This is a genomic window from Parasediminibacterium sp. HNIBRBA5674, from assembly GCF_056745525.1.
Genome location: NZ_JBQWIE010000027.1, coordinates 1 through 57671, shown reverse-complemented (window position 1 = coordinate 57671; position 57671 = coordinate 1). Strand labels below are relative to the sequence as shown.

Genomic DNA, 57671 nt, shown 5'->3' with positions numbered 1-57671 from the left:
TCTCTATACCTTTTCTTACTTTTATACTATCTGCATTGTACAATGCCAGCAATTCAGATGGGGCATCGTAAGTGTAATGCGATTTACCATCTGTACCTACTGCTTTGCCCATATCATGAGGTGGATGCCAAGCAACGACCATAAAAAATGGCTTATCAGTTTGCTTTCTACTATCTAAAAAATCATTTACTTGATCTGTTTGTCCATAAGGTTGCCATTTTGTATAAATCCGCTTCTTATCATTTTCATCCCAATAGTAGGCTTTACCAGCTTCAAATTGAGTGCTGCAATTATCTGTATAAAAAGTTTGATCGAATCCATAACGCATTTCGCCCCTTGGTATAGGTCTGTTTCTATTGCCACCCAATAAATGCCATTTACCAATATAAGCAGTTGAATAACCATTGTCTCTAAACACTTCGCCTATTTTTTTACCATTATCTGGTATCATAGGCACGTCATTGGTATAGCAGCCATTTTTAAGTGAGTGCTGACCCGACATTAATAGTCCTCTAAAAGGTGTACAAATAGGTTCGTTTGAAAAGCATTGGTTTAACCTCACCCCTTGCGTAGCAAACTTGTCAAGATTTGGTGTAATTACTTGCTTATTGCCATAGCAACCTAAATCATCGTAAGACTGCTGATCCGAGAGTATGATAATAACATTTGGTTTCTGTATTACTTTTTGAGCAATACAGTAATTAGAAAGTAAAATAATGCCAACTGAAAAACAACAGATGAACTTTAGCATGGTGTTTTAATTGAAAACTTATTTGAGGATATGATTTATGTTTTTTTCACAGAACCATTAAACCACTTAATTGCATATCATTTAAACAACATAAAATCAAGTAATGGCAATTAAAAAATTAATTACCAATCTTTTTTACATGTGTATTAAAAAAACCTTCATCTGCTCTATTTGCTGCCCTTGGCAAGCTTGGTGATGGCAATGTGCTGTTCCAATTAAGTAATTTGGTTTCTAGTTCTGCACCAACTTTTGGTAAGGCAGTTAATAGGTTTTTTACTTCGCCTTCTGGTGTAGACACGTCAAACAAATATTTTTCATCTGGTCCTACCATAATAAACTTGTATTTACCTGAAAGCACCGCACCTTGCGATCTCCAACGCCAAAATAAATCTTGGTGAGGCACACCTTTTTGTTTGCCTAATACAAATGGAATAATGTTTACACCATCTAATTCTTTGGCCTGCGGCAATCCTGCAATGGATACTGCGGTGGCAGCTACATCTAAGCTAGAAACTGGTGTATCGTACACTTTACCTGCTGGCAAAGTACCGGGCCAAGTAGCTACAAAAGGTGTTCTAATGCCCCCATCTGTAAGCATTCCTTTTTCGCCAACTAACGGCAAATTCAACGAGCCATTCCAAGCAGTTGATCTAAGTGGTGCACCATTATCGCCAATAAAAAATATCAAGGTATTTTTATCAATGCCTTGCTCGGCCAATAGCTTTCGAATGTTACCAATACCTTCATCCATAGCAGCTATCATGGCCAATGCTTGCCTGCGTTGCAATGGCAATGTGGTAGGCGTTTTTGAAAACCAAGGTTCAGGCGACTCTAACGGCACATGTGGTGTAAAAAATGCTAAGTATAAAAAGAAAGGATCTTTATTGGCATGGCGTTTTATAAACTGCATACCTGCATCGGCCTGCCAAACACAACGAAAACGATTATCTGTAATTCTATTATTTTCTGGCTCTAATTTATTTCCATTAAAATCATGAGACGCTTGAATACTATTCATTTGTCCGTTATAATATTCATCAAAACCTTGATCTTTCGGTTGATACGCTGCTACTGCTTTTGGATTTTCTCCACCTTTTTGCTTTGCAATTCTACCTTCGGGATTATCCAAATGCCACTTGCCTACTTGACAAGAAACATAGCCTGCTTCTTTTAATCTTTCAGGAATAGTTACCACCGATAAAGCCATTGATGGGTCGCCATTTTGTTCTACCCCAAATTTTTGTTGGTATTGCCCAGTTAACACACCAGCCCTTGATGGCACACACTGTGGGGCAGATACATAACCACGACTAAAACGTACCCCATCTTTTACCATAGCATCTAAATTGGGGGTTTTAATATCATTGTTTACGCCCTGTGCACCAAGGTCGGCCCAGCCATGATCATCGCTATAAATAAGTATGATATTCGGTTTTTTTTGTGCCGCCACCATGTTAGATGTTGCTACTAAAAAAATAGCCATTGATAATGCCAAAATTGAACGTTTCATTGTATTGTTTTTATTATAACAAATAGTGCAAAAAAAATTATTTTATAGAATGATCAGCCGTAATATCAATACCGTTCCACACTTTTTTAGAAGTCCAATCGGCTGATGGTGCTGACCAAAATACATCGGTTGCAGGCAAGCCTAAAGGCAACATGCCTACTGAGCATAAATACAAACTACCGGTTGAAATATAGCCTTCGCCAATACTTGGTTGATGACCTGCCAAACCAATTTGCAGCCAACCATTTTTATCAAACGTGTTTGTTGCTGTAATGGAACGATTGATAACAGCCGACAAAGCACTGCGTACCTGATTGGGGTTTATATCGGCAGGTAAGTGTTTTTGTAAAGCAATTTGTGCCAGCATTTGAAACGCACCAAACCGATAAGCTAACGAACGACCAATTGGCGGATAAGTACCTTCTGGCGAAATAAAACGCTCTTGAATTACGGCATATCGTGTGGCTCTTTCCAGAAGAATTTTATATCTAGCTTCGGTTATTTTACCATTGTCGAGCAATAGTTTTGTAATATCCAGCATCATGGGTTGTATTACAAAACTGTTGTAATAATCCCAGTGAAAATTAGCACCATCACCATAAGCACCGTCGCCCTTGTACCACTTTTCATGATCTATAAATGCAGTATCAATTGTTTCAAATTTGCAAGTACCTTCTGCCTTTAAAATAAATGCTTCAACCATAGCACTAAATAATTCCCAATTGTTGCCACGTTGCACAATAATACGGGTTGATTTTAAGGCACGAATGGTTTGTGCTTTGGTAGAATCGCTTAATGGCAACCAAAGTTGATGATAACCACGTAATAAACCGTGAGCCAAAAAAGCAGCATCTACAAGCGGCTGTCGATCATTTGTAAAGTTCATAAAATCGGGCGACGAAGGATTTACGGCAACTGCAATAGATTGCTTGGTTAATGCAATATATTTTTTTCGAAGCTTGCCTTCAGGGGTATTATCCTCACCAAGCTCTAGCCATGGTGCCAAGCCTGCTAGCAAGCGGCCAAATGCTTCTAAATGTGTTACAGATTTACGGTCTATTTTGCCATTTTCAACGGGCATATTGGCTCGAAGTTTTTGTTGGCTTAAATTGATTAGTACAGGGTCTGCAATTTTTGTAAGCACTGAAACCCAATATTCTCGGGTATCTGTGTTGATAGTTTTACTAGTTTGTGCAGCTACCTTAGAAAAGTTTACTACAAAAAAAGTAACTATTAATAGTACAAAAACTGAACGTTTCATTGTAGCATTCTTTAAACTGAGCTGATATTTATTGATTGTTATTTCCATTTGTATTCAAATACATAATTACCAGCACCAGCTTCAATTACCAATCCTTTTTCTGTTGCTTTGATTGCTTTAAAACCCAATGCTGCTATTGGTTTGCCACTTTCGGTAGCTAATTTTGTGGCTTGCGGTAAGGTGATAGTCGCAGATGAGTTGACAGGTATGGTAACCGTAAGTTTAATAGTTCCATTATTTAATTGCCAGCCAGATTTTATAACTCCATACGGACTATTTAATGTGGCAGAAGCATGGCCTAATTTATTGCTTGGCTGCGGTTGAATATAGAAATGTTTATAACCTGGAAATGATGGATCTATTTCTATACCAGCCACTACTCTATACATCCAATCGCCAATGGCACCATAGGCATAATGGTTAAACGAATTCATAGTAATAGTTTGAAAACTACCATCAGTTTTTTGGCCATCCCAACGTTCCCAAATGGTGGTAGCCCCCATAGTTACAGGAAATAACCACGATGGATATGTTTTTTGTAACAGCAAATCATAAGCAACATCAGTGTAGCCATAACTAGATAAAATATGGCATAAATAAGGCGTACCCAAAAAGCCAGTAGATAAATGATTGCCTCTGCTTTTAATATCTGCTACCAAATAAGCAGCAGCTTTTGGTTGTAAATTTTCGGGTAATAAATTAAACATCAAGGCTAGAACATAACCTGTTTGTGAATCGCTTTTTTTGCCATCAATTGGCTTAATTTTTCCATCAACATCAATGAATTGCTGGTTAAAAGCGGTCCTAATTTTTTCAAATAAATCACCATACTTTTTTGCATCATCGTCTTTACTTAAAGCTATTGCAGCCGTTTTTAGCAAACTAGTGGCATAGGCGAAAAAGGCGGTGTTTATGTAACGTTTATCGGTAAAGCCATCTTTAAAACCTGCTTTTCTACTAAGGCTATCTGGTACATAAAACAGCCAATCACCAAAGCCGTCGGCCTTTTGAGAAATATAACTATCGCCAATTTTTGTACGGGTATAATCTACCCATGCCTTCATACTTGGATATTGGTTTTGTAACAATTGTTTGTCACCATAGGTTAAATACATGGTCCACGGTGCAATTACAGCCACATCACCCCAGCCAGCACTATTACCTGCTGTGGGTGAGTTTAAAGGGTTTAAAACATCTGGTACTACGTTAGGTACAGAGCCGTCTTTTCGTTGCTCGGCAGCTACATCTTTTAACCATTTTGTAAAAAAAGAAGAGACATCGTAGTTGTAGGCAGCTGTACGCACAAATGCTTGTGCATCACCCGTCCAACCAAGTCTTTCATCACGTTGTGGACAGTCGGTAGGCACATCTACAAAATTGCCTTTTTGCCCCCATTGAATATTGTGTTGCAATTGATTTATTAATGGATTGGAACACTCAAAAGTTCCTGTTGGCTGCATGTTAGAATGTACTACCACACCTGTAATATTTTCGGCTTTTAAATCCATACCTTCAATAGAAATATACCTAAAACCAAAAAATGTAAATCTTGGTTCATACACTTCTACCCCATCGCCTTTTAGTGTGTAAGTCATAGTGGCTTTGGCTTTTCGAAGATTATCGGTATAAAAATTACCATCCTTATCCAATACTTCTGCATGACGAATAGTAATAGTTGTACCACGTTTGCCAGTTACATTAAGCCTCACCCAGCCCACCATATTTTGTCCCATATCGGCCACTAACAGACCCTTTGGCGTACGAAATATTTTTACAGGTTTTAGTTCTTGAATTTTCTCTACTTTAGCACCCTCAGCGGCTACTAAAACGCTATTATCAAAAGTGGTTTCAGCTACATTTTTCCAAGCAGCATCGTTAAAATTTGGCTTGTTCCAATTGGTTATTTCTCTTGTAGCGTTATAGGTTTCGCCATCATAAATTTCGTTCATAGTTATGGGGCCATCACTGGTGTATTTCCAACTACCATCGCTAATGATCCACTCGGTTTTACCATTGGTATATTGCACAAAAATTTGACAAAGCAAACCCAATTTGTCCCCATGAAGAGGTATCGGTGAACGCTTCCAGCCAATATGACTTCTGTACCAACCTTCGCCTAAAAAAGCACCAACTGCATTGGCACCTTCGGCCAACATATTAGTAACATTATAGGTTTGATATTGCAAGCGTTTCTGATAAACTGTCCAGCCTGGTGTTAATTGCTCGGTACCTACTTTTTTGCCATTTATACTTAACTCATAATAACCGTGGCTTGTTACATAAGCCCTTGCAAATGCTACTTTACCTTTTACTGAAAATGTTTTACGCAGCATAAAAGCTGGCGAGGTATCGGTAACTGGTAAAAATTGTACAGCAGGTTCTATCCATTTTGCTTGCCACTCGCTAAGCGATAACAATGCCATTTCCCAAGTGGCTGTTTTGCTAAAACTAGATACTCTATTTTTATTGTCCCATACTTTTACTTGCCAATAATACACTTGCTTGCTTTGCAAACTTCTGCCTTGATAAGGCTGCAAAATTGAAATATTTGATATCACTTTTTTAGAATCCCACACCATTGTATTTGCAGTAAAATTGGGCGATGTAGCTACACGAATTTGATAAGCTGTTTGACTCACATTTCTTTCGGGTGAACTAAGCTTCCAACTAAGCCTTGGGTTTGTAACACTTATACCTACTGGATTTTGCTTATGCTCGCAAGTAGTTTCAATAATTTGTACTTGGGCAAAAATGGGTAAATAAATGAATAGTAAAATGGCACAAATAATTTGTTTCATAATTGCAATTTGTTTCCTTGTTATATTTATAATTGTTATTGCCATTTATATTGAAATACATAGTTACCAGCACCTGCTTCTATTACCAACCCTTTCTCACTTTGCGATATTGCGTTAAAACCCAATACCGATAAGGGTTTACCACCTTCGGTTACAGATTTATTAGCATGCGGCAATGTAATTCTGGCCGATGAGTTGGGAGGAACAGTTACCATTACTTTAATACTGCCGTTTATAATTTCCCAACCAGATTGTATAACACCGTAAGGGCTGTTTAATGTGGCCTTAGCATAACTTAATTTATTGTTGGGTTGTGGTTGTATGTAAAAATGTTTATAGCCTGGCATGGTAGTATCTACTTCAATACCAGCCACCACACGGTACATCCAATCGCCAATGGCACCGTAGGCATAATGGTTAAAAGAGTTCATGGTGCTAGCTTGAAAAGTGCCATCGGTTTTTTGGCCATCCCAACGTTCCCAAATTGTGGTAGCACCCAAGGTTACAGGATACAGCCACGACGGATAGGTAGTTTGTAACAACAAATCGTACGCTACATCTGTATAGCCATAATTAGATAAAATATGGCACAAATAAGGCGTGCCCAAAAAGCCCGTAGATAAATGATTACCTCTACTTTTTATATCCGCCACCAAATAAGCAGCAGCTTTTGGCTGTAAATTATCGGGCAACAATTTAAACATCAACGCTAAAACATAACCTGTTTGCGAGTCGCTGGGCTTGCCATCGATTGGTTTTATTTTGCCATCAACATCAATGAATTGTTTATTAAACGCTTCCTTTATTTTTTCAAATAAATCACTATATATTTTCACATCTTCTTCTTTATTTAAAGCTATTGCAGCACTTTTTAGCAAGGTAGTAGCATAAGCAAAAAAGGCGGTGTATATGTATCTTTTATCAGTAAACCCATCTTTATAACCAGCCATTTTGCTTATACTATCTGGCACATAAAACAACCAATCGCCTGGGCCGCTTGTTTGTTGCGAAATATAGGTATCGCCAATTTTTTTACGGGTATAATCTACCCAAGCCTTCATACTAGGGTACTGACTTTCTAATAACTGCTTATCGCCATAACTTAAATACATAGTCCATGGGGCAATAACGGCTACATCGCCCCAGCCAGCATTGTTACCAGTAGTTGAGCCATTTAAGCCATTTAATATATCGGGTATAACTGGTGGTACCGAACCATCTTTCTTTTGGTCGGCAGCTAAATCTTTTAGCCATTTTGTAAAGAAACCAGACACATCAAAATTATAAGCAGCAGTACGGGCAAATGCCTGTGCATCGCCTGTCCAACCAAGTCGTTCATCACGTTGTGGGCAGTCGGTGGGCACATCTACAAAATTGCCTTTTTGCCCCCATTGAATATTGTGTTGTAATTGATTAATAAGCGGATTAGAACACTCAAAAGTTCCTGTTGGCGGCATGTTAGAATGTACTACCACACCTGTAATATTTTCGGCTTTTAAATCCATACCTTCAATAGAAATATACCTAAACCCAAAAAAAGTAAATCTTGGTTCATACACTTCTAGGCCATCACCTTTCAGCGTGTAAGTCATAGTAGCTTTGGCTTTGCGAAGATTATCGGTATAAAAATTTCCATGCTTATCTAAAATTTCTGCATGGCGAATGGTAACGGTAGTACCTCTTTTTCCAGTTAATTTTAAACGTATCCAACCCACCATATTTTGCCCCATATCAGCTACTAATAACCCTTTTGGAGTTCTAAAAATTTTTATAGGTTTTAATTCTTGAATATTTTCTACTTTAGGTCCATCCGGGGTAACCAAAACACTGTTATCATAACTAGCTTCGTTTACACTTTTCCAATCGGTAGCTGTAAAACTTGGCATATCCCAGTTGGGTATTTCACGGGTAGCATCGTAGGTTTCGCCATCATATATTTGGTTCATGGTTATAGGGCCATTGCTGGTGTATCTCCAAGTACCATCTGTTATTATCCATTCATTTGTACCATCAGTATATTGTACAAAAATTTGGCATAACAAAGCTAGTTTGCTACTATGAATCGGTTTTTTTAAACGCATTAAAGCTATACTGCCTCTATACCAGCCTTCGCCTAGCAAAGCACCAACTGCATTGTTTCCAGGTGCCAACATATTGGTTACATCGTAGGTTTGGTATTGTAAGCGTTTATGAAAAGTTGTCCATCCTGGGGTTAATAATTCTGTTCCTACTTTTTTACCATTTAAACTTAGCTCGTAAAACCCATGGCTTGTTACATAAGCCCTTGCAGATGCCACTTTTCCTTTTAGTGCAAATGTTTTACGCAGCATGTAGGCGGGTGAGTTATCGCCAATGGGTATAGGTTGTACATCAGGTTCTATCCATTTTGCTTGCCACTCGCTAAGCGATAACAATGCCATTTCCCAAGTAGCTGTTTTACTAAAACTGGATGCTCTATTTTTGTTATCCCATACTTTTACTTGCCAATAATACACTTGCTTGCTTTGTAAATTTTTACCTTGATAAGGCCGCAAAATTGAAATATTTGATACCACTTTTTTAGAATCCCACACCAATGTATTTGCAGTAAAATTGGGTGATGTAGCTACACGAATTTGATAAGCCATTTGGCTGGCGTTTCTTTCAGTTGAACTAAGTTTCCAACTAAGCTTTGGGTGTAAAGTACTTATGCCTATTGGGTTTTGCTTATACTCGCAAGTAGTTTCTACAACTTTTACTTGGGCAATTATGGGTAGATGGATAAGTAATAAACTGATAATAATAAATAGTTTCATAATTGCAATTTGTTCGTTACAGTTTCAAGCGTATAAATTAATTTTTTTATAGTAGTTACATTCAATTTATAAGAGCTACTACCAAATGACTATACAGAAAAATCACCTTCTGTTTTTTGATATTTTGCCCCATTTAAGGCTGGTTAATTTTACCATTTCAAAGTGTGGTTGCGGCTTCAGTTATAATACTATTTTTATTTACTATAGATATGTAAAGTAACTTATTTATATTTATTAAAAAAAATAAAAATATTTAAACATTTTTTAATTATAGTCTGTAAGGATGCTATAGTTTAATCGTCATTTAATTTTTTTGGCTATCCTGATGATTTTTTACATTCCAATAAATCATATATCGGGCGTCGTGCAATTTATAGAATGGAATAAGTTCTAAATCTTTAAAATTACTAGGTGAAATAAGACTTTTAGCAGTAAAAGTTAGCGGTTTTCCTTTCACAGGTTTTAATTCCGAAGCGAAATTAGCGTCGGATGTAGTAATTACTGGAGCTTCATATGTTGGAATTAGCTTACCAATTGCCTTTTGCGTTCCATTTTCACCGTACAAATTGTCAAGATTGCTGTCGCTTGTTTTTGCAGCCAAAACAATTGGGCCATATAAAAAAGCAGCATATGGAGAGTTGTCTGGCAAATACTCTGCTGTAGTGTGCATTGGCATGTTTAAAGTAATTACATCGCCCATTTTCCATTCCCTTTTTAAAATTATATATGTACCCGGTTGAGCATTAATTTTTTGAGCTTTACCATTTACACGTACTACCATATTACCTGCTTTAACCCATTGTGGATAGCGAACCTGAACGGCAAATACAGATGGCTTAGTTAATTTAAGCTTTAAGGTTGATGTTTCGCTTTCCGGGAAATTAGTTTCCTGAGTTATGGTTATACCTTTTTCTTTCCAATTTAACTGGGATGGTATAAACAGGTTAACAAATAAATCATCCGAATTATGAGCATATATCAACTCACCATATTTTGCGTGATTTTCCATTCCAGTACCTACACAACACCAAAAGTTGGCTTGGTTTGTTGAATAACACCTGTAGTGTTGAGGATGTATGGAGGTAATATATACAAAGCCACCTTTATCAGGATGTTGGGATGATAAGATATGATTGAAAACAGCCCGCTCGTAATAATTAATGTATTTTAAGGCATTGCTATCCGTGTAGAGCATTTTGGTTAACTTCAACATGTTGTAGGTATTGCAAGTCTCAGGGCCAGATGCATCAGCAATCATTAAAGAATAATCGTTTACTGGATAAAAGTGTTCACGAACACTATTGCCACCAAAAGCCACTGTTCGGCGATTTACGACTGTTTCCCAAAAAAATGAAGCCGCATTATGCCATTTTTCATCTCCTGTAAATTGTGAAATACGTTCAAAGCCAATTACTTTAGGGATTTGCGTATTGGCATGTAAGCCATTCAATTTATCCTGACCTTCCTTTAATGGATTTAATATTGCCTTGTGAGAAAATTGCTGTGCTAGCGTCAAGTATTTTTTATTTCCAGTCATGGCATAAACATCTGCTAATACTTCATTCATCCCGCCATACTCAATTTTAAACATTTCTTCAAACTGAGCTTCGGTTAACCCTGAAAAGTTGGTGTAGCACCAATCTGATAGTTTGATAAGCACTTCTTTAGCTTGCTCATTTCCAGTTATTAAATACGCATCACGCAGGCCAGCAAAAGTTTTGTGAAGGTTATACCAAGGCACCCAGTATTTATTTAAACGCCCTATGCCATTTTGAGGTGAGTAAACTCCATTTTTCAACTCTTTCCATAATGGTTTCACATTTGGGATTCCCCCAACATAGCCGTTACCATTTTTAGCCTGACATTCAGCCAAAACAGAAACCATGTAATTTAATCGTCTAAGTAATTCTTCGTTACCCGTTGATTCGTACATAGAGGCCAGAGCGGTTAAATAATGGCCGCCAATGTGCCCATTGAGCCCCATACTTTCCCAATTAGGATATTTGGGTGCCTTTGGTGTTATTCCAGCATCTTCACAAAATGGTGCTAAAAGTCTGTCCGGATCAAGTGCTAACATGTATTTCAAATCAACATCTTGGGCTTGTTTCATAGGCCCGCCCAGCACTTTTACATCTGCTAGTTTAAATAACTCTACTTTTTGATTTTGAGCCGATGCAACATTTACTAAAATTACAACACAAAATAATGACAAATTTATTTTACTATCAACGTGGTTTCTCACCCTTTTACATAATGTATTAATTTTAAACATAGCTTCAATTGGTTGGTATTATTATTCAATTATTAATTAGTATATATTATTTATTGTGGTAAAATTTCAGAAAAAATTTATACTTCTGAATTTTATTGAATCTTCTGAATTCACTTAGCCATATATTCCTGAATTTAATTTATTGATATGATTTTTTTTAGAATGCCACACCAATGTATTTGTAGCAAAATCGGGCAATCTAGCTACACGAATTTGATATGCAATTTTGCTAACATTTCTTTCGGTTGAGCTAATTTTCCTGCTAACTCTTGGGCTTGTAACGCTTATGCCTATTGGGTTTTGCTTATGCTCACAAGTAGTTTCAATAGTTTGCACTTGGGCAAAAATGGGTAAATAAATAAGTAGTAAACTGGCACAAATAATTTGTTTAAGCATCGTTTATAAATTGGCGAATCAGAATTTTAGTTTTTTATTTCTACCTCTAAAACTACGGGCCCAATTAAGCCAGATGGCACTAGTTTATCTGTGGCTTTCCATTGTTTTGACACTGAAAAAGTTCTAAAAGGGATGTTGGTGGGTGGTGCTTCGCCTGCAGTTAACCAACTAGGAAATTCCCTTGGATTTTTTGTGTAAGTGGGTAAGCGATCATCGCCAATTAAACGGTTAACCCAAAGGTTGGTAACCTCTACTTGCAATAAATTTTCGCCAGGTTTTAATGCCGAAGCAATATTGGTTTTAAAAGGTGGCATCCATAAAGTACCAAACTCTTTTCCATTTACAATAACCTTTGCCAGTACTTGTACATTGCCCAAGTTTATATACACTGGTTTATTTTTTTGTAATTGATTAGATGTGATTGTGAAGGTTTTTGAATAAGTAGCCGTGCCAGAAAAATATTTTACTTCATCGGTGCTGTGTAGGCTAAGCGATGCTAAACTATCTAACACAATAGGATTTTTAGGTCCCCATTTTGGGTCAAAATTTACAGTCCATTTGCCATCTAGTTTTAACAATGGTTCACTAAATAATGTAGCTGTAGCAAGGCCTTTGGCAGTAGTTGCTTTTCTAAATACTACAAAACAAGAAGCACCAGCAGTTAAAGGCAACTGCACTTCGGTAAAGCCATTAGATAATGCTTTCCAATTAGAAGCATCGGTAGTTTCGCCAGTGATTGCATCCCAAATTTCAGGTTGCTTACCACTTACATTAAAGGTTAATGTAGCTTCAGTATTTACTTTCTTTTGATTAGAGATAAAATAAAAATCACTGTTGATGGTTTTACGATGATTAAAAAACACTGAGTCAGGTGCGGTACAATCAGCCGGTATGTTTTTAATGGCTGCATCAAATTCTTTAGTATCTTTTATTAAACCTTTATCCCAATAGCGTTTTACTAAGGCTTGTATTTTTTTATCGGCTTCTATATAGTTAGTTAAAGATGGTGACCTTAACGGCCTTGGTGCATAAATTTTTGCTCCTTTATCTGCCAATGCACCAAGTTTTTCAATAGTTTGCAGCAACATCAAATCAGCTCTTTTTAAAAGCAAAACTTTATAGCGGTTTTCTAATAATTTACCATTTGCAGTAACTCTGATATCGCCATTCGCATCAACAGATAAATTTTGTAACGTACCAATACCGCCTAAATCAAAGCTTAAGCCCATTGGCGACTTCATATCAACAGTTTCAACTCCAGATATAAAATTATTGAAGCCCCTTTCATCGCCATAAAGCGTTAAAATATCCGCTTTGTAAATACCTTGTTGCAATATAAATTGGCAACGGGCAATATAATCCATCCAAGATTTTGATTTTGTGTACCAAGTATTGTTTCGATGAAATTGACCACCGTATGGACCAAACGTCATACCTGGTTTTACATCCTCATTAAAAGGTTGATGCACCATGGTATGTAAATAAAACCTGTTTACGCCATTGATAAATGATTTATCGCCAATAGTCTTAAGGGTTTGTGGGCTTTCTCGCCAATCACCTTTTATACTAGTTAAAGCCTCGGCACCTACAATGGTTTTACCACCAAGATGCACACCTGATGAAACAATTTGTGATGTCCATTGCCATAATGTGTTAACACGATCGGTTTCCTGCCAAAATTCTGTCATCGCAATATCAGCAACTAAAGTGGCTGTAGGTGCATCAAAAGAGCCACTGCCGTAGGGTTCAATAGCTAATTTTAATCCTTTTTCATGGCATTTTTCTGCAAAAAATTTAAAATAATTTTTATGCATTAATTCTGCAACAGTAGTACGTAAATCCCACAAAACACGTTCTGTAGTTTCTACATTGTCAATCACACGGCCAGTCATACAAACTAGCTTTGGCATAATATCATAGCCTCTCAATTTCAAAAATTGTGATGCAAAATCATCTGTCCAATTCTGCATGCCTACTTCATAACTATCAATCAAGATATTTGATAAAACTGGTTTTCCACCAGCATCAGCAATTAGTTTTTCAACTATCGCATTCCAATGTAACTCTACCGCTTTACGGCTCAGTTTATCAACCTCTAAGCCACCGCCACCATTTGATGCTGGGCGATTTACAGCAGCTGTTGTGGTATAACCCATTCTAATAATCGTCCAATTACCAGCTGGTGCTATCCAATTTAACTTACCGCTTGCATCCATTTTTGAAGTAAGATCAATTATGCTTTTAGAATCTATTATTGCTTCGGGTGAGAAGGATTTTGTCGCAATAAATTTATTGGGTTTAGCATCTTTAGAATTTAGTGATTTCTCTTTCCAATTTGCTAAACGTAACGTATCATCTAAAGGATTAAGGAAAGCAAATACCGATATATCTTTATAAAAAAAAATACTGTCTTTAGACATACCAGGTTTACCCCTTGATACATTTAATGCTGGTATTTTTAAAGTAATATTTGAAGATGAGCCACCGCTTATTTTGGCTTCGCTCCACACCACCATTTTCATAGATAATTCTGGTGTAATCCACGGCCCACCAGAGCTTGACCAGCCTGAAGCATTGTTAAAACCAGCATCCAAACCCAACCGATTAGCTTCGGATAATGCGAATTTTACCATCTCGTGATATTGCGGTGTGTTATATAAAACACCACCGTTTGGAAAACCGAGACCACCATCAAATTGTTGATAACCAGCGATACCTACAGCCTTCATGGCCTCTAAATCTTTTGTAATACCTTGCTTACTAATGTTTCCGTCCACCCAATGCCACCAAGTATAGGGACGGGCAGATTTTGGAGGATTTTTAAAAGATTGTTCGATGGTTTGGGATTGGCCTTTTAACGATACAATAAATTGAGAGCAGCAAAATACAACTACTATGAGAGAAGATTTCATATTAACAAGTTTTAGGAAAACCCGTTAAAACTAAATATCTACTTTAAAAAAATCATCCTGAACTGTTATGGGATTGATTACATTCTATTGACACTTGTAAGCCAACTAAAGAATTCTTCAACTTTAAAGTTTGCTTCAATAGCTTACAGATAAGTAATTGCCTTACAAAGATTGCGTCTATTCAAGTTCGCTTATGCATTTTGATATATTTATAAATTATACTTTAAAATATTATACAATAAGCTATTTACTTTTCAAGTCTTTAGATGTTGATACAGCAATTACACGCCCTTCTGAACCAACAGCGTTGTAGAAATGATATACAACGCCTTTCCATTTAATAACCCAAGGTTTATGTGCAAATGCCTTATCGTAGCTTTCGCTTGATTCTACCAAATATTTTCCATCCCATTTTGTCCAGTTCACCATATCATACGAGCAAGCAAATGTTTCGAAGGCTCCTGGTTTCCAAAATGCACCAAAATAAAACATTACCCATACATCGCCTATTTTTACAATTTGCGGGTCACCACTTATGCCGTGATTTTGTTGTGTGCCATTTACAATTACAGCAGAATCACCATATCGATGCCAATTGATCATATCGTTAGAAACCGCCATCCCTATTCGTTCACCCTTTTCAACTTCTGGTTGGGTTTTGGCATTATAATACATCACAAAACCCAATCCTAATGATTTCGATTTATCATGAATGATTTGACTTTTGTATAAGGTGAGTTTTTCGAAATGACGAACATCTGCTTGCTTTGATGACAATACTGGATTTTGCGGTACACGATTCCACTCTGTGATTTCTGTGGGATTTTTTGTCCATGCCACACCAATTGAAAGTGGATCGGTTTCGTAACCTTTTTGGGCACCACCTATATACGAAAGCCAGTATTTACTATCATATTTCCCTAATTTGTGCGTACCATTCCACCGATAATCACACAATGAAATACCACCATCTGCTTGCCATGCATCCCAACTTGTATCATTGGTAAATGACAAGATTTTGCCAAGTTTTTCCCAATGTAATAAATCATCGCTTTTTGCTAGATATGTTTGATACCCAACTGTGGGTTTTAACAATTGCACGTACATCATATACCAATGATTTCTATACCTGAATATACTTGGGCAATCGGCTACATCATTTAAACTATCTGCTTTAATTACGATACCATATTTAAACGGTGTTTTTACTTCGTTGTAAATATGCTGCATAGTTATAGAATCTACCATTTTCACACGCATATTAAGTATAGAATTGTTTATAGGCATAGTTTTGCGAGCTTGGGCAAAAATGGTTGCACTTATAAATAAATTACCAAGTAGAAAAGTTGCAATAACTATCAGTTTGTATTTTTTCATAAGTTGAAGTTGTTATTAAATTTTATTGCAAGCTAAATTGGTAATTACCTGAGCCTATTTTTAAGCCAGTTGCTGGAAGACAATTGACGTATTACGAAACACTTTTTTAAATATTCCTATAATTTCTATTTCCCTTTAGGTCCATCATAATCATACTTAAACCAATCTACATCAATAAAGCCTTTTTCCACTGTATTTTTAGAATAAAATCCTACGTTATTAGCTGTAAAACCACTAAATAACAATTGTACCTCGCCCCCAAGGCCATTAAATTCTTTCCCATCCAAACTATAAAAAAACTTGGCAATCCCGTTTTCAACTGTAGAGCGTAGCCAAATGTTTTTCTGTTTAAACTGTGGGCCAGTAACTACGATAATTGGGGTTTTGTTGCTTGTATCACTTTTAAAATAGACATTCATTTGCCCAAACTGATTCTTTTTAACACCAATACAGCTATTATCGTTTGCCGAAATATGTAAACCAGCTTCTTGCCCATTTGCCATATTACTTACGTCAATTTTGGCTGTCATCACATTTCTATATCGCCCCATAAGTCGCTGGCCGATTAAATTTGGTAGCATTTTTAAACTCTCAGCATCAGTTGTGGGAATTGCAGAAATACAAGATTTTAAACGTAAAAAACCTGATCGTTCCGTTAGCGACCATCTCTCCATTTTCGGATTATATTTCCATTCCCATTGCATACCTAATTTAGAGCTGGCAAAATCATCATCACTTGAAGGCGCAGTTATCGGAAAGCCATTAATAGGTTTGTTATTTTCCCAAACAACTTCGCCAATGTCGTCATTATCTGTATCAGTACCAATCAGTGGCCAACCATCTTTCCACGTAACTGGTTCAAGAAATTGCGGTCTGCCTAAGTATCTATTCTCAGGTTTACCCCAAGCTAGTTGATGAATAAACCACCAAGTTCCATTATCTAACTTTAGTAGGGTACCTTGCGAGGGAGATCTATCGGTACCATTTCCATCTTCCATCACAATACGTCCTTCCCAAGGCCCTTCGATGTGTTTAGCTCTATTAAAAATTTGTAACCGTTGCAGATGCCCTTCATGTTGCCTCACATGAGAATTCATTACATAATAATTATCATCAAATTTGTATATCTTATTGGATTCTCCTTGAAGCTGCTTAGTAACCTCAATGCCATTATCAGGCATTTCTAACATTGTGGTTCCATCCCAAGAAAGGGCAAAAATTTTAACTATACCCTTAATTGTTAAAGATATCCAAGCTTTGTGTGTCTCAAAATCCCACAATAAACCTGGATCTGTTGTGTTAATATGTGAGCCATCAGGCCATTTAAGTTCCTCCGGCTCGCTCCAAGGACCTTCCATACTTTTAGCAGTTGCATATTGAATGGTATAAGTATTATCTGGCGCAGGTAAAGATTTACGATTATGACACCAATAAGCAAAATATTTTTCACCATTATACCCAAATCCACTGGCCCAAACTAACAAATTATCCATAGAAGGCTTTCGCCCAATTTCAAAACCTTTATCAAACTTAATAGGTGCTGGCATTATATGATTAGAAAACTCCCAGTTTACCAAATCTTTCGATTTAAGGATAATCATACCTGGTGTAAAGTGTTTATTACTTGACATCATGTAATATGTATCACCTTGTTTAATTACGTCATTGTTTGGGTAATTCGATTCTAAAATCGGATTTTTATATCGACCATTTCCTTGATCGCCCCAAGTTCCAATTTTTTGTTGGGCAATAATTGTTTTACTTATCAATAATGTACCAAGCAAAAAAGTTGCAGTAATTATTAATTTGTTTCTTTCCATTTTTGAAGTTGTTTTAAAATATTATCGCCAGCTAAATTGGTAATTACCTGAGCCTATTGTTAAACCAGTTGCTGGTACTACAATTGACTTATTATCAAGCATTACGTTTTTACTATTTTGTGGAAAAATGATTAATGCGGTTGAATTTGCAGGAATGGAAGTGTTCATTGTAATGTTGCCATCTTTTCGTTCCCATTTATTAGAAATTGTGCCATAAGGCGATTGAAAACTACCTGAAACCCAGTTTAAATCAGGTATTATAGTAGGCTCTACCCTAATGGTTTTAAAGCCTGCATCTTGTGCTTGCAAGCCTACTAAATAACCCATCATCCATTCGCCAGAGCCGCCAAATGTGTAGTGGTTAAATGAGTTCATTTGCGGGCTAAAGAAATTACCATCATCATCTTTACCATCCCAACGCTCCCAAATGGTGGTAGCCCCACGCTTTACCATGCCACCCCAACTTGGTGATTTTTCGTTGGTGATAATTTTTGAAGCTTTGTCTACTAGCCCAATGGCAGTAAGCCCTTGCAGCAAATTGCCAGTGCCATGAAAGTCAGCTAATACATTATAATTATCGTCAATAATTCTACTTTTAAATTGCTGTTTAATCAATTCTTTTTGATTGGGATCGTATAAACCATACCTAGCCACATACGCATAAGCGCATTGCGTATTCGCATCTACGATGCCACTAGGTTGTATATTTTTAGCAATAATGCTTGCTTTGTATTGTGCCGCTAGGTTTGTAAAAGTTGCTACATCTTCAGTATGCTTGGTAATGGTTGCAAAGTCTATCATTTGCTTACTGATGATGTAGCCCATTATCTTACCAATAAATTCTCTGGTAGTTCCCTTTTCTAAGGCTACCCAGTCGCTAATAATTTTGTATGGTGAAACACCTTTTTTGTCTTTCGCTTCAAAATCATTTATTTGTCCTATCAATTTTTCCCATTGAGTCATGTATTTTCTCAGTGCATCGTAGTGCTGAAAAATGGGTTGATTATCGCCATATCGTTGCCAAATGATATTAGGGGTAATCATCATGGCAGCAGACTAATCTAGTTGTGCATTACCAGCACCGGGTTTGTTGCCTGGTGCCCCGTTACTTATATTTCCAGTTCTATCATTTTGTGTTTCTACACAATCTTGAAACCACTTAATAAAAAAGCTTGCCCCATTTTGATTGTAAGCTGATGTTGGCATAAAAAAATGTGCATCACCCACCCAACCATAGCGCTCATCTCGCTGTGGGCAATCAGTCATGGTTTCAAAATAGTTAGACCGTTGGCTCCATAATATATTTTGATACAACTTATTTAATGTGGCAGAAGATGAAGTAAAAGTGCTGGTAATTGGTCCGGCAGAATGTGCAACAATACCACTAAGTATTTCTTTGGTAGGCTTTTTTGTTAACCCAGTAATTTGTACATATCTAAAGCCGTGGTAGGTAAAACGAGGTTCCCAAACTTCTAAACCACCTTTACAAATATACCTATCGGCAGGGTTTGCCCCACGAAGGTTAGCGGTATAAATAGTGCCATTTTTGTTGGTGTCTTCGGCAAAACGCATATCAATGGTTTGACCTGCACTACCTTGTAATTTTAACCTTGCCCAGCCAGCAAAATTTTGTCCAAAATCTATAACACACACACCAGTCTTGGGTTCTGTAATATTTTGAGGTACTAGTTCCATATCAATAGCCACTGGTTGTGTAAGGTGCTGACGCTGAATAAACGTGGCTTTGGTTCGCGGTTCTGCCACTACATTATCCCACAATTTATCATTAAAATTAGTTTTGCTCCAGCCCAATTCTTCAAGGCGAGCATCATAAATTTCGCCATTTAAAATATCCGATTGTTGAATAGCACCAAAAGCTGTTTTCCAAGATTTATCGGTTACAATAGTTTCATGCGAGCCATCCTCATAGTCAATTTCTAACTGCCCTGAAAAGCGAAGTTTATTGCCAAAGTTCTCTCGACCAAACCATAATAAATTACCTCTAAACCAACCATCTGCAAGTGTTGCACTGATGGCGTTTTGGCCAGTTTGCAATGCTTGTGTAACATCGATAGAGATATAGCTGATACGTTTTTCAAACTGAGTCCAGCCGGGTTGCAAACCCGTTTCTGTAAGCCGTTTTCCATTTATATACAAATCTAAAACGCCTTGTGCCGTACTGTGTAAAACAGCAAAACGAATGGCTTTTTGTATAGTAATTTCTTTACGTAAATACACGGCTGGTGGCGAAAAAATATTACTACCAAATTTGGGCAGAAACAGTTTTTCTTTACCCTGCCCAGTTGTGTTGGCTTCGTTTGGCTTGCCTAAAACTTTTACTGGCACCCAATTAGTATCTTCATTTTTTGGGTCCTTCCATAAATCTACTTCTCGGTCGGTGGCTTGCCAGTTTACATTTGAAAAGTAGTTTGTTATTTTTCCAGCTTTATCTTCCATTCTTACAGAAGCGATTATACCAGAATGATCTTTATGATCGCATTCATCTACATTGAAGGAAATGGTATTTTGACCTACTTTTATATAGGGTGTAATATCGAAATAGCTTGGCACCGTTTCAAATCTTCCACCTTGCAAAATTTCAATACCATTAATAAAACAACGAGCTGTAAAATTGGCTTCCATCCCTACCATCACTCTGGCAAAATTTTCGGGCACATTAAAATTTGATCGATAATTAGTTATTGCATTCTTACCTTTTGTAAGGTTAGGGTGCACAATCCAATCAGCCTGTTCAATATTAAACCAGTCGCTACCAAGCGGTGTTGCTAGGTAGGTTTTATCAAACCCAATCCAATCTGCTTTCAGCTCATTATCAGCATCCAATAGTCCTGTAACCCAAAGTGCTGGCTTGCTCCAGTGAGATATACTACCATTTTCGTTTTTAATACGAACACACCAATAATAAGGCGTACTAGATGTAAGTGCTTTGCCGCCATACATTATTAAGTGGCTTTGGTTTGATTGTATCCAATCACTTTTCCAACTAAAATTTGCTTTTTCAGCGTCAAAATTTGTATTGGATTTAAGCACCTGAATTTGATAAGCCGTTTGTTGCAAATTGGCATTATTGCCCATTAACTTCCAAGTAAAACGAGGTTGCTTTACATCAATGCCTACTGAATTTATTTGCTGCTCAACCCATTGGGCTTGCACAGAAAATTGATTATTTGATTGCGCAGAAACTAGTCCATTTGTTGCTACAAAAAAAGAAAACAATACAAGAAAGGCGACGTATTTATTGATTTTCATTGTTGGTAGAATGGCAATTATTTAGAAATAATATAAAATATATCTATTTCCCTAGTCATTTTTTTGTTTCATTAATCCATACAATTGAGCGTCCGCCTCTATTAATTCTGGCATAATTTGGAATGGCCTTAAGTGCTGTACCATCGGTAAATTTGCCACGAATTGCAATGACGCCATTGAGTAGTTTATCATCCCACTCGAAAGTTAATTTTGAATTTCTATCTAACGATGCATCAAGATTCTGATCAACACTCTCAATATTATAAATTAGAGGCCCGTAGCGTAATGCAACACGACCACTATCAGCTTTTACACGATCGTCAGCATGAACACGTTGTACTTGTAATGGTATTTCAAAACTTATTTTATCAGATTTTTTCCATTTGCGATTAATAACTAAATAGCCATCTATAATTTCTGGCTTGACTGCCTTACCGTTTATTAAAAGCGAATTAATACCTGTTACCTCAGGCGAAGCAGTATATAGTTTGCTTATATTTCTATTAGGTATACGAAGGTGAATTGTAAAGGTCTCAGTAGTTGAAGGATTAACAATAACATCAACTTTTCCATTCCAAGGATATTGGGTCTGTTGCTCTATTTCGAGGTTGCATCCAGCAATTGCTCCAACATTTATTGTACTGCCAACATAAAGATTTACAAAAAGATTATTTTCATTTTTCGCATACATCCAAGTAGGTAACTCTAACAATGTACGTGGTATGTTAGCTGCACAACATGGCAAACCGTGCCATTTGTAACGATCTTTAGTTTGGTCTAATGGATTTGTGTAGGTGAATTTATTTGCAGGAAGATCGCTAGCGCCAAGTAAAGCATTGTAAAGTGTTTCTTCAAGTAAATCGGCATATTTAGAGTTTTGATAAGCTAAATTCATCCTATTTTGAAAAAATATTTCACCACAACTTGAACATGATTCGCAATAAGAATTATTTCTAAGCGAATAATTTTTCCCAAACGATTCATGATCTTCACCAGTACCAATACCACCTGTGACGTAGTATTTTTTATTTACAAGATTATCCCATATTGATTTTATTGAGCTTTCATACTCAGCATCTTTTGTTTCCATTGCAATATCAGCCATGGCTGTATAACAATAGGCAGCCATAACTGCATGACCAACTGCTTCGTATTGATGAAGAAGCGGCATATGATTTTGTGCAAGTTCTGCGGGCATATTAGCATCGCCTTTACTTACGTGCAAGACACCACGGATATCTAACAAGTACTTGGATAATTTAATATACTTTTCCCCATTTGAATTACCTTCTACCTCGTTTACCAAACGCCCTAAACGAACCAGTGCAAGTTCTATTTCTTCATGACCTGAATACCATTCTTTTTTAGGCGCTGGCCCAATATTTGAACACCAACAATCTGCTAATTTTTTTGCAGCCTCGTACATTCTTCTGTCTTTTCCGTTCGTCATTTTGTAATGCGCTATTGCAGCCTCCATAAAATATCCTGCAACATAGCCCTCATGCAACACTTGGACAGTCCATCGAGGTGGCGTTTTTTTCTTATCTGACACTGAACCAACTGTAACTCTTGTTTGTAGATAGCCATCAGGTTCTTGCGCTGATAATATTATTGGAATCCATTCATTGATTTTGATGCGAATTTCATTTTGTGCTTTCTTAATATCGGTATCCCCTTGGTTATCTACCATTAAAGCGAGGCACATAGATTCTAATAATTTAAGTGCATAAGAATCAACCCATGGTTGATTGCTTTTAACATATTGATAAGGACGACCCGAAAGTTTATTACGAGCTTCCATAAAATTTTGGATGCCGATTCCTTTAGCTGTATCCTCTAATTGTTTTATACAGTGAGGAATCCAATTTACAATTTGCATTTTAATACGTTCGTTCCAGAAAACGCTGTTAATTTTGTAAGTAGAGAGTGGAATTGGAATTAGATGCGATTTTGTTTCAGGCAAAACAACATGCGCTTTAAAAGTTGTAGAATAACTTTTATTTAAGTTATTAACAGTAATTTTAAATACATAATCACCCGGTTTTACAAATTTGGCTGAAGTATTTTTTGCTGATTTATTGGCAATTATTACCTCACCTGGACCAGAAACGACATCCCAACTTACTGAATTATTCGAATCTATTTTATCACAAGTTAAATAGGTTTGGGCAGGCAATACAACTACTCTATCTGCAATAGAAATCGTAGTATCAAGTAATGCGACATCTACATTTTTACAACGCTTACTTGTGAACCCGATTAGAGAAAAAGGTACAAGAAATAAAAATATAATTTTTGGGTTAAATCTTGAAATTATAAGTTTTTTTTTCATAATATTTATCTTATTTAATTAACAATACATTTATTTTAATATAAAATCCCTACCTGTATTTATTTTTCCAATACGTATAAAGCCTTAAAAATTTAGTTGAATTTAAAGAATTATCGACGGTTTAGACGTGGCTTATATGTATAGAAAAAGGAATAACCTACAAAAAAGATAGGGAAAATAAAAGGTTTCATGGCACGTATGGCAAGTTATGTAAGCATAAAACTATTAAGCGGCTTCTAAAAAATCATCCTGAACTGTTATGAAGAAATAAATAGTAACAACCAAGACTCCTATTTTATATAGCCCAAAGATTTTAAAAAAGCATCTGCCTTTTCAAGCGTAGCTAAATAGTAGGTATTATCGCTTTCTTTATAATTGAAAAAGCCATGACCTTGCCCTTCAAATAAATACAAATCGCAGCAGCTTCCTACTTGTTGCATAGCATCTCTGTATAGTTCAGCGGCTTTTACAGGTATTAAATTATCTTTTGTACCTAAAAAAACAATAGTAGGTGCAGCACCTTTTTTAATGTTGTGATAAGGTGAAATTTCGGTGTAGCGACTACCAAAACGTTCGTAGCCATAATTGCCAGGTCCATTATTAAAAACAGGATTGAAAAGCACCAACGCATTAGGCTTGGCACTTGTAAGTGTATCTTCACCTAATTGGTTGATATATGTAAGATCTGTAGCAGCAGCCAAATGCCCACCCGCAGAACCGCCACCAGCGGCTATTTTATTTGGATCAATACCTAATTGATTAGCATGACTTCGTAGGTATCGAATAGCCGTTTTTGCATCCATCACACTTTCAAAAGGTGAAGTATGCTGGCGGTTATTTACCCGATAATCTGCCGTAACTGCAACCATACCAAGTGAAGCAAAATGTTTTGCTTGTGGTGCAAATTGATTTATTGTGCCACCGTTCCAGCCACCACCAAAAAACAATATAATGCAGGGATATTTTGTACCCACTTTATAGTTTATTGGGTAGTACAATTTCATTTTTAAAACAGTAGTATCAATTGTTTTATAAATGATTTCTTTATCTGCATTTTGAGCATTGAGATAGTTCACTAAAGCAAGCCCCATCACAAGAATCAAGGTGGTTTTCCATTTCATATAAGCACATTTAAGCGTTAATCCTTTTGACCTAATCATTATTTGTTATCAATATTAAACCTCAAATTGTAAGTGCCAGGCTTTGCCGTAAAAACAAACCCATTATTATCATAGGTATCTTTTAAGCTTGCAGTTACACCTTGTATAGAACTTTTGCTGTGTGTAGGTATGGTAACTTCTGCCGTAGTATTTGCAGGAATAGAAAAAGTCCAACTCACTTGCTGGCCCTCTATTTTCCAACTACTTTTTATTAACCCAGTTGGTGTTTTAAGACAGGCTTCTATATTTTTTAATTTTCCAGATTTTGGTATTTTAGGCTCTAAAAGTATTTTTTTACCATTTGGATTATCAGGGTCGTAACGGATGCCTGCAAGGTCGGTTATCATCCAACCTATTGAATGTGCAAACGCAATAAAATTAAGCCCTCTGGCCATTTGCAGTTGTTTGTCCTGTGGGTAGGCTTCCCAAAAAGTTGTAGCATCGTATGTTTTAATAGAACCTGCTGGACCAGAATAATTTGGATTTACTAGCATATCATATGCATCATCTACATAACCAAACTTAGAAAGCATAGGGTAAATTTCATAGCTCATAAACCCACCATCAAACTTATGTCCATTGGCTTTATAATATGCTGCCAAAGATTTTGCTAAAGCCGATTCTTCTATTTTATCATCCATAATGCCATAAGCTAAAGCTAAGCTATTATGAGTGCCATTACCAAACGTATGCTTTACAGAATCGTATTGATTTAAAATGGCTGCTTTGATTTTTTGAGCATAGACATTTGCATGATTTGCATCCTCAGTTTTACCCAAAGCTGTAGCCAATTTTTCTAGCAACTTTTCGGTTTTATAAAATACCATGCTACAAATCAATTCATTATTTACGGGGTTTCTTTGAACACCCTGTTGTGCAGCATGATCTGTTAACAAATTAGGGATGGGTATAACACCATTTTTTGCAGTTTGCTCGTGGTAGCGAAGAAACTTTTTCACTTCATCATAATAAAGATTTAATGGTTCGGCATCGCCATAAAAATCATTCATTTCGGCAGTGGAAAAAACCGGTGTAGCACTCCAAATAAACGATTGTGTATAAGTAGAAAGACGCTTACCAACCCCAATATTGCCAGGCATGCCACTTGGTGTTTTTGGCCCCGTCCACCAAAGTTTATTCATTAAACGGTTATTGGTGGCAAAATCAAAGCAGTAAGTTGCAGGAATAGTTGAATAAATAGATTCTGCACCCCATAAACAACGTTCTCTTGGCATATCACCAGTAACATGATTCATATAGTTTTGAAACGTACGCATTCCATTATCAAACAATCTATTTAGCATGTTATCTGATGAAGTAAAGGTTGCTAAAACTTCGGCTTGTGTATGAACAGGAATTAAATGAATATCATTTGGATTTGGCTCTTTGGTTAAGCCACTTACTTCAACATATCTAAATGATTTTGTTGCAAAAAATGATTGGTAGGTATGTGCCTTACCGTCGGCTATAAGTTCATCATTTTGTATTTGTCTGTGACACCACCAATTACTAAGCGGCGTATTCCATATTTGTCCATCTTCAGCATATTCTGAATAACGAATACGAATTACTTGCCCCTTTGCTTCATTAAAGTTTAAGCGTACAACACCATGTTTAACTTCGCCAAAATCATACAGCCAAGTTTGGCTTCCTCTTTTCCAAGTCTTTATTGGCAATATTTTGCCATCAGGCTTTACAGGATTAACATCGATAGATTTTAACAAAGGGGTACATGGTGGTATCAATTGTGCAAATTTCCACCCATTATTTTCTGCTAATGATTGCCATTCTTGATGTCCTTTTCGGTAATCTATTCGTTCGCCCAAATAAACATTACTGGATTGAATTTCACCTTCCTTCCATTGCCAAGAAGTATCGCTAATAATAGATTGAGTGCTACCATCTGCATATTTTAAGTTGACAATTGCTTTTATACCGGGCCTTCCATAAGAAAAGATAACATTGAAACCACCAACCTGATCGTACCAGCCACCATCTAACAAAATGGACAATGCATTATCACCTGTTTTTAATAATTTAGTAATGTCGTGAGATGTATAATAACCAAATGTTTCGTAGTCGCTTTGAGGTGAAGAATAATAGACACTATCAATTTGTTTACCATTTACATAAGCTAAACCTTGCCCTAAAGCACTGAGATAAATTCTAGCACTTACCAAACCGTTGTTAACTTTTACACATTTTCTATACCATGCAGGTGGCAGAATTTTTCTTTTAAAAATTTGTGCTACACCATATTTACTACCACCATATGCTTCAGCAATATTTACTGAATAAGGTTTTGAATCGGGTGTGTTATTTTTCACATTCCACGCTATACTAGATCGAATTATTTTTTCTGTACCATCTGCAAAAACTATTTTCATACCCGCAGTTAGTGCATTATTTGTAGTAGTTTTTTTATACAGTATTTCTACTCTATTACTTAAACCAGGTTTTAACTGAAAAGCAATATCCAACGCACCTTCTGCCTGATTGGCAAAACGTTCAGAGTTTTTAATTTCATCATTTATAATAACGTTCGCCGCTTTCATATCCTTTGAAAGCCCGATATACAAAACTGCACTTTGTACTTGCTTGTTAGGCAATTCGAAATCTGTATAAAAACTTTTAGCCATGGTATCATGCTGGGCAGTTATCCAAGGGCCCATTAAATCGGCTGGTGCAAATTGTGGCTCGTTCATGTTTTGTTGAGACCCAATCCAAGCTGCATTTTGCCAATCAGTAACGCTTAAAAGCCCCGTCTCAAACCATGTTGGTTTAGACCATGCTAGCTCCTTATCCTTTTCATCCCACAGTTTTACTCGCCAATAAATACGTTGACTACTTTTTAAATCTATACCAGCATATGCTATTTGCGTTGCCGATGATGATGGTACTTTACGGCTATCCCATATCAATTTATTAGTAGCAAACCCATCTACACTAGTGGCTGCTTGCACCTGATATGCCGTTTGCATAGCCCCTGATAGATTGACTGCATTCATCCGCCACGATAGTTTGGGTGGAAGGCAATCTATACCAATAGGATTAATACGATAGTCAGTACGAAGATCGATAGCTGTATTTATAGATTGTGCAAAGCAATTACCAATCTGTAATATAAATAGGCAAGCAAAAAAGAAAATTTTCATACTTTTTATATTTAGCCAATTAGAATTAGAAGTTGAATCCGTAATTCTAAGTTGCCTGCTTTTTTAACCCAACAGTTTGCGAACCTGTATTATTTAGTCTTTCACAATTATAGTATACAATTGAACTATCTTTTCTATCCACTCGAAACAAGTGTTAATTAATTATTATAATTAGTAAAAGGCGGCAACTCAAAGCGTGGTGTATTTTCCACAACGCGTGGGTCTTGAGCACGTTTAAGTTCTTTCATCATTCGATTGGATAGTTTTTTCTTAACATCATCAAATTTTATATCCCCAGCAAGATTTTTAATCATATCAGGATCAAGATGTATGTCATAAAGTTCCTCAGCAGGTCTTTTAGCAAAAGCCAAATCGTAAAACCACTTGTAGTTTGAGTTAAGACGATTTTTAATGAGCCATGCTTTAGTTGGACTTGCATCCATATCGGCAAAAGCAATTTGAGTTTTGTTTTCCAATAAATAGGAATCAGGTGTAAATTCAGGAGTTACCGCACCAGGTGCACCCATCGGCCAACGGTCTGGTTCAAAATTCCGAATATAGACGTAGTCAGGGGTGTGTAACGAACGCATTGGATATGGTAGGTTGCCTTCACGTGCATTAGCGACGTGACGCTCTCGACCAGTTATCACCCAATCCCTTTTGGGGTCAATAATTCCACTTTTATTTGATTTCAAAAGTGGCAACAATGATTTACCATATAGATTATCAGGGGGTTTAACTCCACCAATTTCCATAAAAGTAGGAGCCAAATCAGGAAGTCTTACAAAATCGTCAACAATGCGACCGCCTTTGGTTCCTGGCATTCGAATGATTAAAGGGATGCTCACACCCATATCATAAAGATTACATTTACCAGAAGTTACACCTGGCATACCATGGTCACCACTAAGTACAATAACCGTATTATCGGCTTCTCCCGTTTCTTCCAAACATTTCAAAAGAACGCCAACAAAAGCATCTACAGCTTGGCATTCGCCTAAATAATCGGCAACATCTTCGCGAATTTCAGGAACATCTGGTAGAAATTTCGGAAGTAGACCTTTCAATGTCTCCGGATCAATACCCCAAAGCTTTTTACCGCTACCTTTTTCCCATATTCGATGTGTATTAGTTGGCCCAAAATAGTAATGCCACGGTTTTCCTTTGCCACGTTGAGCAAGAAAATCGTTGAAATTATTACGTACTTGAGATAGAACTTCTGCACGAGCCTGAGTTACTGACATTCCTTTTGCCACACGAGAAGTCACTTGAGAAGAAAACTTGTTTGGTGCGTTTCCAGCCTTTTCGAATGCATATTTTTGTTCACCAAACGGAGCATCCATTGGTGTACCCGGGCCCCAAACTTTGTAGCTTTTCCCAATACTGTAACCAGCATCTCTCAACATCAATGGGTAAGTAGGAATAGATTCATCCCAAACAGCACCTGATAAAATAGCACCCTGATTACAGTTGAAGAAATATCGACCACTGAAAAGTGAACTTCGGCAAGGTGTGCAACTTGGCGCATTTACAAACGCATTACGAAATAGTACACCATCTTTTGCAACTCGATCAATATTAGGTGTATGTATTACATCATTTATTGTTGGTCGTCCATCAATGCCTTTATAACAACTTGCATATCTACCCCAGTCATCAACAAAAACAAAAAGAATATTATACCTCGATGTATTTTTATTCTGTGCCTGCACTGCAATGATTACCAAAAAAATTAAAGAGATGAATATATTTATTTTTTTCATATTGAAGCTATTTAGTTACTCACATTTTGAATTTCCTTGACAGAATTAGTTAATGCGAAATATATTACATTCGGTTATTTTTCATCCATACTATTTGAGAGCCAGAATAATTTAATTTTTCCCCATTATTGTATTCAATTAAACTACTTGCGCCTTTGCCTTTTGTTACAATTATTGGTTTAAAAATAAGTTTGTTTGGCATATTTTTAAAACTTCATTTACGGTTACTGATGGTTAATTTCTGGGCTTTATTATTCCAATGATTAGGTATTTCTGAGAAGGTATTTCTTTGAAATTATACTAACCAAATTTTATATATTATAAAATGCAGTTGATGTGAGAATAACTGTATTTTGTTAAACTTTTCTTTATTTTATATCTAGCACACTTTTACAACAGCCATATTTAACAAAGCACCCAACTTTTCTATTTTACAAGCAATGTGGCCTACACCTACAGCACAGTGATGTGCAGGGCCAAAACTGTTCCAATTATTTACAAATTTTCTTGCCCCAATTGAAAATTTATAACGGCTATTGGTATTGCCAATTTGCAATATTGGACCAGTCACCGATTCGCCTTCTGCTACCAGCAATATCAACTTACCATTGGCTTGCTCTACCACTGATAGCAAAGTAACTGAGCCATTTTTTACACTCATTTCTACAGACAAACCGCTGCCCACTTTACCATGATAAACACCCAGTGGCCTCACTTTTGTTTTGCCTTCGGCTATAGCGATATGCCCAGGGCCATCGTGCCCCATTAGCACCACATCATCGGTAAAATCCATAGCATAATATTCTGTAAACGAACCACCAGCACCAAAGCTGTCCATAATTTTCATGGCCTGTGCATTCTTAATTTCATATTCACCAGCAACAGGAATACCATTGGCTGTTAGCAACGAATTACCCAATATAATTGAGGCTATTGCGTTTTCATTTTCGGCATTGCCTGTGCCTTTATAATAGTAAGCCATAGACCCTAATTTGTACATAGCTACCAGCTTATCTAAAGCCAAAGAAGTGATGGCAGCATTTTCTAAATCGGCTGGTGTACAATCGGGTTGCACATCAAAAGTTTCTTTAAATAATTGAACCCTTTTAATTACTTCATCTGCTGTTACTTCTTTTCGTAAAGCAACCAATTCTTCTACTTCTAACAACTCAATATGGCCGCCAAAATGTGCGTATTGCTGGGTAAGGTCTGCGTAAATATCTAACATGCCACTGTAGTAATGCCCCATGCAACCCAAACGGTTAAAAGCCATAGTATGAGCCACTTTCGCAGCTTCTACCCATTGATTTATTTCATCCCAACATTCCACATCATTGTGCAACATTCCTGTTACTTGATGAAATTTTATACCAGTGCGATTGAACACATTTGCAATTTCTGGAACTGGACAAGCCGAGCAAAAAGCCAACCATTCGCCAGTCATTTTGGTACGATTGGTAGAGGCATTAAATGTGGCATAATCTATAGCAGCCTCTGGTGCTAAATTTAAAATAATTACAGGCACTTTACAACGCTGCACTACAGGTAAAACAGTAGCAGATAAAGCATAGGTGGTAACGTATAGAAAGATGATATCTACATCTTGTTGCTTAAATAATTTACCAGCTTCAAAAGCCTTATCAATATTGTCTACCAGCCCAGCGTTAATGATGTGTGGGTTAATAGTAGCCAACTTATTTTCAACTATTTTCAGGTAGCCTTCAAGGCGTTCTTTTAAGCCTTCAAATTGTGGCCAATAGGTATCTAACCCTATGCCAAACAAGCCAATTTTTAATTCGTTATTATTCATTGTATCTCTTTTAAAGTTTTCTTAAACCATTATTCATTGGTTTAATTTTCTCGTCATTAAGAATTATTATTCTAATTTTTCACACCGGTAATACTTGACTTTTGAATCACTACAGGCCCAAGTAATCCAGACATTACCAATGGATTATCCTTTTTATAATACCGATGGGTTGTAAATGTGTATCTACCACTCGTTCTAGGTGTATTATTCAATAACCAATCTGGCCACTGGCTATTTTTTATGCCGTCATCGGGCAGAAGCTCGTCGCCAATGAGTCTATTTATCCAGAGATTTGCAACATCAATCTCTAAGATGTTATTTTCGTTTTTCACATAATCTGTGATTTCCACTTGCCAAGGGGCTGTCCAAACAACACCTAAATCATTACCATTTAACTTTACACGAGCCATATTTTTAACTTCACCCAAATTCAAATAAACAGCTTGTTTTTTTGATGTTATTTCGTTCAAATCAAGATTAAATATTTTACTATAAGTTGCTATTCCAGAGTAATATTTAATGCAAGAATCTGCGTTTTTAGCCCAGTCGGTTAAGGTTTCAAAAATTGCGTGTTTAGGCCCGCCCCAAATGGTATCAAAAGCAACTTGCCACGAACCTTTTAAGGTATCTATACTAATTTTTTCAGGAAAATTGGGCGTAGTATTTATACCAGTATTAATCTTTTTAAACTTGTAAAAGACTACAAAAAAACTTTGCGAAGCATCAAGTTTAAGGTTTGTTGCAATGCCTGTGCGAGTTATAGTTAAGTTATGCAACTCGTTGACTTTTCCAGTAACAGCGTCCCACAATTCTGCGTTTTGAGTACCATCTCTAAAAACACATTTCTCATTAATACTTTGTTTGCTACGATTACTGATAAAATAAATTTCTCTATCAGGTAACGATCGATGTGTATATCGAATAGTACTTGATGAAATAAAATCTGGGTTTACATTTAGATTTTGTAGAATTTTAGCGACAGAATCGTAAGAGCAGTATAACTCTGCTGTAGTTTCTGTTTTGATTATTTCATGTGTGGATTTATAAATTAATTTACTATCTAATAATTGTTGCGACAACGCTTGTACTTTTTTGTCGCAATTGGGATAATTAACCAAAGAGGGTGATTTTGTGGGTAGGTTGCCAATAATTTTTGCACCCGCTTTTGCCAATGAAGCTATTTTAGATAGCAGTTCTGGTGTCATTGTTGCCACATCGGGTAAAACCATTACTCGGTAAGATGCCCCCCCTGGAAATACTATACGCCCTTTACTTACAGACGCTTTTTGTAAAAGAATTGGTGAACAAGCATCAAATGCATATGCTCGTTTATCAGGTAAAAAAGCTGAGCCTTCTAGTGCCGAACTTGGTGATTTAAAAACTTGTGGTGCACCTTCGGGGGTTAAATATAAAATATCTGCAACGTATTTGCCTTGTGAAAGCATGTATTGGCATCTACTAACATATTCGTGATAGCTTGAAACCATAGGCCACCAAGTTTGTGCCCTATCCCAATGCACACCATAAGGCCCCATAACAACCCCAGGTTTTAAATTATCACCGTAAGGTTTGTGAGCAAAAGTATGAAACACCAACTTGTTTATTCCCATACAAAAAGCCCAGTCTGTTTGATCCTTCATATTGCTAGGATACTTTTTCCAAGCTTCATTAACATCGGCTGTAAAAGCCTCGGCGGCAACTATTTTTTTACCTTGAATATGTGCAATAGAAGTGGCTTCAAAGCAACTAAATGTTGCGTTAAATCCTAGATTTTCAGACCAAAATTCGCACATTGGCACATCGGCTACACTTCCTAAATCCATATCTGAAGTAGGGTTCATATCGTAAGGTTCTATCGATAGTTTAAAGCCGTTTCGTCGACCAAGTTCTTTTAATCTTTCAGCATGGTTTTGTATTACAAGTTCTTGTGCTGTTAATCGCATGTCCCATAAAAATCGTTCACTTTGTTCAAGGCTTCCTACAGTTTGCCCCATGTAAGTAGGCAGGTATTTTAAAGGGTCGTATCCTCGCCGTTGTGTAAATTCTTGTCGAAACCTCTGTGTCCAGTTTTGAGCCCCCATTTCCCAGCTATCAATATGCAACATTTTCCAGCCGCCTTCATTATTAGGTTTGGCCGAACCAGTTTTTTTTAAAAGCTTACCGTAAAAAGCATCAAAATGTGCATCAAGTGCATTACTATCTAATTTATCGCATTCAAAACCTAAGCCAGGCTGTGGTGCTGGCCTAGTGATAGCACCGTTATTACGTTTACCAATTCGTACAATCGTCCATTTACCTGCAGGTATTTCCCACATTAAACTACCATCAACTTTTAATAACGACGTTAAATCTATAATCTTCGATTGATCTACAACAGAAGCTGTGATTTCGTTGTAAGAGGCAGGCATATTTAAAAACGGCTTTACATTTTTTGCTGAAGAATATGGCGCTCTATAAACAAGTGATTTTTCGTCAATATCAGTAATTTTACTTGCAATTTTAGGTGTAGGATATGCCAATACAGCTACGTCTTCGTACCAATCATTTCTTAGCTTTTTAAACTTTTCTGGTAGCGTTTGTTCGCCGAAAAATGGCTTTTTAGGTAAAGGTTTAGCTAGCGTATCTCTAAATACAAAAAGCCCTTCAACTGTAGTAGCGCTTGCAACTAAGTGTTGCATTGATTGCTCAGGTTTTACCCACGGGCCGCCACTACCAGCCCAACCTGGCCCAGAGCCAAGTGTAACGGCGATTCCCATTTTTTCAGCTTCGCTCACGGCAAAAGCAAACAAATCTTGCCATTCGTTGCTTAAAAAATTAATTTTACCACGAGGAACACCAACATTTACTTCTAGAAATATTACTGAACCTATTCCTACAGATTTCATAGATTTTAAATCGGCGGTAATGGCCGCTTTATCAATATTTCCGTCCATAAAATACCAATAAACACCTGGCTTAGAAGCGTTTGGTGGCGAAAAAAAATTCTTTTTTAAACCATCTGCTTGGCTGTAAGTAGTATCAACGAAAACAAATTGACTGGTTAAGATTACAAGCAAAAAAAAGAGCTTATTTATATTTATAAAACCATTTGCCATGTTTGAAAAGTGTGTCTTTTATTTATTCTTTAATATCAGTTCCTACTGGTACAGAAATTACTTGCGATTTTGCAGCCCAAATATTCCATTTGGCTATTAAGCTTTTTAGCGTTGTGGGGTTGCTGGTTGCCAAGTTATTTTGCTCAATTCTATCAACTGATAAATCGAATAATTCCCACTCGCCTTTTCCAGATTTGTCGTAGGCGTTTTTTACTGTAAAAACAGCTTTCATATCACCTTCCCTAATTGCTTTAAAACCATATTGTTCCCAATAAAAAATACGTGCGGTATCGTTTTCTTGTGGCTTATTGGTAAGTATTGGCAATAAGCTTTTACCTTGCAAGGCTGTAATGTTTTGTCCTTTAAAATTGGTCGGATATATAGCCCCACTAACAGCTAAAAACGTAGGCAAAATATCCATTAAGCAGCTGGGTGATGTGTTAGTACTACCAGCTTTTGCTTTTATACCTTTGGGCCAATGGGCAATTAATGGTGTGGCAATACCACCTTCGTATAAGTTAGACTTAAATTTACGAAATGGTGTGTTAGAAACATTGGCCCACCCAGTACCATAAGATACATTTCCAGTGACGGCTGCATCGTTGATTTTGTTTTGTTCATTACCGCCTAACTCTTTGTAAGGTTCGGCACAAGCACCATTATCAGATAAAAAAACAATCAACGTATTATCTAATTCGCCACGCTTTTTCAAGGTAGCCACTAGCCTTCCTACATTCATATCTAATCGATACACTTGGGCTGCATAAACGGCCATTCTATAATCTACATCTATTTGCTCTTGCACACTTAAACTATCCCAATTTCTTACATTGGCATCCCGTGTAGATAGTTGCACATCCTTGCCAATAATGCCTATTTTTTTTTCTTTGGCCAATCTTGCATCTCTTATTTTGTCCCAACCAATTTTGTATTTGCCTACAAATTTTTTAATATCTTCTTCCTTTGCTTGCAATGGCCAGTGTGGTGCATTAAAAGCTAAGTATAAAAAAAATGGGGTTTTAGAATCGTTCTCTTCTACGGTTTTTATGGCAAAATCTGTAAAGGCGTCTGTGGTATAATAATCTGCATTTGTTGGCTTGGGCAATTGCTTGTTATCGGCAGTTAATTCTCGTGGAAAAGCGGGGGCTAAGTAACTCGTTGCACCAGTCAAAATACCATAAAATTTATCGAACCCACGTTGCAGTGGCCACTTGCTTTCATCCCTCATACCTAAGTGCCATTTACCAGCCATATAGGTGTTGTAACCTGCGGTTTTAAGTACTTCAGCAATAGTAATGCAGTTGTTGTTTAAATAGCCCAAATAGCCAGGCTTACCATCAGTAGCAATACCTATTTTTTCTTCGGCTAAATGCCCCATACCTGCTTGGTGTGGGTGCAACCCTGTAAGCAAAGAAGCCCTTGTAGGCGAGCATCTTGCCGTGTTGTAAAACTGTGTAAATCGCAAGCCATTTGCAGCCAGAGCATCGAGGTTTGGGGTAGGTATTTCGCTGCCATAACAACCAATATCAGAAAAGCCCATATCATCAGCCATAATTAAAACAATATTGGGCTTTTTTTGAGCTGATACAATAGTTACAAGCAATAAACATGCTATTAAGCATTTATTTTTTTTCATGGTATTTGTTGTATTAAATTAATAATTGTGGGTTATTGATTAATGCTGAAAATTAGCTGCTTCTTGGGCTGTAAATCGTTTTTTAAAACTAAAAGCATACGGTGTTTCGCCGTGTAGTCGTAAGTATAATAAACGCTCTTTAGCCTCATCTGCTGTTGGCTTGTGTCCTTCAGGTATATACCATAATGCCATGTATATTTCTGGTATTTTCTCAAACCATTCCTTCCGACGTTTAAAAATTTCTACATGATCAGATTTATAGACATAATCGAACAACGCTTCTGTACTAGCCCAAACTGAGAGATTTGTAATTAAAAAATCATCGTCAAAAATGCAAAGCGATTGATTGTTATTTTCTTCGGTTTTATACATCCAAATAAAACCATCCCATGCAAAAGCCACTTCATAAATTCGTTCTAAATTGGCCATAAAGTCTGCCATAATTGGATCATCGGCTGGGGCCAACATTTTGGCAATATTTATTTGTGCTAGTTGGTATTTCATTACTTATTTTTTACCATGAATTTTATAAAACGCTTCTCTTATTTCTGGTAGTTTATCTATCATTAAATACACATCGTAAGTAAATACAAAGCCAGGTTTAATACTAAATTTACGAACAGGTGCTAAATACGAACAGGCACCACCATACGGGCCTGTAACTAAATCGCCATTGTGCCTGTAAGTAGTCATGGTATTGGTTCCTGGTACATACACACCTATGCCCCACTGCTCATCATCAACATAAGCCGCCCAGTTTTCATTCATTTTTTGCGACTCATTTGGCCAGCCTGGTACTACACTAGTAAGTGTGTCTTTTGTCCAAGGTTTATCTGCTTTGTAAAACACCAGATTTTTTAGAGCATAGTCAACAAATACAGCTGGCAACTCTTGTGCTTTGCTAGGGTGTTCTACTGTTCCATTATATCGAAATGTATAAATAATATGGGCAATGTTTTTTTGAAGCGTGATTGTTTCTTCCATAGTAGCATCATCAATATCTGCACCTGTAGCCCAGTGTTTTGGTAGTGATTTTATGTAGATTGTATTTTTAGTAATTTTCTTTTCCAACACTTTTGCCGGGCTGCTACCAGACTCACTAGAGCCACCACCTTGCACAGGATTCCAAGCCCAAGGCTTTTTGCCCCAAAGGCTGCCATCTTTTACACCATAATAAGATTGCTGTACAAAACGGCCTTTATCGGCATGGTTTAATAGGTTTCTACGAGTGGCAGTTTCGGCAAAATAAAATACGCTGCCACCACCTGTAACATCTACACCAAGTCTTACATTTCCATTGTCTATATAAATAGGTTCATCAGCAATCTCGGCCTTAGTTGCAGCCCTCAATTGTATGTTTTTTATGGTAATTGATTTACCCGAATTTTTACCAAAACCAAGATAAAAATTTTTGATTACTTGCTTAAAATCAAGGCTTTCGTTTAACCTGAAAATTACGGTTTTAAAACTGTCTGCTGGCTTAAACGTTTCGCATAAAACTGGTTGCTTTTTTAGTTCAGAATCAAAATATAGTTTGATATCAGCTACTCGTGAAGTAACCTTGTAATCGAAACTGAGGTAATTTATTTTTGCAAAATCGTATTGAGCATTTACAGCATCTAATTGCACCAATGCATTATTACCATTAAGTTGTATAAAATATGAATCATCTGATTTTTTTGCAATTACGGCATCTCTAAACTCATTACTAGTATTAATTGTTAAAGCAATACTACTTTGGGCAATAGCAAAAAAGTAGATGCCTAAAAAATATAATGTAAAAGTGATTTTTTTCATGTTTAAAATTGGACTGGTTATTTTAAAGGGCTTATTAAGCCTTTTGAAAGTATTTCAAATTCTTTTCTTGTAATTGTAAAAATAGAGCCGTGCCTTAAGCCTTTGGGGATAGATATTTTATCCGATACATCAACCCAAGTATGCAAATCTTTAGAACTAAAAGCCCCATATTGGTGCAAAATAGGTTTATCAAAATACAACAGCCATTCGTCTTTTACTTTTACAAGCGTTGGTCCTTCGGCATTATAATCACCAGTAATGGCAGGTGGTTTCAATTCACCATAGCCCTGTGTTAAACTATCGCTTGTAAGCATATAAATTCGCTTTACTTTATCGGGGCGTTCTGTTTCATCCTTCAGAAATAAACAGTACTTGTTAGCAATTTTTTTGATGGTAGCATCAATAACGTTGCAGTTGCCTTTCCATAGCAATTGGGTATTGGTAAAGGTTTTAAAATCTTTGGTAGTAGTGTAATAAATACGGTGGTTATTGTTGCCTTTTTGTTTCTCAGTTTCTGGAAAAGCACCAGGTACAGTTGTAGACCAATAAAACATATAATCTTTATTAGCATCGTCATAGAAAATTTCTGGTGCCCAGCAGTTTTTTGCTGTCGGCTCGTGCATCATTACTGGTATATTTTGCTGGCTTCCCCAATGCACCAAATCGCTAGAACTAGCGTAGCCTATGGTTCTTTCCTTCCAACTTACCGTCCACGTCATATGAAACAAACCATCTGCCCCACGAATAATGCAAGGGTCTCGCATCAACTTATCGTTGCCAACCATTGGCCTTAAAATACTACTATCGTTGTTAAAAGATTGCCAATTAAAACCATCTTCACTATAAGCTAAATGCAACCCATCTGCCCCATTATTTTTAAAATAAGAAAAAAGGTAAACAGGCTTTTTAATAGTTTTTATTTGCTGCCCAAAAGCGTTGCTGCCAAAAAAAAATATAGCCAGTAAACATTTACTAAAATTTCTCATAACTATTTTTATTTCTTGCTTTTATATGCCGGATTTTTAATGGGCATTTGTGCATTTACTTCTTTTCGCCAATTGGCTAAAAGGTTGTACAGCTCTTGTGTTTTGGCTGGCATGGTTGCAGCTAAATCGTTTGATTCTGAAATATCATCTTTCAAATTGTACAATTCTAATTTGCCAGTCTCATAATTTTCTACCAACTTAAAGTCACCCACACGTACAGAACCAGCTGGCCTACCTAACTGATTAGAAAAATGTGGATAATGCCAAAATAATGGGTTGGATTGTGCAGTGCTAATAGTAGGGTGCAACCACTCTGGCAGTAAACTTATACCATCTACATTATCTGGAATTTTTGTTTCGCCAATAACATTGCAAAGTGTGGGCAAGTAATCTATAGTACTAAAATATTTGTTTGAAATACTTGCTGGTGTTATGTTTCCAGCCCAGCTTACTATCGCTGGTATGCTAGTACCACCTTCGTAAATATGGCCTTTCCATTTGCGTAGTGGATCGTTAACCGTCGGCACTGGCCCCAATTCATCTAAGCCCAGAGCGCCATTATCCGATGTAAAAATAACAATGGTATTTTCTAATAATCCTTGGTCTTTCAAGGTCTGCATTATCACACCCACACCATCATCCAAACTTTCAATTACTGCTGCATAATTAGGGTTGTATTTTCTATCAAACTTATTATACTTTCTAAAATACTTACCCAACTTATCGCCACGAGGCACTAGCAAAACATGAGGTGCAGAATAAGCTAAATACAAAAAAAATGGCTGCTCTTTATTTTGTTTTATAAACGAAACTCCGTAATCAGTAAGCTTATCTGTCAAGTATTCTTTGCCATTATCGGTAAACTCATTTTCTTTTTTATTTGAGTTGATGTTGATGCTATAATTATAATAATCTAGCCCATTTCTACCAATCACTTTAGCATCATCAAACCCTTGATTCCATGGTGAAGATGAATCAGAACCACCCAAATGCCACTTACCAACCATGCCAGTTTTGTACCCGTTTTGGTGTAACAATTCTGCAATTGTTATTTCTTTTGTTTCCAAATATTGCTTCCACTTTGCAGGTAATACAGGCGATGCTGGATCGATTTTATTCCCACCTAAAAAATTGGTCAATTGCAACCGTGCAGGGTATTTACCAGTCATTATAGATGCCCTTGTGGGCGAGCAAACTGGGCAAGCAGCATAAGCTTGTGTAAAGCGTAAACCACTCTTAGCCAGCTTATCAATATTGGGTGTTTCGTTAAAAACATTACCATAACAACTCAAATCATTTCTTCCCAAATCATCAGCTAAAATAAAAACAATATTGGGCTTTTTTTGAGCCAATAGATTATTGCTTAATAGCACTGTTGATAAAAAAAAGAGGGCTAGTTTCATTGCTTTGTTTTTATTTTTTTGAAATATATTCTCAAAAGTTTCATTTTAGGCGGATAGACTTAGAGTTACAACAATGCTAAAGGCTGTTAGAAATTGTTTTGTCATGATGGTCATTATCGCTTGTTTTGTAATCAATTAAGTTTAAGAATTTGCCTTGCCGCCATTAAAAAACCACCAGCCGAATACCAATTACTCATTTCATACTTACACAAGTACGGCCTATCGCCACCAGGCTGTACAAAGCCCAATTGCCCATCAGGATGAATAGCTGTGGACAACGCAGCCCAAGCCTTTTGTACCACTGGTAGGTATTCTTTTTTATTTAGTATGTTATTGTTAATACCCCAAGCTATTGCGTAACAAAAAAATACTGTACCACTCGTTTCGCCCATTGGATAAAGGGTTGGCTCTAACAAATTAGATTTCCAAAATCCATCATTTTGCTGCAATGGTTTTAGTGCTGCGGCCATTTGTTTTAAAAGGTTTTCGTAGCGATTTCTATTAGGATATTTTTTAGGCATATAAGTTAATAATCTTGCCAAACCTGCCATTACCCACCCGTTGCCCCTAGACCAAAAAATAGGATTGCCACTTGCAGATTTTAGTGTTTTAAAACGGTTATCTCTATAAAATAAATGTGTAGCCGTATCTTGTAAATTAGTTACGGCTTCCCAATAAATTTTGTCTTGAAAATCTAGATATTTTTGTTCGTTGGTAATAGCAGCATACCTAGCCCAAATGGGTGGTGCCATAAACAATAAGTCGCACCAACTATATTCTAATGCACCATTTTTTGGATTGGCTATAATAGAGTCTAATGTATTTTTTGCTGCGGCTAAATACGCTGAATTTTTATCAAATTCATACAGTTCTAAATAGCTTTGAAAAATGGCTTGATGATCGCCATTACGCAGTTGATCACCGCCTTTGTAACCATTTAGTACAGCAATATTTTTTACAGAATCTAGATATTTTTCATTTTTTGTAACCCGATATATTTCTAAAATGCCTGGGTAAAATGCACCAGCTTCCCAAGTATTTGGTCCCATAATTCTATTGCCATTAGGGTGCTTTGCTTCAGACCATTTTTGTGCAAGTTGCCAATCTGCAACCATAGTCATTTGCTTAATTACTTCTTTTTTAGAAGGTAGTTTTTGTGCATAGCCAATGCACAATATTAGCAGCACCAAACAAATTGTAGCAGATGTTTTAGCCAACACTATTTTATATTTTTTATACCTTTTTTGCATGATTTATTTTTTGTAACACATTTTTTGTACAACCCCAATAAATAATTTAATAAACTCAGCTTAACTATGGTTTATAGCTTAAGATATATACAGGTTGAGGTTGCATCGTATCTAATTTTTCACCATCCCCTTGCCCTGTTTTTTGTATAAAAATGTTTAGCTTTCTACTTGTTTTCCAAAGCTCAGTATCGTAAGATGGTTCCCAACTTTCTAAAGATGTTTTGGTAATATCTTCTATCTGCCACACGTTTTTTAAGAGGTTGCTACACTTGGCTAAAGATGCTACACTACCACGTTCAATATCTCTATACAACACAATAGCCATCAATTTTCCCTTAGTATTACTTACCATAATTTGTGGCCTGGCAATAGGAATTTTTTTAGTACCGCCACCACTTAAACTAAAAGGTGTTTGTCTGCTTGCAATTTGTTGTGTAAGCCATTTTGTACCATTAAAATATACCAAATGGTATTGAGGAACTGACGTGCCAGCTGGCCGCCAGTAAGTAGCAATATAAGGCTTACCATCCTCATCGGTAGCCATAGATGTTTGGTTAATTAATTCGCTTTTTTGAGGAATGTTTACCACCACTTCGGCAGTAGCTTCTGTAATGGGCAATTGATAATTTTCGCCAGTGGTTTTGTGCCAGGTAATACCGCCATCGGTAGATGTGGCATAACACAAATCGTGGTTGGTAGCCACATCACCAGTTTCTCGCCAAACCCAAGAAATATGAATGCCCCCTTTTACATCTGTACAGGCTTGCCAGTAAGCGTTTCTATGACCTTGTCCATCTATTAAAATGTCTTGCAAACGACTCCATTTTTTTGTAGCAACTACATATTTATTGATGACTAAATTACCATTGCCAGAACTGCCATCTCTATAAAAAAAAAGCAAATCGCCATTAGCTAACCTATGAAACTCAGGATAAGTTGCGTGTTTTTCTTTAATACCAACCATTGGCATTTCAGGTGTTAAAACAAGCCCGTAAGCCTTAGTGCTTTTATAATAGTACAGGGTATTTGAATGAAGCGTCCAAACGACGTGTAAGTACCCCTCGCCATCTATCATTAGGCTTATTGAATTATGTGCATCTTTAACATTGCCTTTAACTGCCGTAGTATTAGTTTCCCAATTTTCGGTGTTTAGTTTTCTTTTTGCCAATACGATGAAACCCAAACTATCGTAATAAGCTACAAACTGAAAATTATTGAATGACACTACCGAGTTTTTTCTAAAAACGGTTGTATTCACCGAGTTTTTTGCCCAACCAAAACCAATTATCGTTTGAGAATTAGCTATACTGTTAAAAGCCAAAACAAGGATTAAAAGTGACCCTATTTTTTTCATTTTCATATTTTTAAGCGGCTTTAAAATTGCTTCTAAAACACGATTGGTTATCAATTCAAAGGCCCACTAATATTGTAATGCTGGCATTTCTTTTTTCTTTTTGCCTTTCTTTTTTGCAGGTGTATCCTTATCAGGATCTTCACTAGCAAGCAATGCATCAATCTCTCTTTTTCGTTCTATTTTTAATTCTTTTAATCGTTCTTGTTTTTGCATCTTTGGCATAAACTTATCAGCATTTACAGCTTTTACCTTTTCGTCATTTATTTTTTTAACATTCTCAATTTTAACTTGTAGCTCTGCACTCAAGCCGCCTTCATCTAAATATTTTTCATTCCTCTCGTATTTTCCTTTGGGCTTATCATCTTGTGCAAATACAGTAGATGTAATAGAAAACATAAGTAAAACTGATAACACTGCTGTCTTTTTCATGATTCAATATTTAAGTTGTGATTAATGGATAGAAATCAATTGATAAATTATTATGTTAGTTTACTTAATAAGGATGGTTTATTTTGAGGTGATGGAAAAGTAAAGTTGTAAGTGCCAGAACCTAAGACAAACTGCACACTAGCCCCATTTTTATTTAGAATTTTACATCCTTCTATCTTTTCTAACAAGGTATTATTTTCTTTAACGTTGTTAAAAGAAACAGGAAGAATAGCAGTAGCATAACTATTTACTGGTATTACTACTTTCCAATTTATAGTATTATTTTTCTGTACCCACGAGCTCTCTAATTTGCCATAAGCAGTAGTAGTTTTTAACGATGCAGATGGTAATTTTTTTGGAAATTGAGGTTGAAGAAAAATATGTTTAAACGCTGGCTCATTAAAGTCTGGCGATATGCCACACAGAGTTTGTGTAAACCAGCGTGCCGGCTCTTGACACTCGTTCTGAGCTACAGTAGTTTTAGATGGCAACATATCTTCTGAAGTTGGTCCTTCTGAAATTGTATGGCTGCCCGATTGTGCCAATATCCATTTAAAACTAGGATAAGAATTAGCATTCATCATATCGTAACAAGTTTCTATCAGGCCATTATTACTATACACATCGTAAAGTAATTGATGTGTAATATGACCAGCAGCATGATGGTTGTTATACTTTTCCTTCATGTCTCTAATACAATTTAAAACAATCATTGGTACATCATCTTTAGGTGCTATGTCGCAAGTAATGGCTAAGGCCATCATACCATGCCAGCCTGTACTATCATCTACTTGTTGTGTTTTTTTATTTTTTGCAGAGCCATAGGTTTTATTAGTAGCGTTGTACCAAGTATTGTTTACTAATTTTTTTATTTTACCCGCTAAATTCTCTAGGTCAACCACATCGTTGGTTTTATTTAAAACCTGAGCAACTTTCATTGTATCCATAATGTTTTTATACATCATCATACTCATAAAAGCTGGTTGATTTAATTCTGGCCGCCAAGCACAGTCATCAGATGCTTCAGCATAAAAATGATCGTTCCAAGCAGCCATGGTAGCAATGGAAGCAATTACCCCATCGTTGGCAGGAAACATGGCTTTACACCAAGCTTTCATATGAGGATAATGATTTTCAAGCTCTTGTTTATCGCCATATCTCATGTATAATTCCATTGGCAGTTCAACTGTTACACCTTGTGTTACTGGGTACATTGCTGGCACTGCAAAAAATCGCTTACCATAAATTGTGCCTGTAAATTTTTCAGAACCAGGTGTAAGTACATTTTGCAAACGCTGATCGGCAAGTATTTTTTTCCAAAGGTTTGGCGAGTGAAGTATATAAGATATAAATGGTGCAGACCAAGCATTATACACCTGAGATTGCAGACGCTCTACACAATTATCCCAACTCATGCCGTGTGTGTTATAACGCGTAGAATTGATACTTGCCTCCCATATATCATTGAAATCTTTATTGCCACAAGTAAATGACCCGATAGTATCACTATCATTTGTAATTACTAGCCCCGTTACTATATCTAAAGTGGGTTTTGCAGTAAGTCCCTGTATCTCAATATATCTAAAAGCGTGGATGGTAAAACTCGGCCTATATATTTCACCATTTGTGCTGCCCTTTGCTATGTAAACAATAGTTGGGCAACCTAAATGAAAACTTGGGATTGCCTTATCCATCATATCTGCTTTAAAGCCATAAGCAAAATATGCACCACCTCTAGCTTTTGATGCAATCATGCCTTTTATAGGTTTATCGTTTTCAAAATCATCAAAGTGTAATAAATCAGCTTTAAAATTTTTACCTTCATTTTTTTCACCCCAAACAACTTCTGCTGTACGCATAATTACAGGAGTGCCGTTTGATGCTTTTACATTTAGCTCTATTGTACCTACAATAAGCTCACCCAAGTCTACCACATAAACACCTTTTCTTGGCTCTGTAATAGCTACTGGTTTTACTCTTCGTACTACCCTTTCAGGCTCGCACTTTTGGGCTGTTAATTTTGGAATAAGTGGTGCTATTTCTTTAGCATTTGTCCAAACAATGTCTTTATTTTCAATATCTGCCTTTCTCGCATCATATAATTCACCAGCATAATAATCACTTTTAATAATAGGCCCAACCGCAGTTTGCCATTTATTATTGGTAGCAATAGTAAGTTGCTTTCCATTGGTATATTCAATTTCAAGCTGTGCCATTAATCCTGGTTTTCCAAAAATTTTATTTGGATTGCCCCAAACTAGTACTTCGTGAAACCAACCAGAACCCACTGTAACAGCAATAACATTATTGCCTTGCTTAATTAAATTTGTAACATCATGCGTTGTATAGCCGCCCCTTTCGGGGTAATGTGTTACGCTAGTGTCATGCATCCGATTGCTAACTGGCAGCCCGTTTATAAATGCTTCTTGAAAGCCAGCACCGCATATGTACAACCTTGCTTTTTTAATAGTGTTGGCAGCATTAAACGATGTTTTAAATATTGGTGCTGGTAATACATTATTTACCATTTCTTGCCCCTTTTTATAGGCAGATGCAGCCAGTAATTGGTTATTTTTAAAGTTGTTGTACTTATGAGGAATGAGTGTCATTTTACCCCACAGTTGTGTTGCCTCGTTATCAACTGGTTTATTTATTTCAGACTGTATCCAACTACCTTTCCAATCTTTTGGTTGCAACAAACCCATTTCCCACATACCAACATCAGACCATGCAGATTCAACCTTGCCATTTGCTGTAGCTTTAATAAAAACTTTCCAATAACATTGTTGCATAGATTGAAGCTGTGTACCATTGTATTTTATAAGGTTACAGTCTTGAGAAAATACCTCGCCACTATCCCATAAATCACCTTTATTAGCTGCTAATATTTGAGGATTAGTGGCCACTAAAATGCGATAAGATGATTGCAAAACATTTCGCCTATTATCATCTATAAACCAAGTTAAACTAGGTTGCAAATCATCAATACCTAACGGCGATTTTATAAACTCGCAACGTAAATTTTCCTTACTTGCACCAATCGAATTATCATTCAAATTTGCCAAAAAAAAATCTGTTGATGAATTACTTGCAAATACATGATTTGCTAAACCTACACCAGCAACATTCGTGGCTATTTTTAAAAATTTACGTCTATCAAAACTCATTATCATCAATTTAACGCAACAATTAAATTACTAATCTCAGCGGCAGTCCCAAAATTTTATAAGTACCAGTATGTAAATAAGATTTGCATACTGGTACTAAAATTTTTACTGTATCTTTTTAACTATTACTCAAATTACATAGCTGCATTTGCCTTTGCAATGCGAGCCACAATTTCATCTCTTTTAGCCAACTGCTCTGGTGTCAATAATGCTGAAATTGCTTTTTGTCTTTTAGAATTCACGACTTTTAATTCTTCCTTTTTTTGCTCTGGTGTTAATGTTGCATTTTCTCTAACAGCTTTTAATTCTGCATCATTTTCTTTTTTTACAGCTTCAATTTTTGCTTGCACATCGGCAGATACACCAATTTCATCCATGTACTTTTTGTTCCAGCCAAATTGTTCCTTTTTCGGTTTTGCTGCGTCTTGTGCAGAAACATTTGAAATGCCAACGGCAAAAAATAATGCCATAACTACTACTACCTTTTTCATGTGGTTTAATTTTTAAGTGATTGGTTTAATTGTAAAAATTTTATTTAGATAATTGAATGGTGAAAACCCTGTTAGTACTCATTTCAGGCATCATAAGCACACCTCGCTGACTATCAATTCCAAAATCAGCAAATTGGCTAAAGCCTGACAACATAACTTTCTGTTTACCTGCTGCATCTATTCGTAATAGTCTGCCACCAACCCAGTCTGATGCATAATAATAGTTGCCATATTTAACCACTGCATCCATATTAGCAATGGGCAAACCTGCACCTACATTTTCTAATTTTTTTGTTTGAATATTCAGCTTTTTCAAAGTGCCTTTTCTACTAGTTTCAAAAGTGGCTCTATTGGTCATTGGCCCCCAAGTAGCAATAATTAAATCATCTCCATCTACCCACAAGCCATTGGGATATTCTAATTTATGAGAGGCATAAAACACTTCAATTTTACCGTTGTGTGGTAGGCGATAAATGGTATCGGTAAATGTATCTGACACATAAATATCACCATTTGGCGCAGCCGCTACATCATTTACAAATTGCGAACCTACTAAAGGGATTCTACGAATAATTTTTGCAGATGGAATATCGATTTCTACTAGCACACCCCTATCGCCAACGTACAGTTTATTACCATAGGAAGCAATGCCAGTTGGTGCATCTAACCCTTGTACCCAACGGCTTTTAATTATTTTACCATTGGTATCAAGCTTAGAAATCCAGCCATAGTTATCTTTTTCTAGCGTTACAAAACCACCACCCAAATTAGATACGTACCATACTTGAGAACCTTTGTCAAAATAAGCAGATTCTGGTGCATCTAAAGTTTTGGTGATGTCGGTTGCCATTATAGTTGCCACGTTTTTGCTCATCTCATTCCACTTCGTTAGCGACTTACTTAAACGCTCTTGGGGTGATGGTTCTTTAATGCCAAATGTGTGCAAAAATGTAGGCCCAGTAAACCCAATTTGTGCCAATACTTGTACAAATTCTTGTGTGTCAAAATCACCTTTGTACAAAGGTTTAATGGCATCACTCCAATCTGGTGTATGTTGGTAAGGCACTAGATAATCGGCACCCGAAATAGTAGCTATTTTTATATACGGGGCATTTCGTCTACCAACTTCTAATAATTTTTTTGCATTACCAGCTCTTAACTCGTGGCACAAATGAAAGCTGGTAAAAACGTTGCTTAAACCGGTTTCTTTTATTAAAGCCACCGAAGAATCCATGCTTGAGATAAGGGTTTTATCGTGTGGGTAAATCACCATTTCTACCCCTGCATTTTGGGTGTAAGCAGCAATGGATTTTATAGAGTCAATAAGCTGTTGATGCGTAGGCGTGCCGCCGTTAAATATTACCCAAAGCTTTATATTTTTACCTTGAATTTTATCTATCAATGTTCGCCATACATCTTTATTCTTGTTATTTTCTGCAAAAGAAAAACTTGTAAATACGGCTGATATTGAAAATTTTTTATTGCTGTTTACTGCTTCTAAATATTGATTAAGCGTAGCAAAATCGTTATTGTTATTTACAGGAAAAGTAAGCCCAGCAAAACCCAAACTATCTAAAAAAGCAACTCGCTGAGGAATAGTGTACTGTTTTAGCTCAAAGTCGTACACAAAAAGGGGTGCAGCTTTTTGTGCATGTGTACTTACTGCACAAAATAATAGGCCAAATACAATAAAAACTGCCGTTATTTTTTTACTAAACAAAACCATTATTTTTATTTATTAATGAAATTTTTTTTAAATGATAGGGTATTTCGAATACTATTTTTTTTCTAAATAGTATTTGTACCAATTAACTTCTTGGTCACGTAAATTGTTGTTAGGAATACCTACTGGTTGTAATTGTTTGGTCCAGGTTTCTAAAGATGCTTTTAGCTGGTTTGCTATGGCTGGTTGCTGAGCAATGATGTTATTTTTTTCTTCTGGGTCTTTGCTTAAATCAAACAAATACGAGCCAGCATTACCAGCGTTTAAAAACTTATAATTACCCGACCGAACTGCCGTTTGCGACCAAAAACGCCAGAACATACTTTCATGTGGATTGGCTGCTTTTTTATTGGTTAAATAAGGCAGTAAATTAGTACCATCTAACAATGTATCAGTGCCAGAACCAGCAACGGCAAGGCATGTAGGTACAATATCCAATGTAGAAATAGCGTTGTTAAATACTTTACCTTTTGGAATACCAACACCCGACATGATAAAAGGTACTTTAATACCACCTTCGCTTAGCATCCCTTTTTCGCCCAAAAGAGGAATATTTAATGATCCATCCCAATTGCCCCTAGCATCATTTATTGGCACATCTTGCTTGGTAAGCCCCAACGGTGCACCATTATCACTTGTAAAAATGATGATGGTATTTTTATCAATACCCATTGCTTTTAAAGTACTGCACAGCTCACCCACACCATCATCAATAGCCGCAATCATTGCCAGTGCATAACGCCGTCTTGTGGGCATATTTTCAGGAAAACGATCTAAGTATTTTTTAGTAGCCTCAAGTGGTACATGCGGGCCATAATAACCGATGTATAGAAAAAATGGCTCGGTCTTTTGGCGTTGTATAAATTGCTTAGCGGCCTCTGTTTGTAAATCAATCCTGAAGCCAGTGGGCTTTACCATTTTTGCTTCGTTAGCCAAGGTCTTATCTTCTATGTTAAAATTGGTGTAATAATCGTTCACCTCGCCTGTATAAAACTCATCAAACCCCCTGTTACCGGGCAGATAAGGAATTCTTTTGGCCAATGGCACGCCTGAAAGCCTACCATTGGTTACTACAGCATCGGGCATAAAAATTTTTGCCCACTTTGTGGTGACTACATTTGGATCTAAGTGCCATTTACCCACCATACCAGTTCTATAGCCTACTTTTTTAAGTCTATCTGCAAGGGTTATTTGGTCTAATGGCAATGGACCCGTAGGTATCTCATCAAAACCAAAACGTTGCTGGTATCTACCAGTAATTAGACCAGCCCTTGATGGTGAACATTGTGGTGCAGTTACATAGCCATTTTTAAACCTTGTTCCTGCATTTGCAAGCGAATCTATATTTGGCGTTTTAATATCAGTTACTGAGCCTTGCACACCAATATCTGCGTAGCCCATATCATCGGCCAGAATTACAATAATATTGGGCTTTCTTGTTTGTTGTGCATTTACCGATAAACAACATCCTATTAAACTAACAAAAATGATTTTTCTAAAAAATTTACTCTGTTTCATATTTTAATTCAATTATTTAAAGCGTTTTGATAACTCAATGGGCATAGCCGATGGCTGATATATTTTGCCAGAACCTCGGTCGCCTTGTGGGCTGTAGTGTTCACTTACTTTTGTACTTTTAGGTTCGTAACTGGTTTTATTACCCTCAGTTTTCCACCAGTTAAACCAAGTAGCAGCTAGCTCATCTACTACTTTTGGGTTTTGTTTTGAGATGTCATTTGTTTCTAAAGCATCGGTTATAATATTATACAATTCCCAGCCATTACCATCTACTTCTGTGAGACACCATTTATCTGTTCTAATAGCTCTATTGTCTTCAAACTGAAAAAACATCGGCCCTTTTCTTACAAAGCCTTCGCCTTTTAAAACAGGTAAAAATGATTGCCCTGATAACCCTGACATACTTGACTTTTTTGCATTGGCAATGTTTAAAAATGTTGGCATAATATCTACTACATGCAATGGACTTGCATCAATTTTTCCCATTTGCTTTATTAGCGATGGATACCATGCAATAGCACCTGTAGTAACTCCACCACCATGTTGGCTGATTTTGTATAGCCTATAAGGTGTAACGCCTGCATAAGCCCATCCCATACCTATTTGCCAGTTACCGCCTTCTTCGCCAGGCAAAATACCTTTCTTTAACATATTTTCACTTGTTGAAGAAAATGGGTCGTTACCATTATCACTTAAAAAAAGTATCATGGTGTTGTTTGCTTGTCCATTTTCTTTAAGTGCATTCATTAACTTACCAATACCATTATCCATTTTTTCTACCATGGCTGCATATACACTCATGCGTAAATCTTCTAAGTCTTTTTGCTCAGGCGTTAGCGTTTCCCAATTAGGCAAATTTTGAGGATAATCTACTAAAGCGGTACCGGCTTTAACAACCCCAAATTTGATTTGATTTTTTATTCTGGCTTCTCTTATAGCTTGCCATCCTTTTAAATATTTACCACGGTATTTCATCACATCATCCTTAGGTGCTTGCAATGGATTGTGAGGACTTTGGTAGGCTAAATACAAAAAGAATGGCTTTGGGTTAGCCTCGTCTTTATTCGGTTTTATAAATTCTATAGCTTTATTAGTAAAGGCATCTGTACTGTAGTAATCCTTTCCAAAATCTGTGAAGGGAATCTTGTTTTCTCTATAATCTTTACCACCACTATAATAGCCGGAAAATCCACCCAAAAAACCAAAAAAATAATCAAATCCTTTATCATTTGGCTCGCCTTGTAAATGCCACTTGCCCACAATACCTGTTCGGTAACCAGCACTCTTTAATTCTTCTGCTACAGTACTTCCTTTACGTAACCCACTACCTACTGTAGGCCACCATTTACCACTTAGTAAAGATGTACGAGACAACACACACATACTTGCATTGTGCATGTTGCTTAAACGCACCCCTTCATTTGCTAACTTGTTTAAATTTGGTGTGTTTATTTCACCACCATAACAGCCAATGTCACTATAGCCTAAATCATCTGCCACAATACAAATTATATTAGGTTTACTATTTTGTACTTGGGCCGAAACATTGATGAATGCTGCTATTGCAATCATTATAGCCACTATTGTTTGTTTCATATTGCGTTTATTTATTGCAAAAAATGATTTGCAATCTTTGCGAATTCCTACTTAATATTCAACCGTTTATTAATGTGCATAATTGGCTTGGTTGACTCTAAAAATTTAATGCCTAACATATCCGTGCCAATTGCTGTAATTTTATTTGGGCGATTTAACTGCATCGGGTTGTAATTCGTCTCTAATTCAAAAGGCATTAAATAACCCAATGCTGACCAGCCCCAAAAGCGCTTCAAGCCAAGCCCGACAGCGGTTTCGCCATTGTAATACTCACGGGTTACTTCATTTTTTTTATACACGAGGTCAAGTGTTTTTTGGGCTAATTGCTGGGCTATATTTTTATAGCCATAATCAAGCAACCCATGCATAATCATATAATTAGTAGGTATCCAAGTGGTACCACGCCAATTGCAACCCCAATCTTTTACGGCATTGTTATAATCTGGTTCTGTTTTAGCATAACCAGCCACAGGATATTCTGTCCAAAATTCTCTGGTATTAGTAAGGTGCTCTTTTACCAAACGCTCTGCCCTTTTAGGCGAAGCAATACCAACCCATAAAGGCATAAAACCAGCAACCGATTTTACTTTAACAAGTTTGCCAGTATATTCATCACGGTCGTAATAAAAACCATCTTTTTCGTCCCAGAAAATGGTGTTAATTTTACTCGCTAGGCTTTTAGCTTTCGCATCAAAAGCTCTACTATCATTGGCTTTACCAAGTTTATCTGCTAATATTTTCATGGCTAATAATTCTCTATACACATAGCAAGCAAGATCTACACCTTCAAAACGAAACGCATCTAATTTACCTGCTCTTGATATTTGATTATCCATACCAGAATGGTCAGAACTATTCCAAACTGGCAAGCCGTTTTTATCAAAATCGCAGTAGTGTGTCCAGTACTCAATACTTAATGCAATTTGATCGTAATAGGATACATTTTTAAATACCGGACCTAGTTGTTTAAGTCCTCTATCTGCTCGTTCTTCTAACCAACTATAATTGCCCGTTTGTTGCGACCCCAACAAAGCTATTTGTGCAAAAAAAGGTTTAAAATGTTGCCTTTCTCTTCTATCAACCAAGGTTCTAGAAACGAAGCCGTTAGTGGCTTGCTGACCTAAAAAACTTTTAAGATTTGAAAAGCAAAAATCGCTAACGCCATAGTAGCTCATATATATATTTTCGAAGTACAAATCCCAATCGTACATTTCGTTATATGCATAGCCTGTAAGCAATTTTCTATTATCTGGCTCGTATAAAATAATTCCTTTTTCAGCAATATCAAGATTTACCTCCGTTAAGCGATTAATAAAATCTTGCGGATTATTAATGCTATATTTTTTAAACACAGTATCAGTAAAAGTGCCTTGAGCATTGGCTATGTTAGCAATAATAGCAATGCAGAGTAAAAGTATATAATGTTTATATTTCATGGTATAAAATTATTTAGCCTTCGCTTTTAACAATTCGAAACGTTTTTTTAAGGCAGCAATTTTTGTTTGATTTTCTGGTTCATTAAACCCATTGTGCAGTTCCTTAACATCTGTCTTCAGATTAAAATATTCTTCGTATTTGTAAGATGGCCAGTTGATGTATTTCTCTTGGTGAGTAACCAATGCTTCTGAAGCTGGTATAAAATTACTACTTCCAATTACAGGATGCTCTACAAAAAAATCTTGTCGCCAAAGCAAATTTTTATTTTTAGAAAGATACAATGGCGATAAATCTTCGCCCTGAATAACACTTGGTTTTGCCACACCAGCAGCAGCCAAAATAGTTGGGGCAATATCAATATTTAAAGCAAACTCATTGTTAGACTTACCCCTTGAAGAAGCAGGCAAACGTGGGTCGTAAATGATTAATGGTACACGAATAGATTCTTCATAAGGGTACCATTTATCTGCTAATTGATGATCGCTATGGAAATAGCCATTATCGCCCATGAATACTATTAAGGTATTTTCATATTCGCCTTCTGCTTTTAATTCTTCAATAATTCTACCTACAGCCGCATCCATATCGGTAACCAATCGGTAATAGGCCTTCATGTATTTCTGGTATTTTTCGGGTGTATCAAACCGCCAATGCCAGCGAATACGGCCGCCATTTTTTTCGTTTGAAAGAAAGGGTGGCAAAGCATTTAAGGCTTCTTGTGTTGCAGTTTCGGATACTGGAATATTGATGTTTTGATAATATTTCTCAGAAGATGGTTTATAACGATATTGATCTGGATGCGTATCCTCGGCATGTGGTGCAAAAAAGCTTACAGAAAGATTAAAGGGTTTACCTTTAGGTCTTGATTTTAAAAATCCGATAGCATCGTCGGCATTACGGTCAGTAATGTGAATTGAATCGCCAATGATGCGCAAATTAGGTATTGGTTTGCCGTTTTTATTAAGTTTGGGTACTTGTAATTCGGGGTGCACTGGAAACCAATGTTTACCCCCAGAAATAGCTGAAAAATCAAAGTCTTCGGCTCTAATGTCACCAACACCGTACTTGCCTACAAAACCTGTGTAATAGCCTGCACTACGCAAAGCACCAGGATAAGTATTGATAAAAGTGGTGGCAGGTATTTGGGTGGCAAAATCTCGCACACCATTGCGGCTCATATATTGGCCAGTAAGTAATGAAGCTCGGCTGCAGCAACAGATTGGCGTAGTTACACAAGCATTTTTAAACGTAATACCTTGAGCTGCAATAGCATCAATATTAGGGGTTATTAAAAAGCTCGTACCAGTGCAATGCAGCGAGTTCCAACGTAAATCATCGGCCAGTAAAAACAAGATGTTCATTGGTTTCTTTTCTGGCTTTTTATTAACCTTAAAGGCTAGGATAGTTATTAATAAAATAATTCCAAATGGAAAGCTAATTTTTTTTATCATCTTAATACGAATTGAAGTGACTGAATTTTTAATATTTAAAGTAATTATTTCATTGCCTCTAACAAAAAGAAATACGCTGGCTTCTTTTTATAATTATTATCAAACAATAAGGGTTGTTCTTTTGGTTGTGGCCTATATGTAAGCCAAGTGTATTTATCTGTAAAGCCCCAAAAAATCATGGATTTAATGGCTTTGTTTTCAATAAAAACTCTAGCCAGTTTAGAATATGAAGCTGCCTGTATTTTCAAAGTAGCCTCATTAACGCTGTCTTTTGGGATACCCAAGTCAACCTCTGTAAAAGCCACTTTCAAATTCATACTAGCCAGAATATTTACAAGTTTCAAAACATTAGATATCTCAGAATCAGATATGTTATAACTTGAATGCATTTGCAATCCAACGCCACTAATTGGAATATTATTTTGCTTTAGCTTTTGCATTAGTGCAATTAATGCTTTAGTTTTTGAGTTGAAATTGAATTCTATATTATAATCGTTGTAGTATAAATCTGCTGAACTATCTGCTTGATGAGCATATACAAATGCCGAATCGATATAATCGTTACCAATAATTTTTGCCCAAATACTATTCGTTCTAAGACTGCCATTTCTAGAATCTGTCAATGCTTCATTTACTACATCCCATTCTTTTATTTGGCCATTATACCTACTAACAAGCTTATGAATATGCTGCTTCATTTCTGCCAATAAGCTTGTTCTGGTAAAATCGGTTGGGTGAGATGAAATAAAAGCTGGTAATTGATTGTGCCACACCAAGGTATGGCCTCTTAAACGCATTTGATGTTGATTAGCAAATGCTACCAAAGAATCTGCTTTTGTCCAGTTATAATTATTTTTTGATAACAATATGCTACCCATTTTCATTTCATTTTCAGCAACTATCATATTAAACTCTTCCGCTAAAATTTTTTTATACGTTATAGCTTCGGGTGAAGCTGCGTAGAATATAGCACTATTTGCTGCACAGCCTATAAACTTTCCTTTTGAATTTGCCAATTCACGTAAGGCTTGTGCAGATAGAGTAACATTTTGAGACAAAACAATTATTACAAATAACCATGTAGCGACAAGTATCTTATACAAACTATTAAACATGTTATTGCGTTTATTTTGATTGATATTTAATCTGCATACTTATATATTTCTTACTATACGATAAAGACCTATGGCTATAGCATTCTCATACTTGATATTTTTTAAAAAAGTAAGTTTCAAAAATATTTATAATATTTATAACATTTATCGCTTAATAATACTTTTATTTCTAATTTCGTCCCAATCTTTAATACCAATTATTTTTTTATACTGATCAAAAACCACGGCTTCATTATTAGTATCAGCAGCTTTAAATACATACCAAACTGGCTTTGGACCACTTGGTGCTGTTTCATCATCAGGAAAACGACGAAGCCCAATTCTTAATCCACCCTCACTTCTGTTGTCCATCCAATTATGCCATTGAAAACCATCAATACCATCCAACACTTGCATTTTTTTCCACGTATAAGCAAAACCAGCGGCTTGATTGTCTAAATCTTCTTTAGAGTAGGATCTTGAATTGGTTCCATTTTCAGACAACCATAGCGTACGTTTCTTTTTACCCTTATACAGAACTTCTGGAAGTTTTATCCATGCATTTAAAACCTCTAAATTTTTAAATGTTATGAGCTGCGAATTGAATGTATAGTTTACTTGACTATCTAACCAAGTTTTAGGCTCGAACAATGATTGTGGGTAAGGATGCTGTGCCATAGCCCACTCAAAATCACCCTCTGCTTTGGTATATTGCAGTAATATTTCCATTAAATCTTTTGACGGATAAAAACGAGGATGCGACGTCCAAGCCCAGTAATGTGTAAGTGTTATAAAAACTTCTGAGTAAGGATTATATTTTCGAGCAATGGCGTAACACATTCTCATTGATTTTAAATAGGCATCCATGAAAAGGCTAGCGGTTTTCTCGCCCATATTTGTCCATTCCCAGCCAGCATCTACTTCGTTGTGCATTATCCAATGATTAAGGCGGCCATACTTCTTATCAGGTCTACTATATCGGCTTGCTAAAAAATCTAATGCCGCTGCATAACAATCTACACTTGCAGCATTAGTCATATTAGGCATACTATAAATACCAGCTGGATCCATGTCAGGATGTTGCAGCAGTCTGCCAATTTCAGGATCAGGACATTTCTCTGCTTTATCTACTAATAAAATAGCTGCTGTTACAATACCTCTGCGGCTTGTAGCTAAAAACGTAGAATCAAATTCTGCTACATTTTTTTGGTTAAAATAGTACGATTTACCGTTGTACACATGTTCAATACGGCCAATGGCTGGCTTAGTAAACATGAATTTAGTGAACCAGATATTTACGGTGGCACTCGTAATACTTAGTTCATCTAAATCGCTAGTGTGTCCACGATTTGCACTAAAACCGCCAATACCTTTTTTACCAGCTGCTACTTCTCTTGGTAAATTGTATAAAGGTTTTATACTATCAGGATAATGTGCATGACTTATTAAGTCGTAAGCATTATTTTTTCTCTCTACCAGCACCCATTTAGATAATAACCTATCGTACAAAATGCTATCCTTTTTTACAAATCGTGCAATCCTTTTTTCAAAAATATTAGTAGTAATAGTAAGTTTCTTGTCCACAGAAACCTTTTCAGTAACGTCTTCATAAGGGGCTATCTCACACAAATAAACATTACTTAAATTAGAAGTGTTGCCTTTTATAACAATCATTTCATCGGCCACAGTTACTTGTGTAATTTCTGAAGCGTATGTTTTAGATAAATAGTTTTTGAAACGAACTTCTATTGCGGCTTCTTGCTGCAATTTCTTTTCTCTGTTCGCTGCTAATACCTTTTCCTTTTCATTCATTGGCCTCAACCTGATGTTGCGGATTTGGCATTTCACATCTGTTCTAGTAC

The 57671-nt window shown here is 36.5% G+C and carries 35 protein-coding genes and 1 pseudogene (1 of these 36 running past the window's edge); all 36 read right to left on the bottom strand.

Features of this window, described 5'->3' with window-relative positions; translation table 11 throughout:
• Positions 1-751 carry the 5' portion of a sulfatase family protein gene (locus tag ACT9TX_RS13515; protein ID WP_481338961.1) on the bottom strand. Its footprint begins 698 nt before the window's first position, so only the first 751 of its 1449 coding nucleotides appear in the window; it begins with the start codon at positions 749-751; its stop codon lies beyond the left edge, outside the window.
• Between the two features lie 118 nt (positions 752-869).
• Positions 870-2261, bottom strand: a complete 1392-nt coding sequence (locus ACT9TX_RS13510) for a sulfatase family protein (RefSeq protein WP_481338959.1) — start codon at positions 2259-2261, stop codon at positions 870-872.
• Between the two features lie 37 nt (positions 2262-2298).
• Entirely contained in the window at positions 2299-3522 is a 1224-nt protein-coding gene (locus tag ACT9TX_RS13505) for a DUF2264 domain-containing protein (protein ID WP_481338957.1), read from the bottom strand.
• A gap of 38 nt (positions 3523-3560) precedes the next feature.
• Complete coding sequence (locus ACT9TX_RS13500; protein ID WP_481338955.1) at positions 3561-6320, bottom strand: family 78 glycoside hydrolase catalytic domain; 2760 nt, start codon at positions 6318-6320, stop codon at positions 3561-3563.
• A 35-nt stretch (positions 6321-6355) separates the two neighbouring features.
• A complete protein-coding gene (locus ACT9TX_RS13495; protein WP_481338953.1) occupies positions 6356-9115 on the bottom strand; it encodes a family 78 glycoside hydrolase catalytic domain in 2760 nt (919 codons plus the stop codon).
• A gap of 304 nt (positions 9116-9419) precedes the next feature.
• The gene (locus tag ACT9TX_RS13490) at positions 9420-11387 is read right to left on the bottom strand and encodes a glycoside hydrolase family 127 protein (protein ID WP_481338951.1); all 1968 of its coding nucleotides are present in this window, start codon (positions 11385-11387) and stop codon (positions 9420-9422) included.
• Between the two features lie 114 nt (positions 11388-11501).
• Positions 11502-11783 carry a glycoside hydrolase family 78 protein gene (locus tag ACT9TX_RS13485; protein ID WP_481338949.1) on the bottom strand — a complete coding sequence of 94 codons (282 nt, stop codon included), beginning with the start codon at positions 11781-11783 and terminating at the stop codon, positions 11502-11504.
• Positions 11784-11809: 26 nt separating this feature from the next.
• On the bottom strand, positions 11810-14695 hold the full coding sequence (locus ACT9TX_RS13480) for a glycosyl hydrolase (RefSeq protein WP_481338947.1): 2886 nt from the start codon (positions 14693-14695) through the stop codon (positions 11810-11812).
• Between the two features lie 243 nt (positions 14696-14938).
• The gene (locus tag ACT9TX_RS13475) at positions 14939-16072 is read right to left on the bottom strand and encodes a glycoside hydrolase family protein (protein ID WP_481338945.1); all 1134 of its coding nucleotides are present in this window, start codon (positions 16070-16072) and stop codon (positions 14939-14941) included.
• 125 nt (positions 16073-16197) lie between these two features.
• On the bottom strand, positions 16198-17892 hold the full coding sequence (locus ACT9TX_RS13470) for a glycoside hydrolase family 43 protein (protein WP_481338943.1): 1695 nt from the start codon (positions 17890-17892) through the stop codon (positions 16198-16200).
• A gap of 21 nt (positions 17893-17913) precedes the next feature.
• A complete protein-coding gene (locus tag ACT9TX_RS13465; RefSeq protein WP_481338971.1) occupies positions 17914-18219 on the bottom strand; it encodes an alpha-L-rhamnosidase C-terminal domain-containing protein in 306 nt (101 codons plus the stop codon).
• A gap of 6 nt (positions 18220-18225) precedes the next feature.
• Positions 18226-21162, bottom strand: a pseudogene (locus ACT9TX_RS13460) (family 78 glycoside hydrolase catalytic domain); the annotation flags it as partial.
• A 55-nt stretch (positions 21163-21217) separates the two neighbouring features.
• Complete coding sequence (locus ACT9TX_RS13455; RefSeq protein ID WP_481338941.1) at positions 21218-23494, bottom strand: glycoside hydrolase family 127 protein; 2277 nt, start codon at positions 23492-23494, stop codon at positions 21218-21220.
• A gap of 290 nt (positions 23495-23784) precedes the next feature.
• Positions 23785-24615: an alpha/beta hydrolase gene (locus ACT9TX_RS13450; protein ID WP_481338939.1), complete on the bottom strand. Its 831-nt coding sequence runs from the start codon at positions 24613-24615 to the stop codon at positions 23785-23787.
• Positions 24616-24653: 38 nt separating this feature from the next.
• Positions 24654-27809, bottom strand: a complete 3156-nt coding sequence (locus ACT9TX_RS13445; RefSeq protein ID WP_481338937.1) for a family 78 glycoside hydrolase catalytic domain — start codon at positions 27807-27809, stop codon at positions 24654-24656.
• Between the two features lie 158 nt (positions 27810-27967).
• Positions 27968-29572 (bottom strand): sulfatase family protein, encoded by a 1605-nt coding sequence (locus ACT9TX_RS13440; protein ID WP_481338935.1) that lies wholly within the window; start codon positions 29570-29572, stop codon positions 27968-27970.
• A 64-nt stretch (positions 29573-29636) separates the two neighbouring features.
• Complete coding sequence (locus ACT9TX_RS13435) at positions 29637-29774, bottom strand: hypothetical protein (RefSeq protein WP_481338933.1); 138 nt, start codon at positions 29772-29774, stop codon at positions 29637-29639.
• Between the two features lie 177 nt (positions 29775-29951).
• Positions 29952-31382: an arabinose isomerase gene (locus tag ACT9TX_RS13430; RefSeq protein ID WP_481338931.1), complete on the bottom strand. Its 1431-nt coding sequence runs from the start codon at positions 31380-31382 to the stop codon at positions 29952-29954.
• Between the two features lie 71 nt (positions 31383-31453).
• A complete protein-coding gene (locus tag ACT9TX_RS13425; protein WP_481338929.1) occupies positions 31454-34438 on the bottom strand; it encodes a glycosyl hydrolase in 2985 nt (994 codons plus the stop codon).
• A 61-nt stretch (positions 34439-34499) separates the two neighbouring features.
• On the bottom strand, positions 34500-36113 hold the full coding sequence (locus ACT9TX_RS13420) for an arylsulfatase (RefSeq protein ID WP_481338927.1): 1614 nt from the start codon (positions 36111-36113) through the stop codon (positions 34500-34502).
• A gap of 39 nt (positions 36114-36152) precedes the next feature.
• Positions 36153-36617: a DUF3291 domain-containing protein gene (locus ACT9TX_RS13415; protein ID WP_481338925.1), complete on the bottom strand. Its 465-nt coding sequence runs from the start codon at positions 36615-36617 to the stop codon at positions 36153-36155.
• Positions 36618-36620: 3 nt separating this feature from the next.
• Positions 36621-37910, bottom strand: coding sequence for a hypothetical protein (locus ACT9TX_RS13410; protein WP_481338923.1), 1290 nt, complete (start codon positions 37908-37910; stop codon positions 36621-36623).
• Positions 37911-37927: 17 nt separating this feature from the next.
• Entirely contained in the window at positions 37928-38896 is a 969-nt protein-coding gene (locus ACT9TX_RS13405) for a glycoside hydrolase family 43 protein (RefSeq protein WP_481338921.1), read from the bottom strand.
• 8 nt (positions 38897-38904) lie between these two features.
• Positions 38905-40299, bottom strand: coding sequence for a sulfatase (locus ACT9TX_RS13400; RefSeq protein WP_481338919.1), 1395 nt, complete (start codon positions 40297-40299; stop codon positions 38905-38907).
• Positions 40300-40430: 131 nt separating this feature from the next.
• Complete coding sequence (locus tag ACT9TX_RS13395; RefSeq protein WP_481338917.1) at positions 40431-41549, bottom strand: glycoside hydrolase family 88/105 protein; 1119 nt, start codon at positions 41547-41549, stop codon at positions 40431-40433.
• A gap of 64 nt (positions 41550-41613) precedes the next feature.
• Positions 41614-42903: a BNR repeat-containing protein gene (locus tag ACT9TX_RS13390; protein ID WP_481338915.1), complete on the bottom strand. Its 1290-nt coding sequence runs from the start codon at positions 42901-42903 to the stop codon at positions 41614-41616.
• A 66-nt stretch (positions 42904-42969) separates the two neighbouring features.
• On the bottom strand, positions 42970-43332 hold the full coding sequence (locus ACT9TX_RS13385) for a hypothetical protein (protein WP_481338913.1): 363 nt from the start codon (positions 43330-43332) through the stop codon (positions 42970-42972).
• A 50-nt stretch (positions 43333-43382) separates the two neighbouring features.
• Positions 43383-46499, bottom strand: a complete 3117-nt coding sequence (locus tag ACT9TX_RS13380) for a family 78 glycoside hydrolase catalytic domain (RefSeq protein ID WP_481338911.1) — start codon at positions 46497-46499, stop codon at positions 43383-43385.
• 134 nt (positions 46500-46633) lie between these two features.
• Complete coding sequence (locus ACT9TX_RS13375; RefSeq protein ID WP_481338909.1) at positions 46634-46990, bottom strand: hypothetical protein; 357 nt, start codon at positions 46988-46990, stop codon at positions 46634-46636.
• Positions 46991-47030: 40 nt separating this feature from the next.
• Positions 47031-48710 carry a TIM barrel protein gene (locus tag ACT9TX_RS13370; RefSeq protein WP_481338907.1) on the bottom strand — a complete coding sequence of 560 codons (1680 nt, stop codon included), beginning with the start codon at positions 48708-48710 and terminating at the stop codon, positions 47031-47033.
• A gap of 57 nt (positions 48711-48767) precedes the next feature.
• The gene (locus ACT9TX_RS13365; RefSeq protein WP_481338905.1) at positions 48768-50231 is read right to left on the bottom strand and encodes a sulfatase family protein; all 1464 of its coding nucleotides are present in this window, start codon (positions 50229-50231) and stop codon (positions 48768-48770) included.
• 12 nt (positions 50232-50243) lie between these two features.
• The gene (locus ACT9TX_RS13360; protein WP_481338903.1) at positions 50244-51827 is read right to left on the bottom strand and encodes an arylsulfatase; all 1584 of its coding nucleotides are present in this window, start codon (positions 51825-51827) and stop codon (positions 50244-50246) included.
• Between the two features lie 47 nt (positions 51828-51874).
• Positions 51875-53263, bottom strand: coding sequence for an amylo-alpha-1,6-glucosidase (locus ACT9TX_RS13355; protein ID WP_481338901.1), 1389 nt, complete (start codon positions 53261-53263; stop codon positions 51875-51877).
• A 9-nt stretch (positions 53264-53272) separates the two neighbouring features.
• A complete protein-coding gene (locus tag ACT9TX_RS13350; RefSeq protein ID WP_481338899.1) occupies positions 53273-54715 on the bottom strand; it encodes a sulfatase family protein in 1443 nt (480 codons plus the stop codon).
• 44 nt (positions 54716-54759) lie between these two features.
• On the bottom strand, positions 54760-55830 hold the full coding sequence (locus ACT9TX_RS13345; RefSeq protein ID WP_481338897.1) for an endo-1,4-beta-xylanase: 1071 nt from the start codon (positions 55828-55830) through the stop codon (positions 54760-54762).
• A gap of 144 nt (positions 55831-55974) precedes the next feature.
• On the bottom strand, positions 55975-57671 hold a 1697-nt coding region (locus ACT9TX_RS13340), incomplete at its 5' end, for a DUF5722 domain-containing protein (protein WP_481338895.1).

What these genes read in the sequence shown, in the direction of transcription:
- ACT9TX_RS13510 (WP_481338959.1), bottom strand. Translation starts at nt 2,261, where the DNA reads ATGAAACGTTCAATTTTGGCATTATCAATGGCTATTTTTTTAGTAGCA.
- ACT9TX_RS13505 (WP_481338957.1), bottom strand. Translation starts at nt 3,522, where the DNA reads ATGAAACGTTCAGTTTTTGTACTATTAATAGTTACTTTTTTTGTAGTA.
- ACT9TX_RS13500 (WP_481338955.1), bottom strand. Translation starts at nt 6,320, where the DNA reads ATGAAACAAATTATTTGTGCCATTTTACTATTCATTTATTTACCCATT.
- ACT9TX_RS13495 (WP_481338953.1), bottom strand. Translation starts at nt 9,115, where the DNA reads ATGAAACTATTTATTATTATCAGTTTATTACTTATCCATCTACCCATA.
- ACT9TX_RS13490 (WP_481338951.1), bottom strand. Translation starts at nt 11,387, where the DNA reads ATGTTTAAAATTAATACATTATGTAAAAGGGTGAGAAACCACGTTGAT.
- ACT9TX_RS13485 (WP_481338949.1), bottom strand. Translation starts at nt 11,783, where the DNA reads ATGCTTAAACAAATTATTTGTGCCAGTTTACTACTTATTTATTTACCC.
- ACT9TX_RS13480 (WP_481338947.1), bottom strand. Translation starts at nt 14,695, where the DNA reads ATGAAATCTTCTCTCATAGTAGTTGTATTTTGCTGCTCTCAATTTATT.
- ACT9TX_RS13475 (WP_481338945.1), bottom strand. Translation starts at nt 16,072, where the DNA reads ATGAAAAAATACAAACTGATAGTTATTGCAACTTTTCTACTTGGTAAT.
- ACT9TX_RS13470 (WP_481338943.1), bottom strand. Translation starts at nt 17,892, where the DNA reads ATGGAAAGAAACAAATTAATAATTACTGCAACTTTTTTGCTTGGTACA.
- ACT9TX_RS13465 (WP_481338971.1), bottom strand. Translation starts at nt 18,219, where the DNA reads ATGGGTTATTTAGTAGGCTTGCAAGCACAAGATGCAGGCTTTAAAACC.
- ACT9TX_RS13455 (WP_481338941.1), bottom strand. Translation starts at nt 23,494, where the DNA reads ATGAAAAAAAAACTTATAATTTCAAGATTTAACCCAAAAATTATATTT.
- ACT9TX_RS13450 (WP_481338939.1), bottom strand. Translation starts at nt 24,615, where the DNA reads ATGAAATGGAAAACCACCTTGATTCTTGTGATGGGGCTTGCTTTAGTG.
- ACT9TX_RS13445 (WP_481338937.1), bottom strand. Translation starts at nt 27,809, where the DNA reads ATGAAAATTTTCTTTTTTGCTTGCCTATTTATATTACAGATTGGTAAT.
- ACT9TX_RS13440 (WP_481338935.1), bottom strand. Translation starts at nt 29,572, where the DNA reads ATGAAAAAAATAAATATATTCATCTCTTTAATTTTTTTGGTAATCATT.
- ACT9TX_RS13435 (WP_481338933.1), bottom strand. Translation starts at nt 29,774, where the DNA reads ATGCCAAACAAACTTATTTTTAAACCAATAATTGTAACAAAAGGCAAA.
- ACT9TX_RS13430 (WP_481338931.1), bottom strand. Translation starts at nt 31,382, where the DNA reads ATGAATAATAACGAATTAAAAATTGGCTTGTTTGGCATAGGGTTAGAT.
- ACT9TX_RS13420 (WP_481338927.1), bottom strand. Translation starts at nt 36,113, where the DNA reads ATGAAAAAAAATAAATGCTTAATAGCATGTTTATTGCTTGTAACTATT.
- ACT9TX_RS13415 (WP_481338925.1), bottom strand. Translation starts at nt 36,617, where the DNA reads ATGAAATACCAACTAGCACAAATAAATATTGCCAAAATGTTGGCCCCA.
- ACT9TX_RS13410 (WP_481338923.1), bottom strand. Translation starts at nt 37,910, where the DNA reads ATGAAAAAAATCACTTTTACATTATATTTTTTAGGCATCTACTTTTTT.
- ACT9TX_RS13405 (WP_481338921.1), bottom strand. Translation starts at nt 38,896, where the DNA reads ATGAGAAATTTTAGTAAATGTTTACTGGCTATATTTTTTTTTGGCAGC.
- ACT9TX_RS13400 (WP_481338919.1), bottom strand. Translation starts at nt 40,299, where the DNA reads ATGAAACTAGCCCTCTTTTTTTTATCAACAGTGCTATTAAGCAATAAT.
- ACT9TX_RS13395 (WP_481338917.1), bottom strand. Translation starts at nt 41,549, where the DNA reads ATGCAAAAAAGGTATAAAAAATATAAAATAGTGTTGGCTAAAACATCT.
- ACT9TX_RS13390 (WP_481338915.1), bottom strand. Translation starts at nt 42,903, where the DNA reads ATGAAAAAAATAGGGTCACTTTTAATCCTTGTTTTGGCTTTTAACAGT.
- ACT9TX_RS13385 (WP_481338913.1), bottom strand. Translation starts at nt 43,332, where the DNA reads ATGAAAAAGACAGCAGTGTTATCAGTTTTACTTATGTTTTCTATTACA.
- ACT9TX_RS13380 (WP_481338911.1), bottom strand. Translation starts at nt 46,499, where the DNA reads ATGAGTTTTGATAGACGTAAATTTTTAAAAATAGCCACGAATGTTGCT.
- ACT9TX_RS13375 (WP_481338909.1), bottom strand. Translation starts at nt 46,990, where the DNA reads ATGAAAAAGGTAGTAGTAGTTATGGCATTATTTTTTGCCGTTGGCATT.
- ACT9TX_RS13365 (WP_481338905.1), bottom strand. Translation starts at nt 50,231, where the DNA reads ATGAAACAGAGTAAATTTTTTAGAAAAATCATTTTTGTTAGTTTAATA.
- ACT9TX_RS13360 (WP_481338903.1), bottom strand. Translation starts at nt 51,827, where the DNA reads ATGAAACAAACAATAGTGGCTATAATGATTGCAATAGCAGCATTCATC.
- ACT9TX_RS13355 (WP_481338901.1), bottom strand. Translation starts at nt 53,263, where the DNA reads ATGAAATATAAACATTATATACTTTTACTCTGCATTGCTATTATTGCT.
- ACT9TX_RS13350 (WP_481338899.1), bottom strand. Translation starts at nt 54,715, where the DNA reads ATGATAAAAAAAATTAGCTTTCCATTTGGAATTATTTTATTAATAACT.
- ACT9TX_RS13345 (WP_481338897.1), bottom strand. Translation starts at nt 55,830, where the DNA reads ATGTTTAATAGTTTGTATAAGATACTTGTCGCTACATGGTTATTTGTA.